Origin of the sequence: Curtobacterium sp. MCPF17_011, assembly GCF_003234145.1 — a bacterium.
GTDB lineage: Bacteria > Actinomycetota > Actinomycetes > Actinomycetales > Microbacteriaceae > Curtobacterium.
This window is the reverse complement of record NZ_QKSK01000003.1, coordinates 168,962-219,882: the sequence shown is the minus strand read 5'-3', so window position 1 is coordinate 219,882 and position 50,921 is coordinate 168,962. Positions and strand designations below refer to the sequence as shown.

Here is a 50,921-nt window from a genome sequence, read left to right as displayed (position 1 = left end):
GGAGATGTGTATAAGAGACAGCGGGTGGGGGTGGTCGAGGGGACGGTCGAGTCGGGCAGGCCGAGGCGACGGCGGTCCCGGAGGGCGAACAGCACCTGCGCTGCGGCGGCGATGCCGAGCGCGAGGGGCAGCCAGCGGGTCCAGAGGGCCAGCTCCGCGGTGTGGGTCCGGTCCGCCGCCAGGGCGGCGGTCGTCCGGTGGACGGTGGCGCGCGGGACGGCCCAGACGGTGCGGTCGAGGGTGCTGGTCCGGGCGGTCGGGAGGCCCCCACCGGTCAGCGTGAGCACCGAGCGTTCCACGCGGCTCGCGTCCACCACGCCGCCGTCGGCGCTCCACAGCGTCACGGTGTCGCGGGTCGCCCAGGAGGCCCGGTACGGCCCCGGCGCGCTGCTCGGCGAGATGCCGACCGGGATCCGGCCGAACAGCTGCACGAGGTCGTCGAGCGTCAGGGTGGCGGGCTGGTCGGTGTCCGCTGCGTCCGAGGGCGCGCGGTCCGACGTCAGGCGCCACCGGGCGGTCGCGGTGCCGGCGCGCACGACGCGGCGGTGGGCCGATGCTGGGAGGGTGATCCGGGCCTCCCGGCCGGTGCTGCCGGTGCTGCTGCCACCGACGCGGAGGCTGGCGGAGGACCCGGAGACCCGTGCGGTGACGGACGAGGCGTCGCCGGTGACCCGGGCAGTCGCGGGGACGTCGGGGTGACCGGTCGGCACGGCGACGGCGAGCGCGAACGCCGCGACCACGAGGCCGGACGCGACAGCGATCCGGACGGCGGGGACGCGGACGACCGACGGCTTCCAGCGGCGCGGCCAGAGCGACAGGGCCAGGACCGGGACGACGTAGAGCACCCAGCCGAGCACCTCGACGACCCGCGGGTCCGGCGGGATGCCGAGGACGCCGGTGACCAGGGCGCCCCGCACGGACCCGTTCGGGGCGAGCCAGGCGAGGTCGACGGTGCGCTGCTGTCCGATCACGACCCAGCCGGCCTCGTGCGCACGGCGGAGCACGGTGAGGACGAGTCCGGCGGCGACGAAGACCAGGAAGACACCCGTGCCGGTGAAGAACTTCGCCAGGTCCAACCGGACGCCACCGGTGTAGATGCCGTACCCGATGACGACCGCCGTCGCGATGCCGACCACCGCGCCGACGGCGGCCGGTCCGGTGTCGCTCGACGCCTGGAAGGTCGCGAGGAGGAAGACCGAGGTCTCGAAGCCCTCCTTGAGGACGGCGAGGAACGCCATGCCGGCGAGTGCCCACGCGGTGCCGCGACCGAGGGCGGCGGAGGCGCTGGCCTCGAGTTCGCGGCCGAGGTGCCGAGCGTGGCTCCGCATCCAGACGATCATCCCGGTGACGAACACCACCGCGACGATGCCGATGAGCGCCTCCATGGCCTCTTGCTGCGCCTGCGGGAGCGCCTGCTCGACCGCCTGCAGCCCGAGCCCGACGGCGATGCTGAGGAGCACGGCGACGCCGACACCGGTCCACATCGGGCCGAGGGGCACGCGGTTCCGACGGAGGAACGCGGCGATGATCCCGACGATCAGGGTGGCTTCGAGGCCTTCACGGAGACCGATGACGAGTGTGGCGAGCATGACGAAGGTGAGGCTAACCTAACCGGCGCACGAACCGCCAGCGGAGGACGCGTGCGCTTTGATGGTCCTCATGAACCTGCTGACGGTGGACGGCCTCGCCGCCGTGACGAACGTGCTCGACCTCGCCGGGGTCTTCGCGTCCGCACTGCTCGGTGGCGCGGTGGCACGGTCGATGGACTTCGACCTGTTCGGCTTCCTCGTCGTGGGGTTCGTCTCGGGACTCGGGGGCGGCATGCTCCGCGACGTCCTGCTGCAGGACGGACCGCCGGTCGCGCTCACCGACCCGCTCTACGTCCCGGTCGCAGTGGCCGGGGCGCTGGTCGCGTTCTTCGTGTCGTTCTCCGAGCGCGGGTGGGACCGGCTGTTCACGTTCCTCGACGCCGCCGTCATCGGGTTCTGGGCGGTGGTCGGGGTCCAGCGCACGTTCGACGCGGGGCTCGAGTGGCCCGCCGCGATCATCATGGGGACCATCACCGCGGTGGGCGGCGGGGTCGGGCGCGACCTGCTGTTGCGCCGGGTGCCCGCGGTGTTCGGCGGCAACGCCCTCTACGCCTCCGTCGCCGTCGCTGCGTCCGCCGTGATGGTCGGGGCGTCCGCGCTCGGCTCCCCGACGATCGGCATCGTCGCCGCCGTCGTGTTGTCGCTGCTGCTGCGCTGGGGAGCCGTCCGCTGGGGCTGGGGTCTGCCGAACGGCCGCAACTGGCAGCCGCAGTCCCAGCTCGCCTCGCTGCTCCGGCGCGGCCGCGGGCGGGGACGGACGCCGCGACCGGTCCGTCCGGGTGCCGCCCGGTTGCTGCGTCGCCCCGGGCAGCGCGCCGGTGCGGGCGGCGTGCACACCGGGAGCATCCGCATCGACAGCGTCCACACCGGCACCCTGCCCGTCACTCCGGACCAGCCACACCCCGTGGAGCACGGCGAGGACTGACCCGCCGCCCTGTGCACGACGACCACCAGGTCGTACACTCGAGACCGCCGGGTATCGACCCGGCTGCACTCCCTCCGAGGACGGACCGACGTGACCCGAAGACGGCGGTCCTGACGCCGGGTGTGCAGGCACCACGTGTCGGCACGAGGGGCAACCGCTCCGCGCGGGATCAGCACGCGGCGCGGTCCCCCGGGCCCCCCGCCGGCTCCCCGACCGGGCCCACCCGCACCGGCCCCACCCGCACCAGCTCCATCCGCACCAGCAGAGTCCCGGAACAGGATCCGATGACCGACGCAACCGAACCGGCAGGCCCGGACGCACCGGAGGACCGCACGACACCGGTCCCGCGGACACCGCGATCCGAGGTCCGGGAGCGCCTGCTCGCGGCCGGCTCCCGGGTCTTCGCCGAGCAGGGCGTGCACGAAGCGCGGCTCGACGCCGTCGCCGCCGCCGCGGGCTTCAGCAAGGGCGCGGTCTACTCGAACTTCTCGTCGAAGGAGGACCTGCTCGCGCAGGTCATGCAGCGCGCCACGAACCGGGTGCTCCAGTCGCTGCAGGAGCTCATCGGCATCGACATCAGCGCGGCCGACGTCGGTGACGTCGTCCGGGCCGCGTTCGGACGACATGACCAGAGCGCCGAGTTCGCCCTGCTCTCCGAACTCCGCGCCTACGCCATCCGCCACCCGGAGTTCATGCCCGAGTTCGTCCGGCAGCGCCGCACCCTGCAGGACGGCGTCCGGGAACTCGTCCACACCTGGTTCGCCGCGCACCCCGAGGTCGACCCCGGCATGCCGCTCGACACCTTCGCGACGATCCTCATCGCCACGAACTCCGGCATGGTGTTCGACGCCCCCGCCCTCGACGGGATGAACCCGGGCGAGGCCGTCGCGACGATGGTGGAGGCGGTGCTCCGGCCGCGCTGAACCGCCGGCGTGGCCCGCGGGTCAGCCCGCTGCCGGCGCGGGTCAGCCCGCTGCCGGCGCGGGTCGCCCGTCCGACGGACGGCCCGAGGGCAGCAGGCTCGGCGGGAGCAGGCGGGACCGGACCACCCGGCCACGCGAGACCGCGCCGTCCAACGCGGTGCGGGCCTCCCGGACGGACCGGAGGAGTGCCTGCGTGTCCGCACGGCCGTCGACGGCGAAGCGCTCGTGGTCGACGGCGTCCACCACGGACTGCAGGTGCGGCAGCACCGACGCCGGCACCACCGTCCGGAGGCGACCGAGGACGCCCCGTGCGGTCCGGGCGACGGCGGCTGCGTCCCCGGGTGGTGCCGAACCGGGTGCGAACCCGTGGTCGGCGACGTCGTCGAGCAGTTCCCGCCACGCGGTGACGGCCGGATGCCGTCCTGCCGCGACCGCGCCGAGCCGACGGTGCCGTCGTCCCGCTCGGACCGCGCCGGGCGCGACGAGCACCGCGAGGGCGACGAGCACGCCGACGAGCACACCCCACGGGGCACCGCCACCACCGGCACTGCTGCCGCCCGCAGCCGCGGAGGTCGGTGTCGACGAGGCCGATGCCGAGGCCGACGGCGCCGTGGTCTCACCGGGAGCGGGCAGCGGCGTCTCGGTCGGGGCGGGCGCCGACGTGGCGGACGCCGAGGGCTGCGGCTGCGCGGCCTGGTCGGAGTCCGGCGTCGGCTCGAACGACACCCATCCGGCGCCGCGGATGTACAGCTCCGGCCACGAGTGCAGCTGGCGGTTCGACACCGTGTACTGGCCGTCCTCGCGGCTGGCACCGGCGCGGTAGCCGACGGCGACGCGCGACGGGATGCCGAGGGTGCGGGCCATCACGGCCATCGCGGACGCGAAGTGCACGCAGTACCCCGAGCGCTCCTGCAGGAACCGCGCGACGACGTCCATGCTGTCACCGTCGTAGCCCTGCTCGACCGGCGCCGTCTCGGAGTAGGTGAACAGGCCGCTGCGGAACCACTGCTCGAGAGCCCGGGCCTGCCCGTAGTCGGTGGTCGCGCCAGCGTCGACCCGGGCCGCGGTGGTGCGGATCACGTTCGGCAGGTCGTCGGGCAGCTCGGTGTCGGTGCGGAGCTGCGCCCGGGACGGCGCGACGAAGCCACGACCGTCGGCCTGGGACAGCCGGCCGGAGGCGGCGATGGCGTCGAGGTACGCGCTCGCGGACACCGAGGCGCCGTACGCCTCGTAGACCGCACCGCGGCGGGTCGCCGGACCGGCGGAGCGGACCGTGTTCGTGTCCCCGGACCAACGCCACTGGGCGAGGTCGAGGTTCGTCGACTTCGACTCGACCGACATCGCCCCGGCGGGCAGCGGCAGGTAGTTGCTCGACAGTCCGGTGATCTGCACCGTCACGTCACCACGGTCGGCCAACCGCGGGTTGACTCCGTCCACCCGACGGGACTGGTCGGCGGTGTCCGCGGTGGAGGCGTCGGTGACGGTCGGCACCCAGTCGCCCGTGCCGAACTCGTCGAGGTCCGCGAGCTTGAGGTACTCCGGTTGCCCGTCCGAGGACCGGTACCGGAAGACCTCGAGCTCGCTCGGTCGGCGGAGGTCCTGGCCGAGTTCGAGCAGGGTGCCCGGGCGTCCGGGCTGGATCGGTGACTGGATCGCCCCCGTGACGCCGGAGAGCCAGCCGGCGTCGATCGGCACGAGGACGGGCAGTCCGATGGCCACGACCAACCCGATGACGCCGACGACGGCAGCCGGGAAGACCCGTTGCACCGGCCGGACCGACGTCCACAGCAGCGCGAGGAAGGCCAGCGCGGTGGACACGACCAGCCACCCCGACGGGGCCTCGCCGGTGATGATGCCCGGCACCAGGAGGATCACGAGTGCGGGTGCCGCGGCCAGGGCGGCGGTCGGGGCCACGGCTGCCAGGAACAGCGAGGCGCCCGCCACCCAGGCGATCGCCACCGTCACGATCAGCCGGATCGAGTCCGTCTGCGGCAGCGGAGCCGGGTTCAGGCGGATCGCCGCGAGCGTCTGCCCGAGCGCGCCGTCCCGGTCGAGCCAGCCGAGCGGTGCGGTGTCGTTGAGGAGCGCCGCGGCGCAGGAGCCGAGCACGAGCGTCGCGACGAGCGCCACGAAGCGGACGCCGCGGGGTCGGGTCCGGACGGCGAGCAGGACGGCGACGAGCACGGCGGTGAACACCACGCCGGACAGCCACCACGAGATCCCCTGCACGAGCGGGCGCATCGCCAGTGCGGCGACGAGGACGGGCACCGGGGCGAGGCCCACGACCCAGGTGCCGGGGGTGTCCGGGCTGCGGTCGTCGCGGTCCAGGACCTCACGGACGTCGACGTGCTGGCGCTGCCGGCTCGGGCTGGTGGCGGTCACCGGCTGCGTCCGCTCACGGTCGTGCCGGGCACCGGCACCACGAGCACGCGCCACCCGGCGCGGTCCATGATCCCGCGGACGACGGGGTCGGGGGCGACGACGGTGACGAGCACCCCGCGGCTCGACCCGTTCGTCGCGGAGACGAGTCCGGCCGCCTCCTCCGGGCTGCAGTGCCCGGTGACGACCGCGGTCATGCCGTGCACGTCACGACCGCGGACGCCGTGCAGCACGTCGACGGGGTCGCGCGAGTCGGACCGGGCCTGGACGTCGGCGAGGCCCACGAGCACCTCGGACAGACCACCGGCGTCGCCGCTGTGGCGGACGTCACCGCCGGGACCGTCACTGACGAGTGCGACCCGGGACGTCCGTGCCGACAGCGCCCGGGCGACGCTCGCCGCCACCACGACCGCGTGCTCGAACGCCTGGTCGCCGCCGAGGTCGGACAGTTCGGACAGGTCGTCGCGGCCGAGCTGCTGGTACGAGGAGCGGCGCACGTCGAGGGCGACCACGGCCTCCGGCGGCTGCGCCTGCGTGGTCTGACGGACGTGCAGGACGCCGCGCTTCGCGCTCTGTCCCCAGTGCACGCGGCGGATCGGGTCACCCGGACGGTACGGGCGGAGCTCGCTGTCGTCGGCCGATCCGCCCTGTCCGACCCGGCCCTCGTCCGCGGAGACCGCGCCGGCGAGCGCACCGGTGTCGAGCGCGGCGAGCGGCGTCGTCCCGGGGACCACGACGACCTCCTCGGCCGGGACGACCGGCCGGTCGATGCGGAGCAGCCCGAACGGGTCCTCGACGCGGATCGTGACCGGGCCGATGGACGCTCGCCCGCGGTGGATCGCGAGGGCCTCGACGTCGAGGACGGCCGGCGGCTGGCCGGGTCCGATGGTGACGAGCGACGCCGCGTCACCGGTGCTCACGAAGAGGTCGTCCAGCTGTTCGCTGACCAGCAGCGTGGACCGCGGTGCGAAGCGCACCCCGGAGCCCCGGAGCGTGACCCGCTCCCGGTAGACCTCTCCCACCTGCACGGTCGCGCGCGGTGCCGACCGGGAGGCCCGGAGCGGCGCCGCCACGGCCAGTGCGGTGACGACACCCGCGACGACGAGCACCAGGAGCAGGAGACCCGCGGACACGGCGACGCTCATCGACGCCACCAGTCCGCCGCCGACGAGCCCGATGCCGACCGCGAGGACCGTCCAGCCGCGCAGCGTCGGGCGTGGGAACGGGGTCCGCCGCAGCATGCCGAGCCCGCGGCGTCCGATGCGGGACAGCGCCGAGCCGGCCGCGCCCGCGCGGAGCGCGATCGGACGGGCAGCGGGGCGCTGGTCGGCCATCAGGAGCGGACGGGGGTCGCGGTGAACGGCACCGCGGTGTCGGAGACGATCCGGACGACGATCTCGCGGGCCGTGTCCTCGGCCGAGCCGCCGAGGCCGCGGGCGACCGGGACGAGCCGGTGTGCCAGGACGACCGGCGCCAGGGTCGCGACGTCGTCGGGGGTGACGAAGGGCCGGCCGAGGAGCGCCGCGTGCGCACGGGCTGCCTGTGCCAGGTGCAGGGTCGCGCGGGGGCTGGCGCCGAGGAGCAGGTCGGGGTGCGTGCGGGTGGCGCGGACGATCTCGACGATGTACGCCTCGACGTCCGGCGCGACGTGCACCGTGCGCACGGACGCGATCATGGCACGGAGCGTGTCGACGTCGACGACGGGGCGCAGGTCGGCGAGCGGGTCGTGCCCGCCTCGGGCCGCGAGCATGCGCCGTTCGGCACCGGGGCTCGGGTAGCCCATCGCGATGCGCGCCATGAACCGGTCGCGCTGCGCCTCCGGCAGGGGGTACGTGCCCTCCATGTCGACCGGGTTCTGCGTCGCGACGATCATGAACGGGGTCTCGAGGGGCCGGGTCACGCCGTCGACGGTCACCTGGGACTCGGCCATCGCCTCCAGGAGCGCCGACTGGGTCTTCGGGCTCGTGCGGTTGATCTCGTCACCGATGACGACGTTCGCGAACACCGGACCCGGCGAGAACCGGAAGGCGCCGGACGACTGGTCGTAGATGTTCACGCCGGTGACGTCCGAGGGCAGCATGTCGGAGGTGAACTGGATGCGGCTCACGGACCCGCCGACCGAGGCACCGAGGGCCTTCGCCAGCACGGTCTTGCCGACGCCGGGGACGTCCTCGACGAGCAGGTGTCCCTCGGCGAGCATCACGGTGAGGGCGGTGCGGATGGCCTCGGTCTTGCCGTCCACCACAGTCGCGACCGACGCCATGACGGCCGCACCCGCGTCCTGGATCCGGTCGATCGGGACGGTCTGGTGGGTCAGCTCCGGCACGCAGGTCTCCTCGCCGCTGGGTCGATGTCCGGCGATGCTACAACGGCCGAGTGAGCGCAACCGGAGGATGCGTCACCGATCGCGCAGCGCGGACGGGACATGCAGTGCGGACGGGAGGCGCAGTGCCGCGTCCGCGGCGAGCAGGACCTCCGCCGCCACCCTGACCCCCTCCTCCCGCCCGAGCTCGGTGTCCTCGTGCTCGATGTTGACGAGCATGTCCGGGTCGACCTCGTGCAGCGCGCGGAGGAACTCGGTCCAGAACGCGGTGTCGTGCCCCTTCCCGAGCGCCACGAAGTCCCACGCGGACGGCTTCGGCCACTCGTTCGCCCACTCGTCGCCGCCGAGGTTGGTGCGCGGCTCGTCCGGTGACAGTCGTCGGAACGAGTTGTCGAGCACGCCGTTGATCGCGGCGTGCGGGTTGATCCGGACGTCCTTGGCGGCGGCGTGCAGGACGAGCGGGCCGAGGTCGCGGACGACGGCGACCGGGTCCATCTGCTGCCAGAACAGGTGGCTGGCGTCGAGTTCCACGCCGGTGTTCGTCAGGGCACCGCGTTCCACGAGTTCCCGGACCGACGCCGGGTTGAAGACGAGGTTCTGCGGATGCAGCTCGAGCGCGACGTGCACCCCGTGCTCCCGGGCGAACGCGTCGATCTCCTGCCAGAACGGCACCGCGATGCTCCACTGGTGTTCGAGGACGTCGAGCGCGGCGGAGTTCCAGGCGTTCACGACCCAGTTCGGACGGGTCCCGCCGGGCTCCCCCGCCGGCAGGCCGGACATCGTGACGACGCGGGTCTGCCCGAGGCGGGCGGCCAGACGGATGCTGCGTCGGATGTCCTCTGCGTGCGCGGGGCCGATCGCGGGGTCGGGGTGCAGCGGGTTGCCGTTGCAGTTGAGTCCGGCGATCGACACCCCGGTGCCGTCGAACTGCTCGAGGAAGGCGTCGCGAGCCGCGTCGTCCGTCAGGATCGCGTCGATGTCCGGCACGTGCACCGGGGGCAGGAAGCCGCCGGTGTTCAACTCGATCCCGGTCAGGCCGGCCCGACGGACGGCGGTGAGTGCGTCGGCGAGGGACCGGTCGTGGAAGACAGCGTTGTACAGTCCGAGCTTCATGCGCTGACCGTCGCCGTCGTGTCGGCGGTGCACCGGGCCTCCACCGTGACCGTGCGACCGCCGTCGGCGGCCGACGCGGTGACGGCGGCGAGGACCTCCATGTTGTGCACGCCGTCGTGGAAGGTGGCGTTCGTCGGCAGGGGGTCGGCGACCCCGGCCACCTCGTCGAGGAAGGCGCGGGCCTGCACCTCGAACATCTGGTTCTGCCCCCAGCCGACGCCGGGTGCGTCCATCGCCATCCCGCCCGCGACGTAGGGGTGGTCGGGGCCGAGGACGACCTGCCGGTACCCGCCCAGGCGGCTGCCGTCGCTGCGGAGGGCGAGACCGATCTCGGCCGGGCGCTCCTGGTCCCAGCGTGCCGCCCCGTTCTCGCAGAACACCTCGACCACCAGGCCGTTCGGGTGCGCCGTCGTGACGCGCGAGACCTCGAGGGAGCCGACACCGGCACCGAAGCGAGCGGCGAAGGTGGCGTAGTCGTCGTTCTGCACGCGTGCCGTCTCCCCCGTGAGCGGTGCCCCCTGCCCACGGAGCGCGTGTCCGGCTGCGACCGGGCGCTCGGTGATCTCGGTGGTGAACAGTCCTCCGCTGACCTGCGTGACGTCCCCGGCCAGGAACTCGGCGATGTACGTCAGGTGGGACCCGACGTCGGCGAGCGCACCGGTGCCCGGGGCGCCGGCGTAGCGCCACGAGAACGGCACGTCGGGCGAGGAGCCGTAGTCCGTCCAGTACCGTCCGGAGAGGTGCCGCACCCGGCCGAGCGTGCCGTCGCCGACGAGCTCGCGGATCGCGGCGAGGCCGGGGGCGCGGCGGTAGGTGAAGCCGATCCGGGCGGTGATGCCCCGTTCCGCTGCCCGGTCCGCGGCGTCGGCCATCGCGCGGGCGTCCTCGAGCGAGTCGGCGAGCGGCTTCTCGCAGAGGACGTGCTTGCCGGCGTCGAGCAACCCCTCGACGATCTCGCGGTGCAGGCTGTTCGCGACCACGACGCTGACGACGTCGATGTCGTCCGCCGCGGCGATCGCCCGCCAGTCGTTGTCGTGCCGCTCGTACCCGAACCGCCGCGCCGCCTGCTGGGCGAGTGGCTCGTACACGTCCCCGACCGACACGAGTCGGACGGGCGGCAGGACCGGGTCGAAGAGGGTCGGGGCGGTCCGCCATGCGGCCATGTGGGCCTTGCCCGCCATGCCGGCTCCGATGACGGCGACGCCGATGGGCTCGCTCATGTGCACTCCTTCGTGACGCTGCGACCGTCGCTTCTGGAACGTTCCAAAGGCGGTGGCTACACTGTAGGCGCAGGAACCCATGTCCTGTCAATCCCCCGTCTCGCAGGAGGTCCCGTGGCCGAGCGCCCGCCGACGATCATCGACGTCGCCGCCCGCGCCGGGGTCTCGAAGTCACTCGTCTCGATGGTCGTGCGCGGCGACCCGGGCGTCTCCCCCGCGCGCCGCGCGGCCGTCCTCGCCGCCGTCGCCGAGCTCGGCTACCGCACGAACCGGGCCGCGGCGATCCTCGCGGGCACCAGGACCGGCACCGTCGGGGTGGTCGTCGACGACTTCCGGAACCCCTGGTACGTCCCGATGCTCGACGGCATCCGGGAGGTCCTCGCACCCCGCGGACTCCGACTCACCCTGGCCGACGGCGCCGCGAACGCGCACCTCGGCGCCTCACCCTTCGACGACCTCGTCTCGCTGCGGGTCGACGGCGTCGTCCTCGCCGCCGAGTCACCCGACGGTCTCCTGGTCCCACCCGACCTGCCCGTCGTCGTCGCCGGCGAGCGCGCGGTCCGCCCCCCGGACACCGACACGGTCGCCTCGGACGAGGCCGCCGGCGGGCGACTCGCCATCCGCTACCTCGTCGACCTCGGCCACCGACGGATCGCCCACCTGACCGGGACGGGAGGCTCGGCCACCGCCCGCCGCGTCGCCGCCGTCGCCGAGACGGCCCGCTCCGGCATCGTCCCGGTCGTCGCCGGCGACGCCGGCACGGACGAGGCCGCCGGGCACCAGGCGGCCCGGACCGTGCTCGCCGAGCACCCGGACGTCACCGCGTTCTTCGCCGCGAACGACGTCATGGCGATGGGTGCGATGGCCGCCGTGCTCGAGGCCGGACTGCGGGTGCCGGAGGACGTCTCGGTGATCGGGCACGACGAGACCCCGCTGGCGTCGTCACCCCTCGTCGGCCTGACCACGGTCGATCCCCACAACGACGAGGTCGGACGGCGTGCGGCGGCACGGCTGCTGGTGCGGCTCGACGCTGCCGCCGGGCAACCGGACGGCAGCGCCGCGGCACCGGCCCCGGCGCCGACGCGGTCACTCGTGGAACCGTCACTCGTGCTCCGGCGCACCACGGGACCGCCGCCGTCCTGACCCGCTGAGCCGAGATCCGTGCGGCGCCGGGCTCCGGTGCCCCGCGGATCAGCGCTCGGGCAGAGGCGACAGGTTGAGCGACCACATCGCGACGCCGTGCGCACCGAGCTCACGGGCCAGGTCCCGGCGTGCGGCGTACGACCGGTCGTCGGACCAGTGCAGCTGCCGGCCGTCCTCGAGCGTCGCCGACCACTCCCCCGTGCGGTCCGACCACACCGCCCGGTCGCCGGCCAAGTGCGCTGCCCGGGCTGCCGGGATCGGGGCGGCGTTCGCACCGGGCCCCCACGCGTAGCCGTAGCCGGCGATGCCGACGTCGATGCGGTCTGCGGTGAGCCCGCCGTCGACGGCGGTGCGCACGGCCTTCCGTGTCCACGGCAACGACCCGATCGTGCCCGGACCGCCCCACGGCCCGTGCTGGTCGTAGGTCATCAGGACGATGCGGTCGAGGTGCGGGGCGAGCCCGGCCAGGTCGTAGCCGCGCGAGCGGTACTCCGCCGGGTCGGTGGAGGACATCATCGCGATCGAGACCTCGGCGTCGTCCCCGAGCCGCTCGCGGACGGCACTCCGGAGCGCCCGGGTGAAGGTGACCAGGTCGGCCTGGTCCTGGGAGCGCATCGACTCGAGGTCGATCTGCACGCCGTCGGCCCCGAGGCGAGCCGCCAGGTCGACGAGCCCGCCGACGACACGCTCCCGGTTCGTCGGCGACGACAGCAGCGCCGTGGCCGCTTCGGGCGAGAAGTCCCCGAGCGTCGATGTGTAGTTGCTGAAGAGCACCTCGGTCCGGGCCCCGGCGTCCGCGGCGACACCGACGAGTTCGCCGACGTCGCCCGAGGTCGAGAGCAGGTGCGTGCCGTCGTCGGCCAGCGCCGCACCGTCCACCCCGATGACGTCTGCGCCGCGGCCGACGGCGGTACGCACGCGGTCGGCGGCACCACCTCCGGGTTCGACGTAGCCCTCGATGCCGCCAGCCGAGCCACGGGTGCCGTCGGCGCTGCAGCCCGAGAGCAGCACGGCGGCGACCGCCATGGTCGCCGCTGCCGTCGTCATCCGTCGCATCACCCGATGACCGTAGCCGGTGCGTTCGGGGGCGCGCTCCGGGCGGCCGGTGGACCGAGACCCAGACGTCGGGGGAAAGAGTCGGGCGGAAGAACTGCGCACCGGGAACGACGAAACCCCGGTCCGCATCGACGGTTCCGGGGTTTCGTGGAGTGCGGAGACGGAGGGATTTGAACCCTCGGTCCCCGAAAGGGGACTCCACCTTAGCAGGGTGGTGCACTCGGCCTGACTATGCGACGTCTCCAGGTGTTCGACGACGAGCATACAGGAGGTCGGGCGGACTCTCGACCCGCCGGATCGCCGTCAGCGGAGCCGCAGTCGTGCCCGGCGAGACGGCATCTGCGGCACCGTTCTCATCGGTCCCCCGAAGTGGGGACGATGGGGGGTTGCCGTTGTGTACCCCGGTGCATAGTCTCGTCGTGACGTGGCATCACATTCCGGGGCGTCACACCCCCGTCGCCGCGACACAGCACCCAGCAAGAGCACGCAGTACAGCACCCAGACGTCGCTCCCCGTGGCCTGGGCCTGACGCCCCCGATCGTCAGCGCCCGCCCGGGGAGCGACTTGGTTGCGCGACGGCATGGTGATGTCCGTCCCGCATGGCGACACCGGTTCGACTCAAGCCGTCTCGGCGCTGCGGAACCGCTCGGGCAGCGCGATCAGCAGCTCGGCCAGCTCGGTCAGCCGGACGGCGCACAGCGCGACGTCGTCCGCGAGCGCTGCGCTCCGTGCAGCCTTGACGACCTGCATGCGCCGGGTCCAGTCCGCTGCGACGTCGATGCCGTTCGCCCGCGCGATGTCGTCCGTGTGGAAGACATCGAGCACGGTCTGCTGCGATCGCAACCAGTCAGCGCTCACCGGGGCCCCGGACCGCCGGAGCACCCACACCGCGAGCTCCACGAACGCACCGGCCTCCGACAGACAGTCGCGGAGGACGGCGGGGTCGAAGGGCTCGTCGCCCCGGGCACAGCTGGTCGGCGGATCGACCAGCATCGAGCGCGCGATCCGGGTGCGCTCGACCATCTGCCCGACCGTCCACGGGGCGATCACCACACCGACGTAGCGCTGCACGATGACCAGTCGGAGGGCCTCGAGCGGCACGAGCGCTTCGCGGACCGGGGTCCGCGACACCCGCATGTCGTCGGCCAGCGCGTCGAGGCGCAGGCGCTGTCCACGGCGGTAGTCACCGCGCAGGATGTGGCGCAACATCCGTTCGAAGACCGCGTCACGCAAGAGGTTTCGCGGCACCCCCAGCGGGTCGGCGACACCGCCACCGGCGTTGGCACTGGCGCCGGCGGCACTGGGTCCGGCACCGGTGGCACTCGTGGCACTGGCGGCACTGGTGGCACTGGTGGCACTGATCACGTCGCTCTCGACGCGCAGGAGTCCGGTCATCAGGTCACCGTCCTGCACGGCGGCTCCGACGGCCGAGGGCGCCGTCTGCCCGGTGGACAACCGGACGCGGCCGTCTTCTGTGGAGGACAGCATGCTGCCCCCTCCGGCGGTGTTCGGCCGTCGTGGTGGTGTCGTGCATCGGATCCTCCGTGACCACGGCCCTCCGGACGGGGCCGTGGTCACGAGGATCACAGGATGCGGCGGCGACCGCTAAACATGTTGCATCAGGAGTTTCTCCGGGTCTCCGGCCCACGGCTGGACGGGCCTCCCGTCCCGGAACCCGGACCGGCGTCTGCACTGTCCTTCCCGGTCAACACCGACAGCGGCTGCGTGATGTCCTCGAGGCCCTTCCGGGCGGCATCGACACCGAAGACGAGTGCGACCACCCCGCCGACGATCATCACCGCGGATCCGAGCAGGTACCCCCAGAAGAGGGGGTCGCGGTCCGAACCGTCGCCGATGAAGGCACCGTAGATGAGCGGTGCGATCGCGCCGAAGACCTGCGCCAGCGCGAAGAAGTACGAGATCGCCTGCGACCGCAGTTCGAGCGGGAAGATCTCGCTCACCGTCAGGTAGGCACTCGAGGCGCCGGCCGACGCGAAGAAGAACGACACGCACCAGAACGCGACCTGCCAGCCCGCGTTGATGGCGTCCGCGCGGAACAGGAACGCCGAGGTGGCGAGCACCAGCCCGGACACCAGGTAGGTCAGGAAGATCATCTGCCGCCGACCCCAGGTGTCGAAGAAGCGACCGAGGATGATCGGCCCGAGCAGGTTGCCGATCGCGAACGGGAAGAAGTAGATCGACGTCTGTGCGGTCTTCAGCCCGAAGAAGTTCGTCAGCACGAGTGCGTACGTGAAGAAGATCGCGTTGTACAGGAACGCCTGCGTGATCATCATCGTCGCGCCGACCAGCGTCCGGGTCGGGTACTGCTTGAGCAGCACGCGCGCGATGGTCAGGAACCCCACCCGGTCCATCGGTGTGACCGTCATCGCCTTCGACTGCGGCACCGGCTCGAGCTCCTTGCCGGACTCCCGCTCGACCTCGGCCTCGATCCGCGCGACGGTGTCCTCGGCCTCCTGCTCCTTGCCGTGCGTCATCAACCACCGGGGACTCTCCGGGATGTGCCGACGGAGGAAGATGATCGCGATGCCGAGCACCGGGCCGAGGAAGAACCCGATCCGCCACCCGATGCTCTCGGAGAAGTTGGCCGTGTCGAGCAGGTAGATGTTCGCGGCCGCTCCGAGGGCGGCGCCGCCCCAGTAGGTGCCGTTGATCGCGATGTCGACGTGCCCGCGGTACTTCGCCGGGATGAGCTCGTCGATCGCCGAGTTGATCGCGGCGTACTCGCCGCCGATGCCGAGACCGGCGACGAACCGGAAGACCGCCAGGAACCAGAAGTCCTGCGCCAGACCCGCGACACCGGAACCGATGAGGTAGATCGCGAGCGTCAGGATGAAGAGCTTGCGCCGACCGAGGCGGTCCGACAGGCGCCCGAAGACCAGTGCGCCGACGACCTGTCCGACCAGGTAGATGCTGCCGAGGGACGCCACGTCCTGGTTCGACAGTCCCAGGTCGGCCTTGAACCCGGCGTTCGAGACGATCTGGATCTCGAGTCCGTCGAGGATCCACGACACCCCCAGGCCGACCACGACGCTCCAGTGGAACCTCGTCCACGGCAGTCGGTCCATCCTCGCCGGGACGAGACTCGTGACCGTCCCGTCCTTCGTTCCGCTGGCGCTCGTCATGCGCATGCTCCTCCCGCGGTGAGCGCCCTCCGCTCACCGCAAGACCGGAACGTACGCTCCAGCCGCCGCTCAGGTTCGCGGAGGGGCGGGAACGGCCCCGGAACGACGTCCGGGGGTCTGATCCGACCGCGATCCGGACTGGAGGCCCGTGACGGCGCCGCCACGAGCCTCCCGTCAGTAGCGTGGTGGCGTGCCGCTGCAGAACTCGACCGACCGCATCCTCACCACCCACACGGGCTCGCTCCCCCGGACGCCGGAGCTCACCGCGCTCCTGGTCGCCCGCGACCAGGGCAAGCCGTTCGACGAACAGGCGCTCCGTGACGAGACCGCCGCCGTGCTCGCCCACACCGTCGACGCGCAGCTGGCGGCCGGGATCGACGTCGTCAACGACGGCGAGGTGCCCCGCGTCGGCTTCTCCACCTACATCCGCGAGCGCCTGTCCGGATTCGGCGGCACGGGGCACCGCAAGCCGACGCTCGACTCGGTGAAGTTCCCCGAGTACGCCGCGTTCCAGGCCCGGCAGATCGACGAGGGCGCCGAGTTCGCCCGCGTCTGGGACACCCCGGTCGCGCAGGGCCTGCTGCAGTACGACGAGGAGCGCGCGGGCATCCGCGAGGACCTCGACGGCTTCGAGCGCGAACTCGCTCGCAACGCCGAAGCCGGCCGCACCCCGGCCGGCACGTTCATCTCGGCGGCGACCCCCGGGATCGTCGCGACGACGCTGCTGCTCGACGACGCCAACCCGCACTACGCCGACCACCGCGAGTACGTCTTCGCCCTCGCCGAGCAGCTCCGGGTCGAGTACGAGGAGATCGTCGCCCGCGGCCACGTCCTGCAGCTCGACGCTCCGGACCTGGCGATGGAGCGGGTGATCCACTTCGGCGACGCATCGCTCGACGAGTTCCTGGCGGCGGTCGACCTGCACGTCGACGCGCTCAACCACGCCCTGCGGAACATCCCGAAGGAGCAGACCCGACTGCACGTCTGCTACGGCAACTGGCAGGGGCCACACCAGGACGACGTCCCCGTCGACGTGCTGCTCCCCCACCTCTACCGCGCCGAGGTCGGGTCGTTCAGCATCCCGTTCGGCAACCCGCGGCACGCGCACGAGTTCCCGGCGTTCCGCGACCTGCCGCTGCCCCCCGGCGCGGTCCTCGTGCCGGGGGTCATCGACGTGACGACGAACTACCTGGAGCACCCGCAGCTCGTCGCGAACCGGATCGTCGAGGCGGCCGAGGCGGTCGGTGACCCGACCCGGATCGTCGCCGGCACGGACTGCGGCCTGGCGACCTTCGCCAGCTACGAGTTCGTCGCGTCCGACGTCGCGTGGGCGAAGCTCGGCGCACTCGTCGAGGGCGCCGAGATCGCGTCCCGCCGCCTGTTCGGCTGACGCGTCCGCGAGACGCCGGCGTCCGCGCGAGACGCCTCCGACCCATCGAGACACAGCCACATCCGGCGGCGTCTCGCCCCTCGGGCGGCGGCACGACCAGACGGGGGCGTCTCGGCGCCGCGGTGTCGGACGGGAGGCGCGGGGCGGCCCCGTCACGGGCGTCCCGTCCGTTGCCGCCGTCGGTGGGCGGGCGTACCGTGGCGCCCGTGAACCGACCTGCTCTCTCCACGGTCGGCGAGCTCCGCGCTGCTGGGCACGTCCAGAAGTCGGTCCGCGCCGAGATCCGCGACAACCTGCTCACCGCCCTCCGCGAGGGCCGCGACCCCTGGCCCGGCCTGCACGGCTTCCAGACCACCGTCATCCCACAGCTCGAGCGCGCCCTGATCGCCGGGCACGACGTCGTCCTGCTCGGCGAGCGCGGCCAGGGGAAGACCCGACTGCTCCGCACCCTGAACGGCCTGATGGACGAGTGGACACCGGTCATCACCGGCTCCGAACTCGGCGAGCACCCGTACGAACCGATCACCACGGCGAGCATCCGCCGTGCCGCGGACCTGGGTGACGCACTGCCGATCTCGTGGGTGCACCGTGACGACCGGTACGTCGAGAAGCTCGCGACGCCGGACACCTCCGTCGCGGACCTGATCGGCGACGTCGACCCGATGAAGGTCGCGGAGGGCCGCAGCCTCGGCGACCCGGAGACGATCCACTTCGGCTTGATCCCCCGCGGCCACCGCGGCATCGTCGCGATCAACGAGCTGCCCGACCTCGCCGAGCGCATCCAGGTCGCGATGCTCAACGTGATGGAGGAGCGGGACGTCCAGATCCGCGGGTACGTGCTGCGACTGCCGCTCGACGTGCTCGTCGTCGCGAGTGCGAACCCCGAGGACTACACGAACCGCGGCCGGATCATCACACCGTTGAAGGACCGCTTCGGCGCCGAGATCCGCACGCACTACCCGATCGAGCTGGCGGACGAGATCGCCGTCATCCGGCAGGAGGCGCAGTTGACCGCCGAGGTGCCGGACGCCTTGATCGAGATCCTCGCCCGCTTCACCCGTGCCCTCCGCGAGTCGAGTGCCGTGGACCAGCGCAGTGGTGTCAGTGCCCGCTTCTCGATCGCCGGTGCCGAGACCGTTTCCGCCGCCGCCGTGCACCGCGCCGCCCGCCAGGGTGAGCCGGACGCCGTCGCCCGGCCGATCGACCTCGAGACCGCGGTCGACGTGCTCGGCGGCAAGATCGAGTTCGAGTCCGGGGAAGAGGACCGCGCCGACGAGGTGCTCGAACACCTGCTGCGGACCGCGACCGCCGAGACCGTGCGCTCGCGCTTCCGTGGGCTGGACTTCGGGGTGCTCGTCGATGCGCTCGAGGGCGGCACGATGGTCACCACCGGCGAACAGGTCAGCGCGCGGGACTTCCTCGCCGGCCTGCCGTCGCTCGGCGAGTCCGACCTGTACGACCAGGTGTGCGAGCGCCTCGGCGCCACGTCCGACGGCGAGCGCGCCGGCGCTATCGAGTTGGCGCTGGAGGGCCTGTTCCTGGCCCGCCGCATCAGCAAGGAGTCCGGCGGGGGCGAAGCAGCGTATGGGATGTGACCCGGTGCGCACCGGCACGGACACCGACACCGACGGGGTGACCCGTGGCTAGCCGCCCGAACCGTCGGCTGAGCCGTGACAGCCGCTACGGCAAGTACGACGGCGGCCCGGATCCCCTCGCGCCACCCGCCGACCTGGCGGAGGCGCTCGACGCGATCGGGCAGGACGTGATGGCGGGTACCTCGCCCGAGCGTGCGATGCGGGAGTTCCTCCGACGCGGCGGGCGGTCGCAGCGGGGGCTTGACGACCTCGCCCGACTGGTCGCCGAGAAGCGCCGCGAACTGACGAGCCGGAACAACCTGGACGGCACCCTGCAGGAGATCAGGCAGCTCCTCGACGAAGCCGTCCTGGCCGAACGTGGACAACTCGCTCGCGACACGGCGATGGACGACGGGGACCGCGCACTGGCCCAGATGCAGCTCGACAGCCTGCCGTCCTCGCCCGCCGCAGCGGTCAGCGAACTGAACGGCTACGACTGGAAGAGCCCGACGGCCCGGCAGAAGTACGAGCAGATCAAGGACCTGCTCGGCCGCGAGATGCTCGACCAGCGGTTCGCGGGCATGAAGCAGGCGCTCGAGAACGCCACCGACGACGACCGGGCCGCGGTCGCCGGGATGATGCAGGACCTCAACGAACTGCTCGACGCCCACCGTCGGGGTGAGGACAGCCAGGAACAGTTCGACGAGTTCATGGCGAAGCACGGTGACCAGTTCCCGTCGAACCCGCAGAACGTGGACGAGCTGCTCGACGACCTCGCAGCCCGAGCCGCAGCGGCCCAACGGATGCGGAACTCGATGACGCAGGAGCAGCGTGACGAACTCGACGCGCTGGCCGAGCAGGCATTCGGCTCCCCCGCACTGATGGGGGCGCTGTCCCAACTCGACGACAACCTGCGCGCCCTCCGCCCCGGCGAGGACTGGGGCGGGTCCGAGGGCATGGACGGCGAGCAGGGTCTCGGTCTCGGCGACGGCACCGGGGTGTTCCAGGACATCGCGGACCTCGACGCCCTGGCCGACCAGCTCGCCCAGGTCGGCCCCGGATCGGAGCTCGACGACCTGGACCTCGACGCCCTCGCCCAGCAGCTCGGCGACCAGGCGGCCGTCGACGCCCGGACCCTGCAGCAGCTCGAGAAGGCGCTGCGGAACTCGGGTGCCGTGAAGCGGGGCACCGACGGGCAGCTCCGGCTCACCCCGAAGGCGATGCGCCAGCTCGGCAAGAGCCTGCTCAAGGACGTCGCCGAGCGGATGTCCGGGCGCCAGGGCGCACGGGACCTCCGCCGCGCCGGTGCTGCCGGGGACCGCTCCGGCTCGACGCGTCCGTGGGAGTTCGGTGACACCGAACCCTGGGACGTCACACGCTCGATCACCAACGCCCTGACCCGCACGGCCGGGGACGGTACCCGTTCCGGCGCCGGGGTGCGGTTGCAGATCGAGGACGTCGAGGTACAGGAGACCGAGGCCCGCACGCAGGCCGTGGTCGCCCTGCTCGTCGACACCTCGTTCTCGATGGCGATGGAGGACCGCTGGGTCCCGATGAAGCGCACCGCCCTCGCGCTGCACACCCTCATCTCCACGCGGTTCCGCGGGGACGACCTGCAGCTCATCGCGTTCGGTCGTGAGGCCGAGGTGATGGACGTCGACCAGCTCGTCGGCCTCGACGCCATGTGGGACAAGGGCACGAACCTGCACCACGCCCTGCTGCTGGCGAACCGGCACTTCCGGAAGCACCCGAACGCGCAGCCGGTGCTGCTCATCGTCACGGACGGCGAACCCACGTCACACCTGGAACCGAACGGGCAGGTGTACTTCAGCTACCCGCCGGACCCGGTGACGATCGCGCTGAGCGTCCGGGAACTCGAGAACGCCCACCGGCTGGGCGCGAAGACGACGTTCTTCCGGCTCGGTGACGACCCGGGGCTCGCCCGCTTCGTGGACGGCATGGCCCGCCGCGTCGAGGGCACGGTGACGGCGCCGGAGAACGACGACCTCGGCGTCGCGGTGGTCGGGTCCTACCTCGGTGCCCGACGCGGCTCCGGCTCCGGCTCCGGCGACGACGGTCTCTGGGGCAGCGCCTTCAGCCGCTTCGGCTGACCGCACACCTGACGCCCGGGAGGCGCGTGCCGGGCTCGGCGCGCGCCTCCAGGCCCTCGGCGCGCGCCTCCAGGCCCTCGAGCGGGACCCGTCAGAAGACGGGCAGTGTCAGACGGTCAGCCGCGTCAGAAGACCGGCCACGGCACGGCCGGACCGTAGCCGTCCGGCGGCGGGAACGTCGCGACCGCGGCCAGCGCAGCGCAGCGCCCCCGGAGCGCCGACAGCTCGTCGTCGGTGAGGTGCTCACGCAGGGTCTCGCCGAGCGCTCCCCGGAGCGCCTCGGACAGCCGCTGGAGTCCGGCGACCTCGTCCTCGCTGAGGGGTTCGCCGATCCAACCCCAGAGCACCGTCCGGAGCTTGTGCTCGACGTGGAAGGTCAGGCCGTGGTCGACGCCGAAGCGGTGCCCGTCCGGCATGGCCAGGACGTGCCCGCCCTTGCGGTCCGCGTTGTTCGTGACGACGTCGAAGACCGCCATCCGCCGGAGGACCGCCGAGTCCTCGTGCACCAGGGTCACCGCCTGGTCGTTCTCGTCCACGGCGTCGAGCACCTCACGGACGGTGCCCGCGGCGACCGCCGCGGCGGCGTCCTCGGCCGGGACCAGGTCGACGGCGTCCTGCTCGGGGTCGATGTCCTGCCACCGCTGCACCATGCCCGGGCCGAAGGGGCCGTCACCGAGCCAGGTCTCGGGCACGACGTTCCAACCGAGCGCCTCGGACACCAGGTAGGCGGAGACCTCACGGCCGGCGAGGGTGCCGTCGGGGAAGTCCCACAGCGGCTTCTCGCCCTCGATCGGCTTGTAGACCACGTCCTCGCCGTCGAGCCGGGCGAGGAACGTGGCGTTCGAGGCCTCGCGGATGCGCCCGGTGATGCGGAGTTCCCCGGGAGCGCTGGGGACCGCGGCACCGGCGGCGTCAGGACCGATCGTCATCCGAGCTCGGGCAGCTCGGGCGGGTTCGGTCGTCCGGCGGCGATGACCTCGCGCGTGCGCTGGACGAAGGCGCGGGCGCTTCCCACCGGGATCTTGACCTGCAGCAGCTCGCTCGGTTCGGGCAGTTCGACGACCGCTTCGACCTCGTCGCCGTCGCCGGTCGACTCGGTGAAGACCTCGACGTCGTCCTCGATCGGGTACGCCTCGATCACGACCTGCGCGGTGGCCGGGTCGAAGCCCAGGCTCAGGGCGCCCGCGCGGAACTCGGGCTCGACGGGCTGGTCGAGCGGGTCGCCGTCACGCAGCTCGCTCGGTGCTGCGTCCGGGACGCTGAAGCGGTTGTCGTCGACCGTGGCGACCTCGTCGAGGAGTTCGTCGATCTTGTCGGCGAGCACGGCCGACTGTTCCTTCTCGATGGCGACGCTGACGACGCGACGGCCGTCACGGGCCTGGATGTAGAACGACCGCTCGCCCGGGCGTCCGATCGTGCCGACGACGAGTCTGTCCGGCCAGTCGAAGCCGTGGACGATGGGGGGCATACCGGCATTCTAGGAGCGTGCGCCTCCGACCGTTCAGGAAGTGGCGGAGTCGGGATGCTCCGGAGACCGCGACGGCGACGGCGACTGCTCGTCGTGTCCCACGCCGCCGCCGACGACCGCGTCACCGCTCGGCGCCGCTGCCCGGGCCAGCCACGACAGGTCCCCCGACTCGGTGTTCGTCGCTACGACCTCCGGACGGGCCTCCCCGTACCGGACGATCGACACCGACGCCGGTCCCACCGAGATGCGCTGGAACAGGTCCAGGTGCATGCCGAGGGCGTCGGCGAGGACGGACTTGATGATGTCGCCGTGACTCACCGCGACCCAGACCGCACCGGCCCCGTGCTCTGCCTCGATCTGCGCGTCGAGGCGTCGGACGGCCGCGACCGCACGGGACTGCATGGTCTGCATCGACTCCCCGCCGGGGAACACGACGGCGCTCGGGTTCGACTGCACCACCCGCCACAGCGGCTCCTGGGCGAGATCGCTGATCCTGCGGTTCTGCCACTCGCCGTAGTCCGCCTCGATGATGCCGCGCTCGACGAACTGCTGCGGGTCGCCCGGCTGGAAGGCCGTGATCGCCCGCGCGGTCTGCCGGCAGCGCTCGAGGGGGCTCGAGACGACCGCGGCGAGGGGCACCGCGGCGATGCGCTCGGCGGTCGTGGCGGCCTGCCGTTTGCCGACGGAGTCGAGCGCGACCCCGGCCGTGCGGCCCGCGAGGAGTCCGGTCGCGTTCGCGGTGGTGCGTCCGTGTCGGACGAGGAGGACGGTCGCCATGGGGACGATCCTAGGCGTGGCCCGCGGCGCCGACGGCGGGCGGGATTGTGCTGCCATCCGCGAGCGGGCCATGATGCCCTGGTGCTGGTCTCCATCCTCTACATGAGCGTCGCGACGCACGAGTTCGGCGAGGACGAACTCGCCGAGATGCTCGCCGGCGCACGGTTGCGGAACGAGGCCCTCGGCGTCTCCGGTCTGCTCCTCGTCAAGGGCGGCCGCTTCATGCAGCTGCTCGAGGGCCCGGCGTGGAGCGTCAACGACCGGTTCACCGTGATCCAGAAGGACCCGCGCCACCACTCGGTCCGCTCGCTCGTCCGTGAGGACATCGAGCGCCGCCGGTTCGACGGCTGGTCGATGGCGTACCGCGGTCTCGACGACTCCGACATCGCGACCGTCGAGGGGTTCAGTCCGTTCCTGTCCGGCACCCTCGACTTCCCGCCGTCCTTCGACCGGACCAGCGCCGCCTGGTTGCTCAAGTGGTTCCGGGACCGCGACCTCGTCGAGGGCTGAGTCACCACACCATCCGGCGCGCCCACCTGTGCGTCTGTACCGTCAGCGTCATGCCGTTCTTCCGCTCCTCCGCCGCTGCCCCACCGACGACGCCACCGATCGAGCCGGTGACCGGGGTGCGTGCTGCCTGGTCGGACTCGTTCGGCCGGCTGGCGACCCGCTGCCTGCAGGTCATCATCCTCATCGTCATCGTCGCGGGCATCGTCTACGCGGGCCAGGTGCTCAGCGTCGTCACGATCCCGGTGCTGCTGGCCCTGATCATCGCCTCGGCCATGCACCCGGTCGTGTCCTGGCTCCGCCGTCACGGCTTCCCGTCCGTCTTCGCGACGCTGACGGTGCTCCTCGGGGTGCTCGTCGTCCTCGGGTTCCTCGGGTACCTCATCGTCGTCGCCGTCGAGAACCAGTGGTCCAGCCTGCAGAAGTCCGCCGTGCAGGGCTTCCAGCAGCTGCAGGACTTCAGCAGGACGCTGCCGTTCGCCGTCTCGGACAAGCAGGTCGACGACGCGGTGAAGACCGCCACCGACTTCGTCACGAGCGCGCAGTTCGGGTCCGGTGCCCTGGCCGGCGCGTCCGCCACCGCGAACTTCCTCACCGGCCTGGTGCTGATGATCGTCGTGCTGTTCTTCTTCCTCAAGGACGGGCCCCGCATCTGGGAGTTCCTGCTCCGTCCGTTCACCGGTGCCTCCTACGAGCGTGCTCGCCGCGTCGGTGACCGCGTCGTCTCGACCCTCGGCGGCTACGTCCGCGGCACCGCGACCGTCGCCGCGGTCGACGCCATCGGCATCGGCGTCGGCATCGCCATCGTCGGCGTGCCGCTCGCACTCCCGCTGGCGGTCATCGTGTTCATCACGGCGTTCATCCCGATCGTCGGTGCGACCGCTGCCGGCATCCTCGCCGCGCTCGTGGCCCTCGTCGCGCTCGGTCCGGTCCCGGCGCTGATCGTGGTCGGCATCGTCGTGGTCGTCAACCAGCTCGAGGGCAACTTCCTGCAGCCGGTGCTGATGGGGAAGACCCTGCGCCTGCACGGCCTGGTCATCCTGGTCGGCCTGACCGCGGGCACCGTCCTCGCCGGCATCACCGGCGCGATCATCTCGGTGCCGCTCCTGGCGGCCGGCTGGGGCGCCATCAAGGTCTGGGACGGACCGGACCTCGCTGCGAAGCCGTGGCGCCAGAAGCGCTCCGAGGACGTGGACGACCACGAACGCGCGAACAAGCGCGCGAAGCGGCGCGAGAAGGCGCAGAAGGCCCGCGAGAAGCGGCGCGAGGACCAGCAGAAGGCGCGGGCGAAGCAGGCAGCGAAGACCGACTGACGTCGAGACGACCGGACGGGAGGCCCGGACCAGCCCACCGGGGCCGGTCCGGGCCTCCCGTCATGCCACCCGCACCACGCTCGCGCGGACGGTCAGGCGAAGGCGCGGTCCACGACGGCCAGCAACCGGTCGCGCTGCGCCGGGACCACGCAGGCGTGCGCGAGGACGCGCCACATCGTCGCCACGGCCGGCAGCAGGTCGATGCGTGCCGCTCGGACGTCGGACACGAGCTGCACGCCGGTGAACCACGGGACGACGGTGGCACCCAGCGCTTCCGGGGTGACCGTCGGCCCGACCTCGCCCGCGGCGACCGCCAGGCGGAAGACGTCCACGACGCTCGCGATCCACTGGTCGTAGAAGGACGACGTCGACCCGGAGAACACCCGGTTCTCGAGCGACAGCCGGATGCCGGCACGGACGACCGGGTCGTCGAGCAGCAGGCCGGCGATCGCGCGGGAGGCCTCGACCAGCCCGGCCAGCGGCGACGGTCCGTCGTACGTGACGGCTGCGAACGTGCGGGCGTTCTGCTCGTCGATCACGGCGAGGGCGATGGCCTGCTTCGTGCGGAAGTGGAAGTGGATCGCGCCCTGGCTGACCTCGGCGGACTTGGCGATCCCGGAGATGCTCGCGGCACCGAAGCCCTGGCGGTCGAACTCGACGGCGGCGGCCTCCAGGATCGCGGTTCGGCGGTCCGGTCCGCGACCGGGTACCGACGTCGGCGTGGTCATGGTCGTGCTTCCCCCGTGTTCCGTCGTGCTGGCCGTGCACAGAACGACCCGTACACTCCGGCGACAACGGTACCGCGGTCCAGGCGCGGCTTCACGCCCCCGATGTGGTGTCGCGGGCGAGCGAAGCGAGCATGCTGAGCCGCTCGGCGCTCCCGCTGCCCGGGTCGGCGTAGTAGAGCACGAGGAGCAGTCCGTCGACCGGCAGTTTGTCGCGGTGCAGGTGCAGCTCCCCCACGACCGGGTGGTCGACCGTCATCGACCCGCCCTCGAGCACCCGGACGTCCTGTCGTGCCCAGAGCTGCCGGAAGCGGCCACTCGACAGTGACAGCTCGCCCACGAGTTCGACGACCCGCTGGTCCCGGACGTCGTCCGCGACCGAGTGCCGGAAGGCCCCGACGAAGCTCGCGACGGCACGCTCCCAGTCGCGGTGGAACACCCGCTCCTCCGGGTCGAGCAGCAGCGAGCGCAGGCGGTTCTCGCCGACCCGCAGCCGCGGCGAGAACGCGGTGGCCAGGTCGTTCGCCGCGAGGACGTCGAACGCGCGCCCCTCGATGAACGCCGGGACCTCGAGCGCCGCCAGCAGGGCGTGCAGGCGGGCCGGGACCCGCTCGGCGCTCCGGCGAGGTCGACTCCGACGGACGGGTTCGGCGAGGTGCTGGAGATGGAGGCGCTCGACGTCGTCCAGTTGCAGCACCCTGGCGAGCGCGTCGAGGACCTGCGGTGACGGACGGGTGTCCCGGCCCCGCTCCAGTCGGAGGTAGTAGTCGGTGCTGACGCCGGCGAGCATCGCGACCTCCTCCCGGCGGAGACCCGGGACGCGCCGGACGCCGCCGGCGGGGAGTCCGACCTGCTCCGGCGTGACGAGCCCACGGCGCGCCTGCAGGTAGGCGCCGAGCGGGTTCGTCGGTACCGCGGTCGGGTCCCCGTCGCGTGTCATGCCGCTGAGCCCGACCGTCCGGGCAACATCGCGAGCGCCTGGGAGCGCTGGGCGACCAGCTCGTCGTAGGTGCCGTCGCGTTCCGCCCACCGGTGCATGAGGACACCCTGCACCAAGACCTCGTGCGGGGTGGGGTCCTGTGCCAGGAGCGCCATCACCTCGGCACCGAAGTCGCTGAGGTCCAGGGCGTTCGGGTTGCTGTCGCCCATCGTGGTGTTGACCGCCGGCGGCACGAGTTCGGCGACGTCGATGCCCGTCCCGGCGAGCTGCGCACGGAGTGCCTCGCTGTAGGCGTGCACCGCGGCCTTGGTGGCGGCGTACGTCGCCATCAGGGGGAACGGCAGGAACCCGATGCCCGAGCTCACGGTGACGATCGTGCCGCTGCCCCGCCGGAGCAGGTGCGGGGTGAACGCGTCGATGACCCGGATCGTCCCGAGCACGTTGACGTCGACCATTCGGACGGCGTCGGCGAAGTGTGCCGGGTCACGGAGGTCCTCGGGGGCGCCGATGCCCGACATCGTGACGACGGTGTCCAGGTCGGGCAGCAGGTCGAACACGGTGTCGCGTGCGGTCGTGACGGAATGCTCGTCGGTGACGTCGATCGAGACCGTGCCGAAGCCCTCGGCGGCGAGCTGGTCGAGCACGTCGGTTCGACGTCCGCCGACGACGACGTGGCTGCCGGCGTCACGGAAGCGTCGTGCGAGTTCGAGTCCGATGCCGGAGGTGCCGCCGATGACGGCGACGGAGCGTGTGGTGATGTCCATGCCCTCGACGCTAGGACGACGGAGCGCCCGCTCCCTGGGCCCTGCGAGGACCCCCGTGAGGACGAGACGACTCCTCTGCAGCGGAGGGTGTGGGATTCGAACCCACGAGACATCTCTGCCCACCTGTTTTCAAGACAGGCTCCATCGGCCACTCGGACAACCCTCCGTGACCCGACCACGTGGCGAGACGTGACCGGGTCCCGTGCAGTCTACCGAGCCTCCCGGCCGGAGTGCAGCCGTCAGCGCGGCAACGTGTCGAGCGCCGCCGCGAGCCCGTCGTCCGTGACGCCGCCGGTGAGTTCGTTGCCCGCGTCCACGACGTCGTCCGGGGCCTGCCCCATGACGACCCCGCGACCCGAGGTGGAGGCCCACCGCAGCATGTCGATGTCGTTGCGTCCGTCGCCGGCCGCGAAGACGCGCGAGCGCGGGATGTCGAGCCACTCGCGGACCCGCTCCATCGCGGTCGCCTTCGTGACGCCCTCGGGCGCGATGTCGAGCCAGGCGGTCCAACCGACCGTGTACGAGACCCTGTGCAGGCCCATCTTGTCGACGATGTCCAGGAACTCCTCGAGCCCGTGCTCCGGGGAGATCACGACGACGCGGGTGGCGCGGACGCCCAGCAGCCGCTCGAACTCGACCTGGTCACCGGAGGCGGTCATCGTGTCGTCGGGGAAGTCACCGGAGAGCAGGTAGTGCCCGGTCTCGTCCTCGACGCCGTAGGCACCGTTCTGCAGCGCACCGCGGATCGTCTGCAGGACCTCGGTGGGGTCGAAGGTCTCGACGTGCACCCGCTCGTAGCGGCCGGTGTCCGTGCGCTCGAGGGTCAGTGCACCGTTGGCGCAGACCAGGTACTTCGGCTGGATGCCGAGCCGTTCGAGCAGCGGGACGGTCATGCCCTCGCTGCGGCCGGTGGAGAGCATGACCTCGTGTCCGGCGGCTTCGGCGTCACGCACGGCTCGGATGACGGTGTCGGTGACGACCCCGTCCTCGCGCATCGTCGTGCCGTCGATGTCCAGCGCGACGAGCCACCGCTTGACCCGTGCGGGCGCCGCGGTCCCACCCGGGGCTGCGGCGGCAGCGTCGGAACCGTCCACGAATCCGCGTGAAGAGCTCATCGGGGCTCGATCACCTCGATGCCGCCGAGGTACGGGCGGAGCACCTCGGGGATGACGACCGAGCCGTCCTCCTGCTGGTGGGTCTCGAGGATCGCGACGAGCCAGCGGGTGGTGGCGAGGGTGCCGTTCAACGTCGCGACCGGCGCGGTCTTGCCCGTCGCGGTCCGGTAGCGGATGTCGAGGCGACGGGCCTGGAACGTGGTGCAGTTCGACGTCGAGGTGAGCTCGCGGTAGGTGCCCTGCGTCGGGACCCACGCTTCGAGGTCGTACTTGCGTGCGGCGCTCGTGCCGAGGTCCCCGGCGGCGGTCTCGATGACGCGGTAGTGCAGCCCGAGGTCCTGCAGCATCGACTCCTGGTAGGACATCAGCCGCTGGTGCTCGGCGTCAGCCTGGTCCGGGTGGACGTAGGCGAACATCTCGAGCTTGTTGAACTGGTGCACACGGAGGATGCCGCGGTTGTCCTTGCCCGCCGAACCGGCCTCCCGCCGGTAGCAGGTGGACCAACCGGCGTACCGGAGGGCCTGGTCGTCCTCGGACGGGAACTGCAGGATCTCGTCGGCGTGGTACCCGGCGAGGGCGACCTCGCTGGTGCCGGTCAGGTACAGGTCGTCGGCTTCGAGGCGGTAGACCTCGGCGGAGTGCTCGCCGAGGAAGCCGGTGCCGGCCATCGTCTCGGGACGCACGAGCGTCGGCGTGATGAGCGGCTCGAACCCGTGCGCGACGGCACGGTCGAGGCCGAGCGACATCAGGGCGATCTCGAGTCGGGCGCCCATGCCCTTGAGGAAGTAGAACCGCGAGCCGGACACCTTGACACCGCGGGCGATGTCGATGATGCCGAGGGACTCACCGAGGTCGGCGTGGTCCTTCGGCTCGAACGTGAACTCGGGCTTCGTGCCGACGGTGCGGAGGGTGACGAAGTCGTCCTCGCCCCCGGCGGGCACGTCGGGCATCACGACGTTGGGGATCGAGCGGACGACGGTGTTGAAGGTGTCGTCGGCGGCGGTGACGGTGGCCTGCGCTTCCTTCACCTTCGCGGCGAGCGCCTGGGCCTGCTGCACGAGCGCGGCCTTCTCGTCCTTGGGCGCCTTCGCGACGGTCTTGCCGAACGCGTTCTGCTCGGCACGGAGCGCCTCGAACGCGGTGATGGCCGCACGACGGGCGGAGTCCGCGGCGACGGCCTGGTCGACGACGTCGACGGAGGCGCCGCGCGCCGCCTGCGAGGCCTTGATGAGGTCCGGTTCGTCGCGCAACAGCTGTGGGTCGATCACCGACCCAGCTTAGCGAGCAACGGATGACCACCCGGTGAAGCTGCGGACCAGAGGCCCGTGATGCTGCCGGTCCGCACCTGCCGTCAGTCCCCTGGTCGCGATCCGGACCGCGCAGGCGGTGCCCGGTAGCGTTGACGGCATGTCGACGCCCTCGGACACCACCTCTCTGCCGGAGGACGCCCTCGCCACTGAGCAGCGCACCGCCGCCGTGATCTACAACCCGATCAAGGTCGACCTGCCCTCGTTGCAGCGCATCGTCGGTCGCTACCAGCGTGAAGCCGGCTGGGCGGAGACGAAGTGGTACGCCACGAGCGAGGAGGACCCGGGCGGCGGCATGACCCGCGAAGCGCTCGACGCCGGAGCCGACGTGATCGCCGCAGCCGGCGGGGACGGCACGGTCCGTGCGGTCGCCGAGGTCGTGCACGGTTCCGACGCGGCCCTCGCACTGCTGCCGAGCGGCACCGGGAACCTGCTCGCCCGCAACATCCCCGCGCCGATCGACGACCTGGGTGCGAGCGCGCACACGATCTTCCACGGCGAGGACCGCGCGATCGACTTCGGCACGGTCGGGGTCGAGCGTCAGGACGGCTCCCGCGAGGAGTTCGGCTTCCTCGTGATGGCCGGACTCGGGCTCGACGCCCGGATGCTCGCGAACACGAACGACGACCTCAAGAAGAAGGTCGGCTGGCTGGCGTACGTCGACTCCCTGGTGCGGTCGCTGCGCGACGCCGACGCCTTCGAGTTCCGGTACCGCCTGGACGGCCAGGGCACCCGCTCGGTCCGGGCACACTCGCTCATCGTCGGCAACTGCGGGATGCTGCAGGCCGGCGCGACCCTGCTGCCGGATGCCGAGATCGACGACGGCTTCTTCGACGTCGTCGTGATGCGGCCGCACGGGTTCTTCGGTTGGGTCCGGATCGGCGCCCGGGTGTTCTGGGAGAACGCGATCCTGCGCCGCTTCCGCCGTTCGGCACTGGGCCAGACGGACATCGGTCAGCGCATCGTGACGAAGACGCGGGACGAGCGTCCGCTGCGCTACCTGCGCGGCGAGGAGTTCACCGTGCGGCTGGAGCGTCCCGACGAGTTCGAGATCGACGGCGACCCGGTGGGTGAGGTCGTGGCGTTCCGCGCGAAGATCGATGCCGGCGGCCTGACCGTCCGGGTGGCCGGTCCGGAGGACCAGACGCGGGCGACCCGCCGGCGCTGACGGCGTGCCGGCCGTCGTGCCGTGCAGCGGTGGCGGACGGGAGGCTCAGCCCGCCTCCGGCTCGCCGCTCACGATCGCGCGCAGCCAGTCACGGGCCTCGACGAACGCCTGGTCCGAGTACCGGGGCGAGACCTCGGAACGCGCGCCGTCGGCGCGAGGGTACGACCCGAGGAACGTGACGCGCGGGCTGAAGCGCCGCAGGCCCAGCAGCGCATCCGCGACCCGTTCGTCGCGCACGTGTCCGTCGAGGTCGATGACGAACCGGTACCGCCCGAGTTCGTCACCGATCGGCCGGGAGGACAACAGCCCCATGTTGATGCCCCGGGTGGCGAACTGCTCGAGCATGTCGACCAGGGCGCCGGGGTGCTCGTTCGGCAGTTCGACGACGACGCTCGTCTTGTCCGAGCCGGTGCGTTCGGGCAGCGCGAGCGTCTTCGACACGAGCACGAACCGGGTGACGGCGCTGGCGTTCTCGCCGATGGAGTCCGCGAGCACCGCCAGGTCGTAGTGGTCGGTGATGCCTGGCGGGGCGACGGCGGCGTCCGCGACCGAGTGCTCCTCGAGCAGTTCGGCCGCTGCGGCGACGTTCGACGAGGCCGGGATGTGTCCGTGTCCGCGCACGTTGGCCTCGAGCCACCGGTGCGTCTGCGCGTACGCGACGGGATGGGCGTTCACCGTGCGGACGTCGGCGAGCGCGGTGCCGTGCCGGGCGACGAGGACGAAGTCGACGGGCACCAGGTACTCCCCCACGATCCGCACGCCGGGGATCCGGGCGAGGGCGTCCTGAGTCGCACTGACCCCGCCGTCGACGCTGTTCTCGATGGCGATGACGGCGCCGACGGAACGGCCGGTGACGACGTCGTCCAGCGCTTCACCGACGTTGTTGACGCTGCGCCAGGGCTTGCCGGCGGCGGCCTCGACGAGCTTGAGCGCCGCTTCGGTGAAGGTGCCGGCCGGTCCGAGGTAGCTGTAGGTCTCGGAGGGGCGGTCGGCGGCATGGCTCATACCGGCGAGCCTAGCGGCGGTCAGAAGGTGATCTGCATGGTGTCGGAGTCGCCGTTCCGGCCGACGGTGCGGAAGCCCACCCGCTCGTAGAGGATGCGGGCGCCGGTGTTGCCGTCCTCGACGCTCAGGCTGATGCCCGGCCACCCCGCGCTCCGTCCGGCGGCGACGATCCGGGCGAGGAGTGCGGACCCGACACCACGACCGCGGGCGCGGGCGTCGACGGCCAGGGTGAGCTCCGGGACGTCCTCGGCGACGAAGCCGTAGCCCGGGTCGCTCGCGGGTAGGTGAACGGCCCAGACGACGCCGAGCGGCCCGTCGCCGTCGGACGCCACGACGCCGAGGTCAGCAGACCGGTCGTCGGTCCGGTCGTCGGTCCGGTCGTCCGTGGTCCGCTCCGGGTCGAAAGCGGCGGAGTAGTGGGCGAACTCGGGCCGGTCGAGGTCGGCGTCGGTGAAGCGCTCGGCCGACCAGTTCATCGCGTCGAGGCTCGCCCGGCGCAGCAGGGGCAGGTCGTCGCGGGTCGCCGGCCGGTAGGCGATGCCGTCCACGAGGTCCGGGAAGGAGTCGTCGGCGGTGCCGGTCAACCGGGCCTCGCAGACGGACGGGTCGTCCTCCGGGATGTTCGACACCGCGGCGAACCGCCCGTCGGGGTCGACGCGGCTGAGGAGCACGCGGGAGATGTCGTCGAGTTCGGCGACCTGCTCGTCGGACAGCGCATCGATGACCAGTCGGCGGGCGGTGCGCACGTGGCCGGGGGCTGCGGCCACGATGTGCTCGAAGCCGGCGTCGGTGAGCCGGACGTCCGTCGCCCGACGGTCCTCGGTGGAGGGGCAGCGTGCGACCAGCCCGCGCTTCTCCAGCCGGGACACGACGTGCGACAGCCGGGGCAGCGACGCGTTGGTGGCGGAGGCGAGCACGGACATCCGGAGCGTCCGGCAGTCGGTCTCGGAGAGCATCGCGATGACCATGTAGTCGAACAGGGTCAGGTCGGCGTCACGCTGCAGCTGGTGGTCGAGCGCTGCCGGCAGCAGCTCCATCACGGCGACGAACCCCATCCACGCCCGCAACTGCTCGCGGGAGAGCCAGGGGGTGTCGTCCGTCATGCCCTCATCCTACGGAGAGGTTGTCGCTGCAACCGCAGGTCGGACGGACCGACGCCGAGCCGTGACCACTCCGACCACGAGGGCGACCACCACGACGGCGACCAGCGCGCCCTCGACCACGAGCAGCCGGGTCGTGTAGTCGAACGGCAGCACGGTGTCGTTCTTCGTGCCGTGGGCCTTCGCCGCGATCTCCGGCAGGACCACCAGGGCCAGGACGCTGCCCAGGACGACGGCCGCTTGCACGACGACGAGCACCCACGTGCGCAGTGAGCGGCCGGCCCGGCGGAGTCCCATGCCGACCGCCAGGACGAACGGCGACAGGATCGCGTCGTGCAGCACGACGGCGGCGAGGAGCCAGGTCGCGAGCCCGCCGATCCGGTCCGGCCGGACAGAGGTCACGAGGACCCAGGCCCCGAACGCCAGGACGAGCACGCCCAGGACGACGAGCACGATCCGGGCCGTGCGGACCCGGCCGTCGACGACTGCGGCGCTCATGCGATGACCTCGATCCGTTCGATCCACTTCGTCTGCAGCACACCCGGGCGGCCCGGCGCGATGATCCGGGCTGGGAACCCGTGTTCCAGGTCGAGCTTCTCGCCGTTGAGCTCGAGGGCGATCAGGGTCGTCGGGTCGGCCGTGTACTCCGGCCCCATCTCCATGATCCGGTAGCCGCCGTGCCGCTCCAGGCTCGTCACCCGGACCTGCACGTGCGGGTCCGCCTGCACCGCGGCGAGGAGGTCGCGCATCCGGACCCCCTTCCACGTCGCCATCTGGCTCCAGCCCTCGACGCAGGAGATCGGCAGGCGCGCCTCGGTCTGGCCGAGGGCGGTGAGCTCGGCACGTGAGAACGTGCGGCTGACCGAGGGCCCGGCGACGGTGAGCGCCCAGTCGGCGGCCGTCGCGGTGGTCAGGACGCCCGCCGCGCGAGCCGTCCGGTTCACCGGGAGTCCGCTCTGGCCGAGGTGCCGCTTGCGAGGAGCGAAGACGTTGAGGGGCTCCCCGACGACCGAGGACTGCCCGACCGTCAGGGCGACGACGCCCGCGGTGGCCGCGGTCACGCCGGCGATGAACCCGCGACGCGCGACGCGCTGACGACGCCCGTCGTCGCTCGCCGCGGCGCCGGCGGGATCGGGGGCCGGCCGGGGTGCAGCGGCCTCGGCGGTCACGCCTGGACGGGAGGCCCGGGGCACGGCCGCCCCGTCGATCCAGCGGTGGAGGCGACCCACGAACCCTCGGGACGACGAGGCTGCGCCGGGACGGGCCTCCAGGCCGGCGGGGTCGTCCGGGTCGTACCGGCTGCCCGGGTCGGGGAGTTCGCTGCCCACCGTGGCGTCCGCGACGAAGCGGCCCTGCGCGTCGAAGGAGTCGCGCTTCCGCCAGTAGCGCGTGATGACCTGCAGCTTCGTGCCGATGTGGATGAGCAGCGACCCGATGAGGACGTAGGCCAGGGCGTTGTGCACCTGCCGGAACGGGAACGGCCACGGGTACCACTGGAAGGTGTTGAGCAGGCCGGTGGCGACCTGGACGAGCGCCGACGCGACGAACACCGCGATCGACGCACGCTCCAGCAGGTGCAGGACGCTCCGGACCGGCGGGGTCTGGACGAGCGCCGGCATGACGACGTTGAGCTTGGCGAGGAGCAGCGGGATGATCGCGATCCCCGCGGTGATGTGCAGGCCCTGCGTGAACTGGTACAGCTGCACGGGCCGGGTCGGGAAGCGCATCCACCCCAGCGGCTCCTGCAGCAGGTGGCTGTAGACGCCGGTGAGGAAGCAGACCAGGAACGCGATGCCGAGCAGACGACCGGTGACGACGGCGCTGCGTGCGGTGCGGTTCGGTGACGCCATGACGTCCCGGGCATGGAGCATCAGGTGTTGCACCCCCGCTAGCCTCGTCGGACCATGAGCGAACGACTCCGTCCGGCCCGTCTCGACCACCGGGCGTTCGCCCCGCGCACGCTCGTCCCGGCCGTGCTGGCCGTCGTCGGCGTGCTGGTGCTCGGCATCGTCATCGCGGTGGGTGTCACGCATCTGGGGTTCCTCCGGGAGGGTCATCGCTCTCCATTCGTTGCGTGGACCCTCATCGCTTGGACGGTCTTCGCAGGCGCCGTGCTGGCGCTCAGGTTCGTGCCCCCGCACCTGGTGACGCGGATCGTCCTCGGTGGTGCGGTGGTCGTCGGGATCGCGGCCCTGATCGGACCGCCGAACACCAGCACCGACTCCGCACGCTACGCCTGGGACGGGATCGTGCAGCACGCGGGCATCTCCCCGTACCGGCACACGCCGCAGTCGGACGTGCTGCAGCACCTCCGCCCGGACTGGCTGTTCCCGGACAAGGTGCACGGCACGTGCGATGACGTCAAGCCCCGGTTCCGCGGTCTCGGCGACGGTCGACTCGGGCACTGCACGGCGATCAACCGGCCGGACGTCCCCACGATCTACCCGCCGATGGCCGAGCTGTGGTTCGCGCTCGTCCGCGCGTTCGTGCCCGCCACCGCGCAGTACCTGCCGTTCCAGTTCGCCGGGCTCGTCGTCTCGCTCGGCGTCACCGTCGGCCTGCTCGTCGTCCTCCGCCGACTCGGCCGCCCGACCTGGTGGGCCGCGCTCTGGGCCTGGTCACCGCTCGTCGCTGCCGAGGCCGTCACCAACTCGCACGTCGACGTCGTCGGCGCGGCACTGGCCACCGCGGGCGCCGTGATGGTGGCGTTCGGTCGGCCGATCTGGGGTGGCATCGCCCTCGGAGCCGCGACCGCGACCAAGCTCATCCCGGCGATCGTCTACCCGGCGCTGCTCGGTCGGTGGCGCAGCTGGTGGGCGATCCCGGTCGGTGTCGTCGTGTTCGGGCTCCTCTACGTGCCGTACGTGCTGACGACCGGCCCGAAGGTGCTCGGCTACCTGCCCGGGTACCTGTCGGAGGAGGGCTACGAGGACGGCTCCCGGTTCGCCCTGGTCGCGAAGGTCCTGCCCGGGGACGCCGCGACCATCGGCGTCGGACTGGTCGTGCTCGTCGCCGCGGTGCTGGCCTGGCGGCTGTCCGACCCGGCGAACCCCTGGTCCGGTCAGGTCTTCATGATCGGGGTGACCTTCCTCGCCGTGACGCCCCGCTACCCCTGGTACGCGCTGCTGCTCATCCCCTTCGTGGTGCTGTCCGGCCGGTGGGAGTGGCTGGCCCTGACGCTCGCGATCGCCCTGCGCGGGGTGTGGCCCTCGGTCGTCGCCTACCGGTGGTGGCTGCTCGCGGCGATCGCCGTCGTGCTCGTCGTCACCCTCGTCCGGACCCGCCGCGAGGACTGGCTGCGCTGGCGCGACCGGCTGCTCGGCCGCGACGGAGCGCGAGACGACGCGGTGCAGCGCGACGCGGTGCACCCGGAACGCAGCGCGGGCAACGTATCCTGAGCCGATGCCGGCCCAGATGTTGCCCTCGACGGGGCAGATGCCGCCCTCGGCGGCGCAGACACCACCGTCGGCCGGGCAGCTCCTCCCCTCGTCGGACCTGATGCGTCGGGTCCACCCCGAGGCCCCGGTGCCCGGCCCCCTGGACCGCACCGACCTGCCGCCACGCCCCGCTGGAGACCCCGGCCTGGTGGACCGGTTCGGCCGGTCCGCCGTCGACCTCCGGGTCTCCCTGACCGAGCGCTGCAACCTCCGCTGCACCTACTGCATGCCGGCCGAGGGCCTGCCCTTCGCACCCGACGCCGCGCTGATGTCAGCGGACGAGATCGCCCGCCTGGTGGGCCTCGGCGCGCAGCAGCTCGGCATCCGCAAGGTCCGCTTCACCGGCGGCGAGCCGCTGCTCCGCAAGGACCTGGTCGACGTGATCGCCCGGAGCGCGGCAGCCCACCCCGACCTCGAACTGTCACTGACGACGAACGCGATCGGGCTCGCCGGTCGCGCCGCCGCCCTCCGGGCCGCGGGCCTGCACCGGCTCAACGTCTCGCTCGACACCGTCGACCCGGACGTCTTCGCCGAGGTGACCCGCCGCCCGTTCCTCGACCGGGTCCTCGAGGGCATCGCGGCGGCCGCGGACGCCGGCCTCGGCGTCAAGGTCAACGCGGTCCTGATGCGCGGGGTCAACGACCACCTGGCGTCCGAACTGCTGGCCTGGTGCCTGGAGCGTGGCCACGAGCTGCGGTTCATCGAGCAGATGCCCCTCGACCCGGGGCACGCGTGGGATGCGTCGACGATGATCACCGCTGTCCAGATCCGCGAGATCCTCGGCGCCGAGTACGAGCTGACCCCCGACGAGGCCCCGCGGAACGGCGCCCCCGCCGAGCGCTACCGCGTCCGCTCCCGGGCGACCGGTGCGGACCTCGGCACGGTCGGTGTCATCGCGAGCATCACCGAGTCGTTCTGCGCCGACTGCACCCGCACCCGCCTGACCGCCGACGGCCACGTCCGCAGCTGCCTGTTCTCGGACGACGAGGTCGACCTGCTCGGCCCCCTGCGTGCCGGTGCCGACGACGCGGTGGTCCTCGACCGGTGGCGCCGGGCGATGTGGGCGAAGCCCCGGGACCACGGTGACGACAGCGACGGCTTCGTGCACCCCACCCGGGGCATGAGCGCGATCGGCGGATGACGGACATGACCACGCTGCGGTTCTTCGCCGCCGCCCGTGCCGCGGTCGGTCTCGACGAGACGACCGTCTCGGCCGACTCGCTCGACGACGCCCTCCGACAGGTGGACGCGGCGGACGCGGCCCGCTGGACCGCCCTCCAGGAGCGCTGCTCCTACCTGGTCGACGGTGTGACCACCCGCGACCGGTCGACCTCGCTCGCCGGCGTCGGCATCGTCGACGTCATGCCACCCTTCGCCGGCGGCTAGGTCCGGGCCGAGGGACAGGCACGACGCCGGCCCGGCGCCGTGCCGGGCCGGGCCGTCATCGCTCCCACACGGTGAGTTCGGCTGGCGGCACGCGCACCCGGACCCGCAGGCCCGGGGTCAGTCCGAGCGCCGCGACCGCGGCGAGCGTCAGGTCCGCCGTGAGTTCCCCGGCCCGCATCCGGACGAGGCCGTCGCGGGGCTCCAGTCCGGTCACGGTCCGCAGCAGCCCGGTCCCGTCCTGGTCGGCGCGGGTCACGAGGGCGGCGGTCGGATGGTGCGCGGCCGACACGGCACGGCCGGGAGGCACGCCGTGCGTCCCCGACGCCAGCTCGCCCCCGCCGTCGGGTGCGGTCCCGGTCGCGGTCCCGTCCGTCGTCGTGGTGTGGTCCAGCACGACGCCGTCCGCCGTCGCCGTACCGTGCAGGACGACGAGGCCGGAGAACGTCGCCGCGAAGACACTCCGCGGTCGGGCGAGGACCTCGGCGGGACGCCCCTCCTCCACCACGTGGCCGTCCTCGAGCACGACGACCCGGTCGGCGAGGGCCATCACCTCGACAGGGTCGTGCGTGACGAGCAGGCTCGGCCGGCCGGCGACGGCGGAGCGGAGGGCTGCCCGGACCTCCTGTCGGGCGCCGACGTCGAGCGCCGAGGTCGGTTCGTCGAGCAGGACCACCGCCGGGTCCGCCGCCAGGGCCCGGGCGATCGCGACGCGCTGGGCCTGGCCGCCCGACAGCGTCCCGGGGGCGCGGTCCGCCAGGTCGGCCACCCCGACGGCGGCCAGGGCCTGGCGGGCCGTCAGGCGGGCCTCCCGACCGGAGCGGCCGGCGGCTCGCGGACCGAAGGCCACGTTCGCCAGGACACTGCGGTGCGGGAACAGGTCCGGTCGCTGGGCGACCAGGCCGACGCGGCGGCGGTGCGCGGGGACGCTGCGGCCCGGGCCGGCGAGCAGTCGACCGGCGGAGCGGACCTCGCCGGCGTCGAGGGCGAGCAGACCGGCGACGGCGTCGACGACGGTGGACTTCCCGGCGCCGTTCGGGCCGATCAGGGCCACGCACTCGGCCGGGCCGACGGTCAGGGCGACGTCGACGTCGCGGTCGTGACGGACGACGTGGGCGACGAGTCCGGCCGCATCCGTGTGTGCGGCGGTCACAGCGCGGCTCCGCGGGTCCGGACCGAGGCCAGGCCGATCACGAGCACCGCGACGACGACGAGCACCAGCGCGAGTGCGACCGCCGTGTCCGGGTCGATCTCGCGCTGCAGGTACACCTCGAGCGGGAGGGTCCGGGTCACGCCCTGCAGACTGCCCGCGAACGTCAGGGTCGCGCCGAACTCTCCGAGGGCGCGGGCGAAGCAGAGGACCAGGCCGGCCGTGATGCCCGGCAGCACCCGAGGTGTCGTGACCGTGAGGAAGGTGCGGGTCGGTCCAGCGCCGAGGGTGGCCGCGACCCGCTCGTACCGGTCCCCCTCGACGCGGAGCGCCCCCTCGATCGAGGAGACCAGGAACGGCATCGCGACGAACGTCTGCGCGATCACGACCGCCGTCGTGGTGAACGCGATCCGCAGCCCGTGCTCGTCGAGGAACGCCCCGACGACGCCGAGCCGGCCGAACGCCGCGAGCAGCGCGAGGCCGCCGACCACCGGCGGCAGGACCAGCGGCAGGAGGACCACCGCGCGCGCCACCCCGGTCCACCGGGAGCGCGACCGGGCGAACAGCACTGCCAGCGGGTAGCCGAGGACGAAGGCGATGCCGGTCGCCGCGGTCGCCGTGCCGAGGCTCAGGCCGAGCGCGGTCAGCGACGCGGGCGAGGTCACCAGCGCGACGAAGGAGCCCCACTGCACCCGGCCGACCATCGCGAGCACCGGGACGACGACGAACAGGCCGCCGAGCACCGCGGGGACCGGCAGCCACCACGGCACCGGACCGCGGGCCGTCGGCCGAGCGCGTCGTGCGCCGGAGCCGCGTCGTGTGCTGCGGCCGCGTCGGGTGGTGACTCGCTCTGCCGGGGGCACGGGGGTCAGGGCTTCCCGAAGCCGGCGTCGCGCAGGGTCCGCTGTCCCGCCGAGGACAGGACGTACGACGTGAACGACCGGGCGAGGACGGGGTTCGCCGCGTCGCGCAGGACGCTGATCGGGTAGGTGTTGACCGCGTCGTCCGCGGCCGCGAACGGCACCCCGGTGACGTCGCGGCCCGCACCCTGCACGTCCGTGCGGTAGACGATGCCGGCGTCGGCCTGGCCCGAGCGCACCTTGCCGAGGACGTCGGTGACGGACTGCTCCTCGCTGACCGGGTGCAGGTCGACGCCGCTCGAACGTTCGACCGCGAGCGTCGCGGCCCCGCACGGCACCGGGGCGGCGCAGGTCACGAGCTGCACGCCGGGGTCGTCGAGGTCCGCCAGGCCCCGGATGTGGTGCGGGTTGCCGGGGGCGACGGCGATCTCGAGGGTGTTCGTCGCGAAGGCCCGCGGCGAACCACTGGCGAGGGTCTGCTCGCCGAGTTCCGCCGTCGTGGCCTGGTCGGCCGAGGCGATGACGTCCGCGGGGGCACCGTTCCGGATCTGGGAGACCAGGTCGCTCGACCCGGCGAACGAGGACGTCACGGTGGTGCCCGGGTGCGCCTGCTCGAAGTCGTGTCCGAGGGTCGTGAAGGTGCGCTGCAGCGACGCCGCGGCGAACACCGTGATCGAGCCGGACGGGGCGGCGCCCGACGTCGCGCTCGTGCTGGGGCCGCCGCTCGCCGGAGTGCTCACACAGCCGCCGAGTGTCAGGGCCAGCAGCGCTCCGGCGGCCAGGACGGCCGTCGACCGCACGGGCTGTCGCATGGTGCCTCCTGGAGCGCAGGTCGGATCCGCAGGTGCGGTCGTTCGCAGCGATCCTACCCGCAGCAGCGGTTCACGGGGAGGCGAGGGGCAGCCCCTCGCGGCGCCACGCATCGACGCCGCCGTCGAGGACGGTGACGGGCCTCCCGATCGTCCGCGCCCACACGTCGGCCCGCGGCCCGCGTGCGCAGGTGACGACGACGTCCCCGTCCGGCAGGGCGGCGTCCGCCTGCAGGGACCCCGCGATGACGCCGGTGGCCCACTCCGCCGGGGTGCGGACGTCGACCAGGGTCAGGCTGTCGGTCGGGTCGGCCAGGCGGGCGGCGAGGGCCGCGGGCGCGATGCGCGGCGCAGCACCGCTCGTGCCGCCAGCGCCGTCCGCTCCGGTCGTGCCGGCCGGGAGGCCCGTGGGGCGTCGCGACGCCGGCCCGCGTCGGATCGGACTCTCGGTCCACCGCCACCGTCGCGCGTCCACCGTGAGGAGCCGGCCGAGCAGCGGTTCGCCGAGCCCGGCGACGAGGGCCGTCACCTGCGCGGCCATCACCGACCCGACCGCTCCGCAGAGCGCCGGCAGCACGCCGTCGATCGCACACGAGCCCTCGTCGGGCAGGACCTCCGGGTGCAGGTCGTGGAAGTCGACACCGTCGTCCCCGGCATCGCGGAAGACCGAGACCTGGCCGTCGTACGACAGCACGGTTCCCCAGACGAACGGGATGCCGAGCGGCGCGCACGCGTCCGAGATCGCCCGCGTCACGTCCACCGCGTCGGCCGCGTCGACCACGACGTCGTGCCCCGCGACGTGTTCCGGCCGGAAGCGTCCGACGACCGCGACGACGTCGAGCTCGGGGTCGACCGCGCGCGCACGGGCAGCGGCGACCTCGGCCTTCGCCACGCCGACGTCCGCGGTGGTGAAGAGCGTCTGTCGGGCCAGGTTCGAGCCGTCCACGACGTCGTCGTCGACGATCGTCAGGCGACCGAGCCCGCTGCCGGCCAGGTAGGAGACGACCGGCGCACCGAGCCCGCCCGCCCCGACGACCAGCACCCGCGCGCGACCGAGGCGTTCGAGGACGTCGGGGCCGGACCCGGCGAGCGCGGCCGTCCGCGAACCGAGTCGTCGTCGCGCGGTGCTGACGGGCGTGCTCACGGGGCCTCCTCCGGGCTGGGTGTCTCGACCGTCACCATCGTCGCCTTGACCGAGGCCACTGCGACCGAACCGATCTCGAGCCCGAGGTCGCGGACCGCCTCCGAGCTCATCAGGGAGACGACTCGGTGCGGGCCGCACTGCAGCTCGACCTGGGCCATCACGGTGTCCACGACGAGCCCCGTCACGATGCCGACGAAGCGGTTGCGCGCCGAGCTGCGAACGCCCGAGGGGTCGGCGAGCTGGTCGCCGCGCGACCGGGCGTACTCGGCGAGCTCCCGCCCGTCGACGACCGCCCGTCCGACGGCGTCGGTCGCGCGGGTGAAGGTGCTGCCCTCGACGAGACGGCGCACGGTGTCGTCACTGACCCCGAGGTAGGTCGCTGCGTCACGGATCCGGAGCTGCGTCATGACGACGACCTTAACTGTGGATCACCGACCCTCGGCTTGTGGACACTCACCGCCTCGGAGGGCTCGATGTCGGGTTCCCGTCCAGCGGCGCTCGGTACCGTCTCCGGCGTGAGTTCCCCCCGTACCGGCAGCATCGGCGTCCCGCACGCGGTCCGCCACGTGCCGGTCCGTGCCGGGCTCCGCGGTGCCGTCTCGGCCGCCGCGACCGCCGCGGTCCGCACCCCGGAACTCACCGTCGGGGCCCTCGGCGTCGTCGTCGCCGCGGCCTTCTCGTGGGTGCCGTCGCTCTGGTACGACGAGGCCGCGACCGTCACCAGCGCGCAGCGTTCCTGGCCGCAGCTGTGGGCCGAGCTGCACACGGTCGACGCCGTGCACGGTCTGTACTACGCGGTCGTCCACGCCTGGTTCTGGCTGGTCGGCTACACCCCCTTCACGCTGCGTCTGCCGAGCGCGCTCGCGATCGGCGTCGCCGCCGCCCTCGTGGTCGCTCTCGGCCGCCGGATCGGTGGCAAGCGGCTCGGCATCACGGCCGGCATCGTGTTCCTGCTGCTGCCCCGGGTGCAGTGGGCCGGCACCGAGGGCCGGCCTTACGCCACGATCACGACCCTCTCGGTCTGCCTGTCACTGGTCGGCCTGACCGCGCTCCGCCGCAGCCGTCACGGACGCGCGACCGGGTGGTGGGTCGCCTACGGCGTCCTCGCCGTCGTCGCCGTCGCGTTCAACGTGTACCTCTCGCTCGCGGTCGTCGCCCATGCCGTGGCACTCGCCTGGACCCTGCTCGCCGAACGGCACGACCTCCGACGGGCCACCGTCTCGCGGACCGGTCGGACGCCGGGTCCCCCGCTCGTCTCGCGTGGCGTGCTCGTCCGGTGGGCCACCGCCGCGGGCCTGGCAGCCCTGGTCGTCGCGCCGTTCGTCGTCGTGGTGTCGTCACAGGCGAAGCAGGTCGGGTGGATCGAGGGAATCAGCGCCAGCACGTTCGGGCAGGTCTTCTCGACGGCGTGGTTCGGTGCCTCCGACCCGTACGCGGCGATGGCGTGGACGCTCATGGTCGTCGGCGTCGTCACCGCCCTGGTGCAGGTGCGCCGGCGGGTGCCATCGGCACGGGCCGTCGTCCGGGCCCAGGCCGTCCGGGTGGCACTCCCCCTGGTCGTGGTCCCGACCACGGTCCTCCTGCTCGCGACCGCGCTGGGTGAGCGGCTCTACTCGCCCAAGTACGCCTCCCTGAGCCTGCCGTTCGTGGCGGTGCTCATCGCGCTCGCGCTGACGATGATCCGACCGAAGGCGCTGCTCTCAGTGGCCGTCGTGGCGCTCGTCGTCCTGTCGGTCCCCACCGCCGTGACCGTGAAAGGGCCAGAGGCCAAGGCGGAATCGACCTGGGCGCATGCGGCCTCGATCATCAGCGCTGAGCGGGCGGCGCGTCCGAGCGCGAACGAGGGCGTCGTCTTCGGCAGCGTCTACCGGCATCCGACCGCGACGGCGGAGATCATCAAGGTCTCGTACCCGGAGGCGTTCGCCGGCCTCACCGACCTGGCCGTCGGCACGAAGGGGGCCGACCAGGGCGTGCTCTGGAACCGGAACGCCGACCTCGCCTCGACCGTCCCCGCGCGCCTCGGTGACATCGACACCGTCTGGTACGTCGGCGGCACCTCACGCACGATCCGGCCCGAGCTGAAGGCCGTGCTCGCGGAGCGGGGGTTCCGTCCCGCGCACAACTGGCAGACCGGCAAGGTCATCATGACGGAGTTCGTCCGCTCCTGACGCGTGCCGGCCGCCGTCAGTGCAGGACGCGGGCGCCGTGCACGGGGCCGTTCGCCCGCAGTGCCACGAACCCGGAGGCGCTCAGCGCCACCTGCACCTCGAGTGCCGCGTCGCGGTCCGGCACCAGGAACGCCACCGTCGGTCCGCTGCCCGACACCAGGCCGGCGAGGGCACCGGAGCGCTCCCCCAACTCCAGCGTCTCCGCCAGGGCCGGCTGCAGGCGCATCGCGGGGGCCTGCAGGTCGTTGTGCAGGTTCTCGGCGAGCAGTTCGGCGTCGCCGGCACGGAGCGCCTGGAGGACCTGCGCCTCGACCACGGGGGTGCGCGGCGCCGGCGAGATGTCGGCGCGGTAGCGCTCCCGGTGCTCGTCGAGCGCGCGGTACACGGACGGGGTCGACAGGCCGGTCTCGCTGAGCGCCAGGACCCAGTGGAACTCGCCCTTCGCCAGTGCCGGGCTGAGCTCGTCGCCACGACCGGTCCCGACGGCGGTGCCGCCGGCGAAGGCGAACGGCACGTCGGCACCGAGCTCGGCCGCCAGACGCAGCAGTTCGTCCCGCCCGAGGCCGGTTCCCCACAGGGTGTCGACGGCCAGGAGGGTCGCGGCGGCGTCCGCCGAGCCACCACCCATGCCGCCGGCGACCGGGACCTGCTTGTCGATGGTCAGGTGCACGCCGCCGTGGTGGCCCGCCGTGCGGGCGACCAGACGGGCGGCGCGGATCGCCAGGTTCGTGTCGTCCGTCGGCACCGACGACGTGTCGATCGGACCGGTGAAACGGACCGAGAAGTCGTCGGCGCGCTCGGCTGTGACGTCCTCGTACAGGGACACCGCCTGGTACGCGGTGGCGATGTCGTGGTACCCGTCGTCCTGCAGGGCGCCGACGGACAGGTGGACGTTGATCTTGCCCGGTGCGCGCGTCCGCACCCGATCCGGAGCGGGCGTCGACGTCATGCGACCAACCTATCCCCGTCCGGGTCGGGCTCCCGTCGCGTCGCCCGCCGCGGCGAACCCACGGCGCAGGTCCGCGATGACGTCGTCGACGTGTTCCAGGCCGATCGACAGACGGATGAGCCCCTCGCCGACGCCCGCTGCGGCACGCTCCGACGGGGTCATCTGCACGTGGGTGGTCGACGCCGGGTGCACGACCAGGGAACGGACGTCGCCGATGTTCGAGACGTGGTCGAAGAGCTCCAGCGCCGAGACGAAGCGCCGCCCGGCCTCCACACCGCCGGCGAGGTCGAACGCCAGGACGCTCGACGGCCCCTTCGGCACGTACCGCTGCTGCAGGTGGTGCCACGGGGAGCTCGGCAGTCCGGCGTAGTGCACGTGCTCGACCTGCTCGTGCGCGTCGAGCCAGGACGCCACCGTGGCCGCGTTCGAGACGTGTCGGTCCATCCGGAGCGACAGGGTCTGGATGCCCTGCAGCACCAGGAACGCGTTGAACGGGGCGATCGCCGGGCCGAGGTCCGCCGACAGCTTCGACCGGGTGCGCTGGATGAACGCACGGCGCCCGAACTTCTCGGCGAAGTTCGTGCCCGCGAACCCGGAGTGCTCGGTCGTCGCCAGCTGCGGGTACTTCGTCGGGTGCGCCGCCCAGTCGAACGAGCCGGCGTCGACGATGAGGCCTGCGATCGCACTGCCGTGCCCGGCGAGGTACTTCGTCGCGGAGTGCACCACGATGTCCGCGCCGTGCTCGATCGGCCGGACGAGGTACGGGGTCGCGATCGTGTTGTCGACGATGAGCGGGACCCCGGCGTCGTGGGCGACCCCGGCCACCCCGGCGAAGTCCAGGACGTCGCCGCGCGGGTTCGGGATCGACTCGCCGAAGAACGCCCGCGTCCCGGGGCGGACGGCGGCAGCCCACTCGTCCAGGTCCGTGGGGTCCTGCACGAAGGTGAACGCGATGCCCAGGTCCTTGAGCGTGGACGCGAAGAGCGTGTAGGTCGCGCCGTACAGCGACGCGCTCGAGACGATGTGGTCCCCGGCCCGGGCGAGGCCGAGCACCGCCAACGACGTGGCCGCCTGCCCGGACGCCAGCGCCAGGGCGGCGACTCCGCCCTCGAGGTCGGCGATCCGACGCTCCAGTGCCGCCGCCGACGGGTTGTTCACCCGGGAGTACGTGTGCCCGGGTGCGTTGAGCAGGAACCGGTCGGCCGCGTCCTCGCCGGACGGGTACACGAAGGCCGCGGTCTGCGCGATCGGTGGCACGTTCCCGCCGAAGCCCGGGTCGGACTTGAATCCCGCCCGGATCTGCCGGGTCTCGAACGCCCAGTCGTCCTCGACGGCCATCAGGACACGGTCTCGGCGGGCACCGCGGCGCGGACGAGCGGGATGACCTGCTCGCCGAAGCGCTCCATCTCCTCGAGCTGCGGCGAGAACTGCAGCAGCAGCGTGTCGACGCCCGCGTCCTCGTACTCGCGGATCCGCGCGGCGACCTGCTCCGGCGTGCCGACGAACTGCGGCCGGAGCCCCCGGTTCGACACCGAGTAGTCCTCAAGCGAGGGGACGTGTTCGAGCTGCGACTTCGAGATGAAGTCCTGGTACGACTCGTACGCCTTGCCGTGCTGGACGTCGGTGATGCGCGCGAGCTCGGCCTGGGCCTCTTCCTCGGTCTCCCGCACGATCGCGTACGCGGCCATGCCGAACGCCTCGAACGGCGGCAGGCCGGCGTCCTCGCGGCGACGACGCATCTCGGCGATCTTGTTCCGGAGCTCCTCGACGGTGCCGCCGTGGGTCACGTAGGCGTCGGCGTAGTGCGTGATGCTCGCCTTGCCGGCCTCGCTCTCGCCGCCGGCGTAGATGCGCGGGGTGACGCGCGGTTTCGGCTCCAGGTGCGCGTTCTCGACGTCGTAGTACTCGCCGTGGAAGGAGTACGGCGTCTCCCGCCACATCCCCTTCATGACCTCGACGAACTCCGCCGTGCGCTTGTACCGGTCGTCGTGCTCGGAGAAGATGCCGCCGTACTGACGGGCCTCTTCCGCCCACCAGGCGCTCACCACGTTGAAGGTGAACCGGCCGCCGGAGATGTCGTCGATCGTGGCCGCCTGCTTCGCCGTCACCGCGGGCAGGTGGTACCCGGGACGCATCGCCGCCATGATCTCCAGGCGTTCGGTGGTCGCCGCGATCGCCGCCGCCAGTGCCCACGCCTCGAGGCTCGGCGCCGCGACGCCCTTGATGTCGTTGAGGTTCAGCTCCGGCACGAGGGTCAGGTCGAACCCGATCCGCTCGGCGCGCTGCGCCAGGAGCTTCACGTAGTCGAACGTGACCGGCATCTGCTCGTCGTCGACGTTGCGCAGCCAGCCGCCGAAGAGCGGGGTCCAGTATCCGAATCGCACGGGGTGGGTTCCTTGGGTGGTGAGGAGGGACGGACGGGAGGCTCGCCCCGGGTGGTGGGGCGCGCCTCCCGTCCGGTGGGTGGTCGGGACGGTGCGGGCCGCGTGGTCAGGCGTGCGCCGGTGCGGCTGCCGCCGCGTACTCCGCGTCCAACAGGCCGCCGAGGAACCGGGCGATGGAGCGCGGGCCGGAGGACGGCGCGACTGCCTCGACGGCGGGGTTGTAGTTCGTGTTCGTGTTGATGTCGTACACGACGGTGCGCCCGTCGGTGGTCTCCATGAACTCGACCCCCGCGATCTGGACTCGCTGGTCCGCGAGGAACCCGCGCAGCTGCTGGACGAGCGGGTGCTCGGCGGTGACGTCGGAGCGGACGGAGAACGTGTCCGCCGTCACGGTGGTGCCGTCGGTGCCGGGGACCTCGCACACCGCGCCGGCGATGACCTGCGGCCCGTTCTCTCCGGACGGCACAGCGCACGCGTCCGCGGGGCAGAGCTCGAAGCTGCCGGCGCTCGTGTCGACACGCACCGCGTAGACGAACTCGCCGCCGACGAACTCGGCGCGCGTGATGAACGGCTCACGTGCGGTCAGGTACTCCTGCAGCAGCGTGATGCCGTCGACCGGCGCCTCGAACTCGGGGCTGTCGACGTAGGCGTCGAACTCGGCGAGGGAGTCGAAGCGGCGAACGCCGAGACCCTTGCCGCCCTGGTTGTGCTTCGTGATGAACGGGACGTCCTGGCCGTCCGTGAAGTCCTTCGCCGCCTGCTTGAGCGTCGTCGTGCCGAAGACCGCCGTCGTGCGGGGCACGTCGAAACCCGCGGCGCGGAGCAGGCCGTGCTGCGAGACCTTCGACACCTCGAGCTCGAGGACGTGGCTGCCTCCCACCACCTGGCGTCCGGCTCGCTCCAGCCATCCGAGCAACGCCCGGGTGTACTCCTTGCTGTGCTCGTGCCCGCGGGTGTGGCTGCTCGCCGACATGCGACTCCAGTAGACGCCCGGCTCCGGTTCGGCTCCGAGGTCGATCTGTCCCTCGGTCAGGAGGACCTCCTGCACCGGGACGCCCTCGGCCTCGAAGGCGGCGGCGAGCGGGGGGAACCACTCGGGGTTCTCGTGGATGACGTACACGCGCGGAGTGCTCACCGCTCCACCCTAGGCACGGTGTCCCCGCATCTGCCAGGCGTGTGACGCGGTGTTGCGGAGCGAACCGGGGCCTCAGGATCCGCTGACGGCGTCGAAGGTCTGCTGGCCGACGACCCCGAGGAGCTCGAGCTTCTGCGCGTCCTCGCTGCCTGCAGGAGCCGTGAAGAGCAGCAGCGCCTGCGCCTGGTCGTCCGTGTGGAGTACCTGGCAGTCGACAGTGATCCGCCCGAGCTCGGGCTGCACGATCGTCTTGTTGTCCGACCAGCGGGTCGCCACCTCGTGCAGCGCCCACAGCGCGGCGAACTCGGGGCTCCGCCGTTCGAGCTCCGCGATGAGCTCGGTCGCGCGACGGTCACCTGGACCGGCGAGGCCGATGGCCGCACGGAGCGAGGCCACGACGACCCGCCCCAGACGTTCGTGCTGCTCCGGCGCGTACTTCGCCCGCTCGGTGCTGGTGACGAACCACCGCCAGGCCTGGTAGCGCTCGTTGCCGGCCAGCCCGACGGACGTGCCCAGGAGCGCCGCCGCCAACGGGTTCTCGACGAGCGTCTCGCCCAGGTGGTTGACGACGATCGCGGGGGTGTCCGCCAACCGGTCGAGCACGCGGAGGATCGCGGGGTCGACGTGGTCGGCGCGGTGCATCCGGACCGGTGCGTTCTGCCCTGCCAGGTGGAACAGGTGGTCCCGTTCGTCGAGCGAGCAACGGAGGGCACGGGCGATCGCCGCGACCATCTGCTCGGACGGCTGCGGGCCACGCTGCTGCTCGAGCCGCGTGTAGTAGTCGACGGACATGCCGGCCTGGGCCGCGACCTCCTCACGACGGAGGCCCGGGGTCCGCCGTCGAGCGCCGGCTCCGATCCCGACGTCCTCCGGTCGGAGCATCTCCCGACGGCGGCGGAGGAAGTCGGCGAGGGCAGCACGGTCCATGCGCCCAGTCTGCTGCGTCGGCGCAATCGGAGCCAGGGATCGCCGGTCCCCCGATGACCGCGCTCTGGTTGCCTCGGCCAGGACGACACATCGTGGTGGTCATGGACATCACGAACAGCACCGTCTTCATCCCCGGCGCGACCTCGGGCATCGGCCTGGCACTCGCGCTCCGCTTGCAGCAGGCCGGCAGCACCGTCGTCATCGGCGGCCGTCGACAGGCCCTCCTCGACTCCATCGCCGCCGAACACGGCGTGGGCACCGTGCAGATCGACGTCGCCGACGCGGAGTCGATCCGGCAGGCCGCCGACACCGTCCTCGGGACGTACCCCGCACTCGACACCCTCGTGACGATGTCGGGGATCATGCGGAACGAGGACCTCCGTGACCCGGCACACATCTCCGACGCCGTCGAGACCATCGAGACCAACCTGATCGGCACGATCCGGCTGATCGACGCCTTCCTGCCGCACCTGCTCGGCCGTCCCAGCGCGACGGTCATGACCGTGTCGTCCGGCCTGGCCTTCGTCCCGCTCACCGCGACGCCGACCTACAACGCCACGAAGGCCGGCGTGCACTCGTACACACAGGCACTCCGACAGCAGCTCGTCGGCTCGTCGGTCGAGGTGCTCGAGCTCGCGCCGCCCGCGGTCGCCACCGACCTGATGGGCGGCCAGGACTTCGGCGGGATGCCGCTCGACGCGTTCGTCGCCGAGGTGGTGGGGCTCATCGAGTCCGGTGCCGCTCCCGAGATCCTCGTGCAGAACGTCGAGCCGCTGCGATGGGCGGAGCGCAACGGGAACCACCAGCAGATCCTCGAGATGATGGCTGGACGCGAGCACTGACAGCCAGCTCCCGTCCTGACATGTCGCACCTCACCGTCTGCCGTCGTGTCAGGATGGGGGGATGCAACGCGAACCCCACGAGGAAGCCCTGCCGTCCGGACGCCTGATGACCGTGGTCGGCATCGCTCTCATCGCCGTCGGGATCGGCGCGGTGGCGCTCCCGCTCACCGTGCCGTCGTCACCTGGCGGACGGGTGGGCGCCGGGAACGCCGTCGGCCTGGTCGGCACCCTCGTGCTCACCACCGTGCTGGGCATCGGCGTGGTTCGGATGCGCCTGCACGTCCGCATCGACGACGTGCTGGAGGTGCGGGTCACTCCGTTCTGGTACCGACGTCGCATCCCGTTGGACCGGATCGCGTCGGCGACGCCGATGGAGATGACGGCTCTCAACTCCGGCGGCTGGGGCATCCGACTGATCCCCAGCGGGACGGCGATCCTGCTCGACAACGGACCCGGCGTGCACGTGACCGTCGACGGCAAGCGCGCGCTCCGGTTCCGCTGCAGCGATCCGGACACGGTCGTTGCCGCCCTGGAGGCTCGGGGCGCGTCCGTCCGCTGACCGGCTGTCAGGCGGTCGTGTCGGCCGCGGCGCCCCCCGCTGCAGCGAGGACGGTCCGGCCGAGGCGCACGAAGTCGTCGACCCCGAGCTCCTCGC

The 50,921-nt window shown here is 72.4% G+C and carries 47 protein-coding genes and 2 tRNA genes (1 of these 49 cut by a window edge); 15 read left to right on the top strand and 34 right to left on the bottom strand.

The annotated features are described in order from the left end of the window. A partial coding sequence (gene efeU, locus DEJ25_RS05485; RefSeq protein ID WP_220033171.1) for an iron uptake transporter permease EfeU occupies positions 1-1,589 on the bottom strand: 1,589 nt, incomplete at its 3' end. Positions 1,590-1,659: 70 nt separating this feature from the next. Between efeU and DEJ25_RS05480 the strand changes: the two genes are divergently transcribed. Both DEJ25_RS05480 and DEJ25_RS05475 read left to right on the top strand, forming a co-directional pair. Next, positions 1,660-2,514 (top strand): trimeric intracellular cation channel family protein, encoded by an 855-nt coding sequence (locus DEJ25_RS05480; RefSeq protein WP_110904541.1) that lies wholly within the window; start codon positions 1,660-1,662, stop codon positions 2,512-2,514. 284 nt (positions 2,515-2,798) lie between these two features. Next, positions 2,799-3,437 carry a TetR/AcrR family transcriptional regulator gene (locus tag DEJ25_RS05475; protein ID WP_111044018.1) on the top strand — a complete coding sequence of 213 codons (639 nt, stop codon included), beginning with the start codon at positions 2,799-2,801 and terminating at the stop codon, positions 3,435-3,437. 42 nt (positions 3,438-3,479) lie between these two features. On the opposite strand, the gene DEJ25_RS05470 is transcribed toward DEJ25_RS05475, so the two are convergent. The 5 genes from DEJ25_RS05470 to DEJ25_RS05450 form a co-directional block, all read right to left on the bottom strand. Further along, on the bottom strand, positions 3,480-5,819 hold the full coding sequence (locus DEJ25_RS05470; RefSeq protein WP_146240621.1) for a DUF3488 and transglutaminase-like domain-containing protein: 2,340 nt from the start codon (positions 5,817-5,819) through the stop codon (positions 3,480-3,482). After that, complete coding sequence (locus DEJ25_RS05465) at positions 5,816-7,150, bottom strand: DUF58 domain-containing protein (RefSeq protein WP_111044016.1); 1,335 nt, start codon at positions 7,148-7,150, stop codon at positions 5,816-5,818. Before DEJ25_RS05465 ends, DEJ25_RS05470 begins: the two co-directional genes overlap by 4 nt. Further along, positions 7,150-8,079, bottom strand: a complete 930-nt coding sequence (locus DEJ25_RS05460) for a MoxR family ATPase (RefSeq protein ID WP_110904674.1) — start codon at positions 8,077-8,079, stop codon at positions 7,150-7,152. Before DEJ25_RS05460 ends, DEJ25_RS05465 begins: the two co-directional genes overlap by 1 nt. A 135-nt stretch (positions 8,080-8,214) precedes the next feature. After that, positions 8,215-9,252, bottom strand: coding sequence for a sugar phosphate isomerase/epimerase (locus DEJ25_RS05455; RefSeq protein ID WP_110904675.1), 1,038 nt, complete (start codon positions 9,250-9,252; stop codon positions 8,215-8,217). Next, positions 9,249-10,472: a Gfo/Idh/MocA family protein gene (locus DEJ25_RS05450; protein WP_111044015.1), complete on the bottom strand. Its 1,224-nt coding sequence runs from the start codon at positions 10,470-10,472 to the stop codon at positions 9,249-9,251. Before DEJ25_RS05450 ends, DEJ25_RS05455 begins: the two co-directional genes overlap by 4 nt. Positions 10,473-10,586: 114 nt before the next feature. Here DEJ25_RS05450 and DEJ25_RS05445 point away from each other — a divergent pair, with 114 nt between their 5' ends. Continuing rightward, positions 10,587-11,615, top strand: coding sequence for a LacI family DNA-binding transcriptional regulator (locus DEJ25_RS05445; RefSeq protein WP_110904629.1), 1,029 nt, complete (start codon positions 10,587-10,589; stop codon positions 11,613-11,615). Positions 11,616-11,663: 48 nt separating this feature from the next. Here the strand turns inward: DEJ25_RS05445 and DEJ25_RS05440 are convergent, their stop codons facing one another. From DEJ25_RS05440 to DEJ25_RS05420, 4 genes are all read right to left on the bottom strand, one after another. Then, on the bottom strand, positions 11,664-12,671 hold the full coding sequence (locus DEJ25_RS05440; RefSeq protein WP_258366337.1) for a glycosyl hydrolase family 18 protein: 1,008 nt from the start codon (positions 12,669-12,671) through the stop codon (positions 11,664-11,666). 155 nt (positions 12,672-12,826) lie between these two features. Continuing rightward, positions 12,827-12,915, bottom strand: a tRNA-Ser gene (locus tag DEJ25_RS05435). Positions 12,916-13,289: 374 nt separating this feature from the next. Next, complete coding sequence (locus tag DEJ25_RS05430) at positions 13,290-14,159, bottom strand: GntR family transcriptional regulator (protein ID WP_181427352.1); 870 nt, start codon at positions 14,157-14,159, stop codon at positions 13,290-13,292. A gap of 131 nt (positions 14,160-14,290) precedes the next feature. After that, the gene (locus DEJ25_RS05420; RefSeq protein ID WP_258366427.1) at positions 14,291-15,814 is read right to left on the bottom strand and encodes an MFS transporter; all 1,524 of its coding nucleotides are present in this window, start codon (positions 15,812-15,814) and stop codon (positions 14,291-14,293) included. A gap of 190 nt (positions 15,815-16,004) precedes the next feature. Here DEJ25_RS05420 and DEJ25_RS05415 point away from each other — a divergent pair, with 190 nt between their 5' ends. The 3 genes from DEJ25_RS05415 (at position 16,005) to DEJ25_RS05405 (ending at position 20,889) form a co-directional block, all read left to right on the top strand. Continuing rightward, a complete protein-coding gene (locus tag DEJ25_RS05415) occupies positions 16,005-17,204 on the top strand; it encodes a cobalamin-independent methionine synthase II family protein (protein ID WP_258366426.1) in 1,200 nt (399 codons plus the stop codon). Positions 17,205-17,410: 206 nt separating this feature from the next. Beyond that, positions 17,411-18,799 (top strand): AAA family ATPase, encoded by a 1,389-nt coding sequence (locus DEJ25_RS05410; RefSeq protein WP_110904632.1) that lies wholly within the window; start codon positions 17,411-17,413, stop codon positions 18,797-18,799. 44 nt (positions 18,800-18,843) lie between these two features. Beyond that, entirely contained in the window at positions 18,844-20,889 is a 2,046-nt protein-coding gene (locus DEJ25_RS05405) for a VWA domain-containing protein (protein WP_258366335.1), read from the top strand. Positions 20,890-21,014: 125 nt separating this feature from the next. Here DEJ25_RS05405 and DEJ25_RS05400 read toward each other — a convergent pair whose 3' ends face one another. The 3 genes from DEJ25_RS05400 to DEJ25_RS05390 are packed head-to-tail and all read right to left on the bottom strand — an operon-like array spanning position 21,015 to position 23,134. Continuing rightward, a complete protein-coding gene (locus tag DEJ25_RS05400) occupies positions 21,015-21,818 on the bottom strand; it encodes an SCO1664 family protein (protein WP_110904633.1) in 804 nt (267 codons plus the stop codon). Next, entirely contained in the window at positions 21,815-22,357 is a 543-nt protein-coding gene (locus tag DEJ25_RS05395; protein ID WP_110904634.1) for a DUF3090 domain-containing protein, read from the bottom strand. Before DEJ25_RS05395 ends, DEJ25_RS05400 begins: the two co-directional genes overlap by 4 nt. 33 nt (positions 22,358-22,390) lie before the next feature. Further along, positions 22,391-23,134: a histidine phosphatase family protein gene (locus DEJ25_RS05390; RefSeq protein WP_111044011.1), complete on the bottom strand. Its 744-nt coding sequence runs from the start codon at positions 23,132-23,134 to the stop codon at positions 22,391-22,393. A gap of 81 nt (positions 23,135-23,215) precedes the next feature. Here DEJ25_RS05390 and DEJ25_RS05385 point away from each other — a divergent pair, with 81 nt between their 5' ends. Together DEJ25_RS05385 and DEJ25_RS05380 are read left to right on the top strand one after the other, a co-directional pair. Continuing rightward, positions 23,216-23,644 (top strand): BLUF domain-containing protein, encoded by a 429-nt coding sequence (locus DEJ25_RS05385; protein WP_111044010.1) that lies wholly within the window; start codon positions 23,216-23,218, stop codon positions 23,642-23,644. A 50-nt stretch (positions 23,645-23,694) separates the two neighbouring features. Next, on the top strand, positions 23,695-24,954 hold the full coding sequence (locus tag DEJ25_RS05380) for an AI-2E family transporter (RefSeq protein WP_110904637.1): 1,260 nt from the start codon (positions 23,695-23,697) through the stop codon (positions 24,952-24,954). Between the two features lie 92 nt (positions 24,955-25,046). On the opposite strand, the gene DEJ25_RS05375 is transcribed toward DEJ25_RS05380, so the two are convergent. From DEJ25_RS05375 to serS, 6 genes are all read right to left on the bottom strand, one after another. After that, positions 25,047-25,682 carry a ScbR family autoregulator-binding transcription factor gene (locus DEJ25_RS05375; RefSeq protein WP_110904638.1) on the bottom strand — a complete coding sequence of 212 codons (636 nt, stop codon included), beginning with the start codon at positions 25,680-25,682 and terminating at the stop codon, positions 25,047-25,049. A 91-nt stretch (positions 25,683-25,773) separates the two neighbouring features. Continuing rightward, positions 25,774-26,619, bottom strand: a complete 846-nt coding sequence (locus DEJ25_RS05370; protein ID WP_111044009.1) for a helix-turn-helix transcriptional regulator — start codon at positions 26,617-26,619, stop codon at positions 25,774-25,776. Then, positions 26,616-27,383: an SDR family oxidoreductase gene (locus DEJ25_RS05365; RefSeq protein WP_111044008.1), complete on the bottom strand. Its 768-nt coding sequence runs from the start codon at positions 27,381-27,383 to the stop codon at positions 26,616-26,618. Before DEJ25_RS05365 ends, DEJ25_RS05370 begins: the two co-directional genes overlap by 4 nt. A gap of 81 nt (positions 27,384-27,464) precedes the next feature. Next, positions 27,465-27,549 (bottom strand) — tRNA-Ser (locus tag DEJ25_RS05360). Between the two features lie 73 nt (positions 27,550-27,622). After that, complete coding sequence (locus tag DEJ25_RS05355) at positions 27,623-28,498, bottom strand: HAD family hydrolase (RefSeq protein WP_110904642.1); 876 nt, start codon at positions 28,496-28,498, stop codon at positions 27,623-27,625. Beyond that, the gene (gene serS / locus DEJ25_RS05350) at positions 28,495-29,766 is read right to left on the bottom strand and encodes a serine--tRNA ligase (RefSeq protein WP_110904643.1); all 1,272 of its coding nucleotides are present in this window, start codon (positions 29,764-29,766) and stop codon (positions 28,495-28,497) included. The genes DEJ25_RS05355 and serS overlap by 4 nt, the downstream gene beginning before the upstream one ends. 139 nt (positions 29,767-29,905) lie before the next feature. Between serS and DEJ25_RS05345 the strand changes: the two genes are divergently transcribed. Then, positions 29,906-30,973, top strand: a complete 1,068-nt coding sequence (locus tag DEJ25_RS05345) for a diacylglycerol kinase family protein (RefSeq protein ID WP_110904644.1) — start codon at positions 29,906-29,908, stop codon at positions 30,971-30,973. Between the two features lie 45 nt (positions 30,974-31,018). Here DEJ25_RS05345 and pheA read toward each other — a convergent pair whose 3' ends face one another. From pheA to DEJ25_RS05320, 4 genes are read right to left on the bottom strand one after another with little or no spacing between them, the layout of a single operon-like run. Then, a complete protein-coding gene (gene pheA, locus DEJ25_RS05340) occupies positions 31,019-31,978 on the bottom strand; it encodes a prephenate dehydratase (RefSeq protein ID WP_110904645.1) in 960 nt (319 codons plus the stop codon). Positions 31,979-31,998: 20 nt separating this feature from the next. Then, on the bottom strand, positions 31,999-33,081 hold the full coding sequence (locus DEJ25_RS17130) for a bifunctional helix-turn-helix transcriptional regulator/GNAT family N-acetyltransferase (protein ID WP_309146916.1): 1,083 nt from the start codon (positions 33,079-33,081) through the stop codon (positions 31,999-32,001). 9 nt (positions 33,082-33,090) lie between these two features. Next, a complete protein-coding gene (locus DEJ25_RS05325; RefSeq protein WP_110904646.1) occupies positions 33,091-33,576 on the bottom strand; it encodes a hypothetical protein in 486 nt (161 codons plus the stop codon). Next, positions 33,573-34,961, bottom strand: coding sequence for a molybdopterin-dependent oxidoreductase (locus DEJ25_RS05320; RefSeq protein WP_220033170.1), 1,389 nt, complete (start codon positions 34,959-34,961; stop codon positions 33,573-33,575). The genes DEJ25_RS05325 and DEJ25_RS05320 overlap by 4 nt, the downstream gene beginning before the upstream one ends. A gap of 21 nt (positions 34,962-34,982) precedes the next feature. On the opposite strand from DEJ25_RS05320, the gene DEJ25_RS05315 reads away from it, so the two are divergent. The 3 genes from DEJ25_RS05315 to DEJ25_RS05305 all read left to right on the top strand — a co-directional run bounded on the left by DEJ25_RS05315 (position 34,983) and on the right by DEJ25_RS05305 (position 37,901). After that, positions 34,983-36,476, top strand: coding sequence for a glycosyltransferase family 87 protein (locus DEJ25_RS05315; protein WP_111044007.1), 1,494 nt, complete (start codon positions 34,983-34,985; stop codon positions 36,474-36,476). 100 nt (positions 36,477-36,576) lie between these two features. Next, the gene (moaA, locus tag DEJ25_RS05310) at positions 36,577-37,656 is read left to right on the top strand and encodes a GTP 3',8-cyclase MoaA (protein WP_111044102.1); all 1,080 of its coding nucleotides are present in this window, start codon (positions 36,577-36,579) and stop codon (positions 37,654-37,656) included. Positions 37,657-37,661: 5 nt separating this feature from the next. Further along, positions 37,662-37,901 (top strand): MoaD/ThiS family protein, encoded by a 240-nt coding sequence (locus DEJ25_RS05305; RefSeq protein ID WP_220033169.1) that lies wholly within the window; start codon positions 37,662-37,664, stop codon positions 37,899-37,901. A gap of 55 nt (positions 37,902-37,956) precedes the next feature. Here the strand turns inward: DEJ25_RS05305 and DEJ25_RS05300 are convergent, their stop codons facing one another. The 5 genes from DEJ25_RS05300 to DEJ25_RS05280 form a co-directional block, all read right to left on the bottom strand. Continuing rightward, a complete protein-coding gene (locus DEJ25_RS05300) occupies positions 37,957-39,051 on the bottom strand; it encodes an ABC transporter ATP-binding protein (RefSeq protein ID WP_111044005.1) in 1,095 nt (364 codons plus the stop codon). Next, a complete protein-coding gene (locus DEJ25_RS05295; RefSeq protein WP_110904650.1) occupies positions 39,048-39,818 on the bottom strand; it encodes an ABC transporter permease in 771 nt (256 codons plus the stop codon). The genes DEJ25_RS05300 and DEJ25_RS05295 overlap by 4 nt, the downstream gene beginning before the upstream one ends. A gap of 98 nt (positions 39,819-39,916) precedes the next feature. After that, positions 39,917-40,720: a molybdate ABC transporter substrate-binding protein gene (modA, locus tag DEJ25_RS05290; protein ID WP_111044004.1), complete on the bottom strand. Its 804-nt coding sequence runs from the start codon at positions 40,718-40,720 to the stop codon at positions 39,917-39,919. A gap of 70 nt (positions 40,721-40,790) precedes the next feature. Then, complete coding sequence (locus DEJ25_RS05285; RefSeq protein WP_111044003.1) at positions 40,791-41,861, bottom strand: ThiF family adenylyltransferase; 1,071 nt, start codon at positions 41,859-41,861, stop codon at positions 40,791-40,793. Then, positions 41,858-42,268 (bottom strand): molybdopterin-binding protein, encoded by a 411-nt coding sequence (locus tag DEJ25_RS05280; protein ID WP_110904653.1) that lies wholly within the window; start codon positions 42,266-42,268, stop codon positions 41,858-41,860. Before DEJ25_RS05280 ends, DEJ25_RS05285 begins: the two co-directional genes overlap by 4 nt. Positions 42,269-42,376: 108 nt before the next feature. Here DEJ25_RS05280 and DEJ25_RS05275 point away from each other — a divergent pair, with 108 nt between their 5' ends. Beyond that, positions 42,377-44,029, top strand: coding sequence for a glycosyltransferase family 39 protein (locus DEJ25_RS05275; RefSeq protein ID WP_181427351.1), 1,653 nt, complete (start codon positions 42,377-42,379; stop codon positions 44,027-44,029). Positions 44,030-44,045: 16 nt separating this feature from the next. Here DEJ25_RS05275 and DEJ25_RS05270 read toward each other — a convergent pair whose 3' ends face one another. The 5 genes from DEJ25_RS05270 to DEJ25_RS05250 all read right to left on the bottom strand — a co-directional run bounded on the left by DEJ25_RS05270 (position 44,046) and on the right by DEJ25_RS05250 (position 49,424). Further along, positions 44,046-44,978: a 4-(cytidine 5'-diphospho)-2-C-methyl-D-erythritol kinase gene (locus DEJ25_RS05270; protein WP_111044001.1), complete on the bottom strand. Its 933-nt coding sequence runs from the start codon at positions 44,976-44,978 to the stop codon at positions 44,046-44,048. A 9-nt stretch (positions 44,979-44,987) separates the two neighbouring features. Further along, positions 44,988-46,316 carry an O-acetylhomoserine aminocarboxypropyltransferase/cysteine synthase family protein gene (locus tag DEJ25_RS05265; RefSeq protein WP_111044000.1) on the bottom strand — a complete coding sequence of 443 codons (1,329 nt, stop codon included), beginning with the start codon at positions 46,314-46,316 and terminating at the stop codon, positions 44,988-44,990. Beyond that, on the bottom strand, positions 46,316-47,362 hold the full coding sequence (locus tag DEJ25_RS05260; protein ID WP_111043999.1) for an LLM class flavin-dependent oxidoreductase: 1,047 nt from the start codon (positions 47,360-47,362) through the stop codon (positions 46,316-46,318). The genes DEJ25_RS05265 and DEJ25_RS05260 overlap by 1 nt, the downstream gene beginning before the upstream one ends. Positions 47,363-47,468: 106 nt before the next feature. Beyond that, the gene (locus DEJ25_RS05255) at positions 47,469-48,497 is read right to left on the bottom strand and encodes a RimK family alpha-L-glutamate ligase (RefSeq protein ID WP_111043998.1); all 1,029 of its coding nucleotides are present in this window, start codon (positions 48,495-48,497) and stop codon (positions 47,469-47,471) included. A 72-nt stretch (positions 48,498-48,569) separates the two neighbouring features. Then, positions 48,570-49,424, bottom strand: a complete 855-nt coding sequence (locus DEJ25_RS05250) for a helix-turn-helix transcriptional regulator (RefSeq protein ID WP_111043997.1) — start codon at positions 49,422-49,424, stop codon at positions 48,570-48,572. Between the two features lie 101 nt (positions 49,425-49,525). Here DEJ25_RS05250 and DEJ25_RS05245 point away from each other — a divergent pair, with 101 nt between their 5' ends. Both DEJ25_RS05245 and DEJ25_RS05240 read left to right on the top strand, forming a co-directional pair. Then, positions 49,526-50,266 (top strand): SDR family oxidoreductase, encoded by a 741-nt coding sequence (locus tag DEJ25_RS05245; RefSeq protein ID WP_111044101.1) that lies wholly within the window; start codon positions 49,526-49,528, stop codon positions 50,264-50,266. Between the two features lie 61 nt (positions 50,267-50,327). Then, positions 50,328-50,825: a hypothetical protein gene (locus tag DEJ25_RS05240; protein WP_111043996.1), complete on the top strand. Its 498-nt coding sequence runs from the start codon at positions 50,328-50,330 to the stop codon at positions 50,823-50,825. A 7-nt stretch (positions 50,826-50,832) separates the two neighbouring features. On the opposite strand, the gene rsmA is transcribed toward DEJ25_RS05240, so the two are convergent. Next, a protein-coding gene (gene rsmA, locus DEJ25_RS05235) for a 16S rRNA (adenine(1518)-N(6)/adenine(1519)-N(6))-dimethyltransferase RsmA (protein ID WP_111043995.1) crosses the window boundary here: on the bottom strand, positions 50,833-50,921 show its end. 787 nt of this gene lie beyond the right edge of the window; 89 of the gene's 876 nt are visible here — the last part of the coding sequence; its start codon lies beyond the right edge, outside the window — the gene reads right to left on this strand; it ends in the stop codon at positions 50,833-50,835.

Coding starts and splice junctions, on each gene's coding strand:
- DEJ25_RS05480 (WP_110904541.1), top strand. CDS start 1,660: ATGAACCTGCTGACGGTGGACGGCCTCGCCGCCGTGACGAACGTGCTC.
- DEJ25_RS05475 (WP_111044018.1), top strand. CDS start 2,799: ATGACCGACGCAACCGAACCGGCAGGCCCGGACGCACCGGAGGACCGC.
- DEJ25_RS05465 (WP_111044016.1), bottom strand. CDS start 7,150: ATGGCCGACCAGCGCCCCGCTGCCCGTCCGATCGCGCTCCGCGCGGGC.
- DEJ25_RS05460 (WP_110904674.1), bottom strand. CDS start 8,079: ATGGCGTCGGTCGCGACTGTGGTGGACGGCAAGACCGAGGCCATCCGC.
- DEJ25_RS05455 (WP_110904675.1), bottom strand. CDS start 9,252: ATGAAGCTCGGACTGTACAACGCTGTCTTCCACGACCGGTCCCTCGCC.
- DEJ25_RS05450 (WP_111044015.1), bottom strand. CDS start 10,472: ATGAGCGAGCCCATCGGCGTCGCCGTCATCGGAGCCGGCATGGCGGGC.
- DEJ25_RS05440 (WP_258366337.1), bottom strand. CDS start 12,671: ATGCGACGGATGACGACGGCAGCGGCGACCATGGCGGTCGCCGCCGTG.
- DEJ25_RS05430 (WP_181427352.1), bottom strand. CDS start 14,159: ATGCTGTCCTCCACAGAAGACGGCCGCGTCCGGTTGTCCACCGGGCAG.
- DEJ25_RS05420 (WP_258366427.1), bottom strand. CDS start 15,814: ATGACGAGCGCCAGCGGAACGAAGGACGGGACGGTCACGAGTCTCGTC.
- DEJ25_RS05400 (WP_110904633.1), bottom strand. CDS start 21,818: ATGACGATCGGTCCTGACGCCGCCGGTGCCGCGGTCCCCAGCGCTCCC.
- DEJ25_RS05395 (WP_110904634.1), bottom strand. CDS start 22,357: ATGCCCCCCATCGTCCACGGCTTCGACTGGCCGGACAGACTCGTCGTC.
- DEJ25_RS05390 (WP_111044011.1), bottom strand. CDS start 23,134: ATGGCGACCGTCCTCCTCGTCCGACACGGACGCACCACCGCGAACGCG.
- DEJ25_RS05380 (WP_110904637.1), top strand. CDS start 23,695: ATGCCGTTCTTCCGCTCCTCCGCCGCTGCCCCACCGACGACGCCACCG.
- DEJ25_RS05375 (WP_110904638.1), bottom strand. CDS start 25,682: ATGACCACGCCGACGTCGGTACCCGGTCGCGGACCGGACCGCCGAACC.
- DEJ25_RS05370 (WP_111044009.1), bottom strand. CDS start 26,619: ATGACACGCGACGGGGACCCGACCGCGGTACCGACGAACCCGCTCGGC.
- DEJ25_RS05365 (WP_111044008.1), bottom strand. CDS start 27,383: ATGGACATCACCACACGCTCCGTCGCCGTCATCGGCGGCACCTCCGGC.
- DEJ25_RS05355 (WP_110904642.1), bottom strand. CDS start 28,498: ATGAGCTCTTCACGCGGATTCGTGGACGGTTCCGACGCTGCCGCCGCA.
- DEJ25_RS05345 (WP_110904644.1), top strand. CDS start 29,906: ATGTCGACGCCCTCGGACACCACCTCTCTGCCGGAGGACGCCCTCGCC.
- pheA (WP_110904645.1), bottom strand. CDS start 31,978: ATGAGCCATGCCGCCGACCGCCCCTCCGAGACCTACAGCTACCTCGGA.
- DEJ25_RS17130 (WP_309146916.1), bottom strand. CDS start 33,081: ATGACGGACGACACCCCCTGGCTCTCCCGCGAGCAGTTGCGGGCGTGG.
- DEJ25_RS05325 (WP_110904646.1), bottom strand. CDS start 33,576: ATGAGCGCCGCAGTCGTCGACGGCCGGGTCCGCACGGCCCGGATCGTG.
- DEJ25_RS05315 (WP_111044007.1), top strand. CDS start 34,983: ATGAGCGAACGACTCCGTCCGGCCCGTCTCGACCACCGGGCGTTCGCC.
- moaA (WP_111044102.1), top strand. CDS start 36,577: ATGCGTCGGGTCCACCCCGAGGCCCCGGTGCCCGGCCCCCTGGACCGC.
- DEJ25_RS05305 (WP_220033169.1), top strand. CDS start 37,662: ATGACCACGCTGCGGTTCTTCGCCGCCGCCCGTGCCGCGGTCGGTCTC.
- modA (WP_111044004.1), bottom strand. CDS start 40,720: ATGCGACAGCCCGTGCGGTCGACGGCCGTCCTGGCCGCCGGAGCGCTG.
- DEJ25_RS05280 (WP_110904653.1), bottom strand. CDS start 42,268: ATGACGCAGCTCCGGATCCGTGACGCAGCGACCTACCTCGGGGTCAGT.
- DEJ25_RS05270 (WP_111044001.1), bottom strand. CDS start 44,978: ATGACGTCGACGCCCGCTCCGGATCGGGTGCGGACGCGCGCACCGGGC.
- DEJ25_RS05265 (WP_111044000.1), bottom strand. CDS start 46,316: ATGGCCGTCGAGGACGACTGGGCGTTCGAGACCCGGCAGATCCGGGCG.
- DEJ25_RS05250 (WP_111043997.1), bottom strand. CDS start 49,424: ATGGACCGTGCTGCCCTCGCCGACTTCCTCCGCCGCCGTCGGGAGATG.
- DEJ25_RS05245 (WP_111044101.1), top strand. CDS start 49,526: ATGGACATCACGAACAGCACCGTCTTCATCCCCGGCGCGACCTCGGGC.
- DEJ25_RS05240 (WP_111043996.1), top strand. CDS start 50,328: ATGCAACGCGAACCCCACGAGGAAGCCCTGCCGTCCGGACGCCTGATG.